General features: G+C 66.2%; 51 protein-coding genes (1 of these 51 cut by a window edge). 44 read left to right on the top strand and 7 right to left on the bottom strand.

The window, feature by feature from the left end; genetic code table 11:
• The first annotated feature begins 11 nt into the window (after positions 1-11).
• The 8 genes from KHN96_RS01465 to KHN96_RS01435 all read left to right on the top strand — a co-directional run bounded on the left by KHN96_RS01465 (position 12) and on the right by KHN96_RS01435 (position 7,983).
• Positions 12-1,088: a branched-chain amino acid ABC transporter permease gene (locus tag KHN96_RS01465; protein WP_062738849.1), complete on the top strand. Its 1,077-nt coding sequence runs from the start codon at positions 12-14 to the stop codon at positions 1,086-1,088.
• Between the two features lie 103 nt (positions 1,089-1,191).
• Positions 1,192-2,481, top strand: coding sequence for an ABC transporter substrate-binding protein (locus KHN96_RS01460; protein ID WP_373994672.1), 1,290 nt, complete (start codon positions 1,192-1,194; stop codon positions 2,479-2,481).
• Positions 2,482-2,565: 84 nt separating this feature from the next.
• Complete coding sequence (locus KHN96_RS01455; protein WP_045219627.1) at positions 2,566-3,381, top strand: ABC transporter ATP-binding protein; 816 nt, start codon at positions 2,566-2,568, stop codon at positions 3,379-3,381.
• A gap of 51 nt (positions 3,382-3,432) precedes the next feature.
• Positions 3,433-4,683 (top strand): phenylacetate--CoA ligase family protein, encoded by a 1,251-nt coding sequence (locus KHN96_RS01450; RefSeq protein ID WP_062738854.1) that lies wholly within the window; start codon positions 3,433-3,435, stop codon positions 4,681-4,683.
• A 244-nt stretch (positions 4,684-4,927) separates the two neighbouring features.
• The gene (locus tag KHN96_RS01445) at positions 4,928-6,145 is read left to right on the top strand and encodes a cation:proton antiporter domain-containing protein (protein ID WP_082062920.1); all 1,218 of its coding nucleotides are present in this window, start codon (positions 4,928-4,930) and stop codon (positions 6,143-6,145) included.
• Between the two features lie 44 nt (positions 6,146-6,189).
• Complete coding sequence (locus tag KHN96_RS01440; RefSeq protein WP_045219631.1) at positions 6,190-6,744, top strand: NADPH-dependent FMN reductase; 555 nt, start codon at positions 6,190-6,192, stop codon at positions 6,742-6,744.
• Between the two features lie 100 nt (positions 6,745-6,844).
• Positions 6,845-6,967: a hypothetical protein gene (locus tag KHN96_RS22895; protein ID WP_257983912.1), complete on the top strand. Its 123-nt coding sequence runs from the start codon at positions 6,845-6,847 to the stop codon at positions 6,965-6,967.
• A 311-nt stretch (positions 6,968-7,278) separates the two neighbouring features.
• Positions 7,279-7,983, top strand: coding sequence for a GNAT family N-acetyltransferase (locus KHN96_RS01435; protein WP_045219634.1), 705 nt, complete (start codon positions 7,279-7,281; stop codon positions 7,981-7,983).
• Positions 7,984-8,032: 49 nt separating this feature from the next.
• Here KHN96_RS01435 and KHN96_RS01430 read toward each other — a convergent pair whose 3' ends face one another.
• Entirely contained in the window at positions 8,033-8,494 is a 462-nt protein-coding gene (locus tag KHN96_RS01430) for a FlxA-like family protein (RefSeq protein ID WP_180964202.1), read from the bottom strand.
• A gap of 281 nt (positions 8,495-8,775) precedes the next feature.
• Between KHN96_RS01430 and KHN96_RS01425 the strand changes: the two genes are divergently transcribed.
• The 21 genes from KHN96_RS01425 to cheZ all read left to right on the top strand — a co-directional run bounded on the left by KHN96_RS01425 (position 8,776) and on the right by cheZ (position 30,800).
• Positions 8,776-9,597 carry an ABC transporter ATP-binding protein gene (locus tag KHN96_RS01425; protein ID WP_045219636.1) on the top strand — a complete coding sequence of 274 codons (822 nt, stop codon included), beginning with the start codon at positions 8,776-8,778 and terminating at the stop codon, positions 9,595-9,597.
• Positions 9,581-10,411, top strand: coding sequence for an ABC transporter permease (locus KHN96_RS01420; RefSeq protein WP_082062921.1), 831 nt, complete (start codon positions 9,581-9,583; stop codon positions 10,409-10,411). The genes KHN96_RS01425 and KHN96_RS01420 overlap by 17 nt, the downstream gene beginning before the upstream one ends.
• 27 nt (positions 10,412-10,438) lie before the next feature.
• Positions 10,439-11,443, top strand: coding sequence for an ABC transporter substrate-binding protein (locus KHN96_RS01415; RefSeq protein ID WP_062738859.1), 1,005 nt, complete (start codon positions 10,439-10,441; stop codon positions 11,441-11,443).
• Positions 11,444-11,463: 20 nt separating this feature from the next.
• Positions 11,464-12,258, top strand: coding sequence for an IclR family transcriptional regulator (locus tag KHN96_RS01410; RefSeq protein WP_062738861.1), 795 nt, complete (start codon positions 11,464-11,466; stop codon positions 12,256-12,258).
• Between the two features lie 71 nt (positions 12,259-12,329).
• Positions 12,330-13,517 carry a CaiB/BaiF CoA transferase family protein gene (locus KHN96_RS01405; RefSeq protein ID WP_062738862.1) on the top strand — a complete coding sequence of 396 codons (1,188 nt, stop codon included), beginning with the start codon at positions 12,330-12,332 and terminating at the stop codon, positions 13,515-13,517.
• A 2-nt stretch (positions 13,518-13,519) separates the two neighbouring features.
• Positions 13,520-14,374 (top strand): citryl-CoA lyase, encoded by an 855-nt coding sequence (locus KHN96_RS01400; protein ID WP_062738863.1) that lies wholly within the window; start codon positions 13,520-13,522, stop codon positions 14,372-14,374.
• The gene (locus tag KHN96_RS01395) at positions 14,371-15,267 is read left to right on the top strand and encodes an SMP-30/gluconolactonase/LRE family protein (RefSeq protein ID WP_062738864.1); all 897 of its coding nucleotides are present in this window, start codon (positions 14,371-14,373) and stop codon (positions 15,265-15,267) included. The genes KHN96_RS01400 and KHN96_RS01395 overlap by 4 nt, the downstream gene beginning before the upstream one ends.
• Positions 15,268-16,049: 782 nt before the next feature.
• Positions 16,050-16,367 carry a flagellar transcriptional regulator FlhD gene (gene flhD, locus KHN96_RS01390; protein WP_045219649.1) on the top strand — a complete coding sequence of 106 codons (318 nt, stop codon included), beginning with the start codon at positions 16,050-16,052 and terminating at the stop codon, positions 16,365-16,367.
• 76 nt (positions 16,368-16,443) lie between these two features.
• Positions 16,444-17,004, top strand: a complete 561-nt coding sequence (gene flhC, locus KHN96_RS01385) for a flagellar transcriptional regulator FlhC (protein WP_045219651.1) — start codon at positions 16,444-16,446, stop codon at positions 17,002-17,004.
• A 543-nt stretch (positions 17,005-17,547) separates the two neighbouring features.
• Positions 17,548-18,408 carry a flagellar motor stator protein MotA gene (gene motA / locus KHN96_RS01380; RefSeq protein WP_045219652.1) on the top strand — a complete coding sequence of 287 codons (861 nt, stop codon included), beginning with the start codon at positions 17,548-17,550 and terminating at the stop codon, positions 18,406-18,408.
• A gap of 77 nt (positions 18,409-18,485) precedes the next feature.
• Positions 18,486-19,460 carry a flagellar motor protein MotB gene (gene motB, locus KHN96_RS01375; protein ID WP_045219654.1) on the top strand — a complete coding sequence of 325 codons (975 nt, stop codon included), beginning with the start codon at positions 18,486-18,488 and terminating at the stop codon, positions 19,458-19,460.
• Positions 19,457-19,870 carry a response regulator gene (locus KHN96_RS01370; protein ID WP_045219656.1) on the top strand — a complete coding sequence of 138 codons (414 nt, stop codon included), beginning with the start codon at positions 19,457-19,459 and terminating at the stop codon, positions 19,868-19,870. Before motB ends, KHN96_RS01370 begins: the two co-directional genes overlap by 4 nt.
• A gap of 18 nt (positions 19,871-19,888) precedes the next feature.
• Complete coding sequence (gene cheA, locus KHN96_RS01365; RefSeq protein ID WP_045219658.1) at positions 19,889-22,045, top strand: chemotaxis protein CheA; 2,157 nt, start codon at positions 19,889-19,891, stop codon at positions 22,043-22,045.
• Between the two features lie 78 nt (positions 22,046-22,123).
• Entirely contained in the window at positions 22,124-22,615 is a 492-nt protein-coding gene (locus KHN96_RS01360) for a chemotaxis protein CheW (protein WP_045219660.1), read from the top strand.
• Between the two features lie 122 nt (positions 22,616-22,737).
• Positions 22,738-24,585, top strand: coding sequence for a methyl-accepting chemotaxis protein (locus tag KHN96_RS01355; protein ID WP_062738865.1), 1,848 nt, complete (start codon positions 22,738-22,740; stop codon positions 24,583-24,585).
• A 226-nt stretch (positions 24,586-24,811) separates the two neighbouring features.
• Positions 24,812-26,722: a methyl-accepting chemotaxis protein gene (locus tag KHN96_RS01350; RefSeq protein WP_102079048.1), complete on the top strand. Its 1,911-nt coding sequence runs from the start codon at positions 24,812-24,814 to the stop codon at positions 26,720-26,722.
• A 107-nt stretch (positions 26,723-26,829) separates the two neighbouring features.
• Positions 26,830-27,711 carry a CheR family methyltransferase gene (locus KHN96_RS01345; protein ID WP_045219665.1) on the top strand — a complete coding sequence of 294 codons (882 nt, stop codon included), beginning with the start codon at positions 26,830-26,832 and terminating at the stop codon, positions 27,709-27,711.
• A 77-nt stretch (positions 27,712-27,788) separates the two neighbouring features.
• Positions 27,789-28,406: a chemoreceptor glutamine deamidase CheD gene (gene cheD, locus KHN96_RS01340; RefSeq protein WP_045220432.1), complete on the top strand. Its 618-nt coding sequence runs from the start codon at positions 27,789-27,791 to the stop codon at positions 28,404-28,406.
• A 43-nt stretch (positions 28,407-28,449) separates the two neighbouring features.
• Positions 28,450-29,565: a protein-glutamate methylesterase/protein-glutamine glutaminase gene (locus KHN96_RS01335; protein ID WP_045219667.1), complete on the top strand. Its 1,116-nt coding sequence runs from the start codon at positions 28,450-28,452 to the stop codon at positions 29,563-29,565.
• A 171-nt stretch (positions 29,566-29,736) separates the two neighbouring features.
• Positions 29,737-30,141, top strand: a complete 405-nt coding sequence (cheY, locus tag KHN96_RS01330) for a chemotaxis response regulator CheY (RefSeq protein WP_045219669.1) — start codon at positions 29,737-29,739, stop codon at positions 30,139-30,141.
• Positions 30,141-30,800 carry a protein phosphatase CheZ gene (gene cheZ / locus KHN96_RS01325; protein ID WP_045219671.1) on the top strand — a complete coding sequence of 220 codons (660 nt, stop codon included), beginning with the start codon at positions 30,141-30,143 and terminating at the stop codon, positions 30,798-30,800. Before cheY ends, cheZ begins: the two co-directional genes overlap by 1 nt.
• A 99-nt stretch (positions 30,801-30,899) precedes the next feature.
• Here cheZ and KHN96_RS01320 read toward each other — a convergent pair whose 3' ends face one another.
• Entirely contained in the window at positions 30,900-32,003 is a 1,104-nt protein-coding gene (locus KHN96_RS01320) for a formylglycine-generating enzyme family protein (protein ID WP_373994665.1), read from the bottom strand.
• Positions 32,003-33,976, bottom strand: coding sequence for an arylsulfatase (locus KHN96_RS01315; RefSeq protein WP_062738963.1), 1,974 nt, complete (start codon positions 33,974-33,976; stop codon positions 32,003-32,005). The genes KHN96_RS01320 and KHN96_RS01315 overlap by 1 nt, the downstream gene beginning before the upstream one ends.
• A 321-nt stretch (positions 33,977-34,297) precedes the next feature.
• On the opposite strand from KHN96_RS01315, the gene flhB reads away from it, so the two are divergent.
• Positions 34,298-35,473, top strand: coding sequence for a flagellar biosynthesis protein FlhB (gene flhB / locus KHN96_RS01310; RefSeq protein ID WP_045219673.1), 1,176 nt, complete (start codon positions 34,298-34,300; stop codon positions 35,471-35,473).
• A 58-nt stretch (positions 35,474-35,531) separates the two neighbouring features.
• Here the strand turns inward: flhB and KHN96_RS01305 are convergent, their stop codons facing one another.
• The gene (locus KHN96_RS01305; protein WP_238587576.1) at positions 35,532-36,224 is read right to left on the bottom strand and encodes a YitT family protein; all 693 of its coding nucleotides are present in this window, start codon (positions 36,222-36,224) and stop codon (positions 35,532-35,534) included.
• A 464-nt stretch (positions 36,225-36,688) separates the two neighbouring features.
• Here KHN96_RS01305 and flhA point away from each other — a divergent pair, with 464 nt between their 5' ends.
• The 4 genes from flhA to KHN96_RS01285 are packed head-to-tail and all read left to right on the top strand — an operon-like array spanning position 36,689 to position 42,141.
• On the top strand, positions 36,689-38,779 hold the full coding sequence (flhA, locus tag KHN96_RS01300) for a flagellar biosynthesis protein FlhA (protein ID WP_045219676.1): 2,091 nt from the start codon (positions 36,689-36,691) through the stop codon (positions 38,777-38,779).
• A complete protein-coding gene (flhF, locus tag KHN96_RS01295) occupies positions 38,776-40,599 on the top strand; it encodes a flagellar biosynthesis GTPase FlhF (RefSeq protein ID WP_062738867.1) in 1,824 nt (607 codons plus the stop codon). The genes flhA and flhF overlap by 4 nt, the downstream gene beginning before the upstream one ends.
• A gap of 13 nt (positions 40,600-40,612) precedes the next feature.
• On the top strand, positions 40,613-41,371 hold the full coding sequence (locus tag KHN96_RS01290; RefSeq protein WP_045219681.1) for a MinD/ParA family ATP-binding protein: 759 nt from the start codon (positions 40,613-40,615) through the stop codon (positions 41,369-41,371).
• A gap of 8 nt (positions 41,372-41,379) precedes the next feature.
• Entirely contained in the window at positions 41,380-42,141 is a 762-nt protein-coding gene (locus tag KHN96_RS01285; protein ID WP_045219683.1) for an RNA polymerase sigma factor FliA, read from the top strand.
• Between the two features lie 18 nt (positions 42,142-42,159).
• On the opposite strand, the gene KHN96_RS01280 is transcribed toward KHN96_RS01285, so the two are convergent.
• The gene (locus tag KHN96_RS01280; RefSeq protein ID WP_062738868.1) at positions 42,160-43,254 is read right to left on the bottom strand and encodes an MBL fold metallo-hydrolase; all 1,095 of its coding nucleotides are present in this window, start codon (positions 43,252-43,254) and stop codon (positions 42,160-42,162) included.
• Positions 43,255-43,449: 195 nt separating this feature from the next.
• Between KHN96_RS01280 and KHN96_RS01275 the strand changes: the two genes are divergently transcribed.
• From KHN96_RS01275 to KHN96_RS01250, 6 genes are all read left to right on the top strand, one after another.
• Complete coding sequence (locus KHN96_RS01275) at positions 43,450-44,568, top strand: 3-deoxy-7-phosphoheptulonate synthase (protein ID WP_045219687.1); 1,119 nt, start codon at positions 43,450-43,452, stop codon at positions 44,566-44,568.
• An 88-nt stretch (positions 44,569-44,656) separates the two neighbouring features.
• Positions 44,657-45,412, top strand: coding sequence for a DUF3348 domain-containing protein (locus tag KHN96_RS01270; RefSeq protein WP_062738869.1), 756 nt, complete (start codon positions 44,657-44,659; stop codon positions 45,410-45,412).
• A 9-nt stretch (positions 45,413-45,421) separates the two neighbouring features.
• Complete coding sequence (locus KHN96_RS01265; RefSeq protein WP_062738872.1) at positions 45,422-47,521, top strand: DUF802 domain-containing protein; 2,100 nt, start codon at positions 45,422-45,424, stop codon at positions 47,519-47,521.
• Positions 47,518-48,171, top strand: coding sequence for an OmpA family protein (locus tag KHN96_RS01260; protein ID WP_045219694.1), 654 nt, complete (start codon positions 47,518-47,520; stop codon positions 48,169-48,171). Before KHN96_RS01265 ends, KHN96_RS01260 begins: the two co-directional genes overlap by 4 nt.
• The gene (locus KHN96_RS01255; protein ID WP_062738874.1) at positions 48,158-48,709 is read left to right on the top strand and encodes a DUF2894 domain-containing protein; all 552 of its coding nucleotides are present in this window, start codon (positions 48,158-48,160) and stop codon (positions 48,707-48,709) included. The genes KHN96_RS01260 and KHN96_RS01255 overlap by 14 nt, the downstream gene beginning before the upstream one ends.
• A gap of 267 nt (positions 48,710-48,976) precedes the next feature.
• Positions 48,977-50,392 carry a nucleobase:cation symporter-2 family protein gene (locus KHN96_RS01250; protein ID WP_062738876.1) on the top strand — a complete coding sequence of 472 codons (1,416 nt, stop codon included), beginning with the start codon at positions 48,977-48,979 and terminating at the stop codon, positions 50,390-50,392.
• A 27-nt stretch (positions 50,393-50,419) separates the two neighbouring features.
• On the opposite strand, the gene KHN96_RS01245 is transcribed toward KHN96_RS01250, so the two are convergent.
• Together KHN96_RS01245 and KHN96_RS01240 are read right to left on the bottom strand one after the other, a co-directional pair.
• Positions 50,420-51,511, bottom strand: a complete 1,092-nt coding sequence (locus tag KHN96_RS01245; protein ID WP_062738877.1) for an aldose epimerase family protein — start codon at positions 51,509-51,511, stop codon at positions 50,420-50,422.
• Positions 51,508-52,731, bottom strand: a complete 1,224-nt coding sequence (locus KHN96_RS01240) for a XylR family transcriptional regulator (protein WP_062738879.1) — start codon at positions 52,729-52,731, stop codon at positions 51,508-51,510. Before KHN96_RS01240 ends, KHN96_RS01245 begins: the two co-directional genes overlap by 4 nt.
• A 270-nt stretch (positions 52,732-53,001) precedes the next feature.
• On the opposite strand from KHN96_RS01240, the gene xylF reads away from it, so the two are divergent.
• The 4 genes from xylF to xylB form a co-directional block, all read left to right on the top strand.
• Positions 53,002-54,030, top strand: coding sequence for a D-xylose ABC transporter substrate-binding protein (xylF, locus tag KHN96_RS01235; RefSeq protein WP_062738883.1), 1,029 nt, complete (start codon positions 53,002-53,004; stop codon positions 54,028-54,030).
• An 81-nt stretch (positions 54,031-54,111) separates the two neighbouring features.
• Positions 54,112-55,695, top strand: a complete 1,584-nt coding sequence (gene xylG, locus KHN96_RS01230; protein WP_062738884.1) for a D-xylose ABC transporter ATP-binding protein — start codon at positions 54,112-54,114, stop codon at positions 55,693-55,695.
• Positions 55,692-56,894 carry a sugar ABC transporter permease gene (locus KHN96_RS01225; protein WP_045219705.1) on the top strand — a complete coding sequence of 401 codons (1,203 nt, stop codon included), beginning with the start codon at positions 55,692-55,694 and terminating at the stop codon, positions 56,892-56,894. The genes xylG and KHN96_RS01225 overlap by 4 nt, the downstream gene beginning before the upstream one ends.
• A gap of 46 nt (positions 56,895-56,940) precedes the next feature.
• Positions 56,941-57,230: the 5' portion of a D-xylose 1-dehydrogenase gene (xylB, locus tag KHN96_RS01220; RefSeq protein ID WP_045219706.1), read on the top strand. It continues 478 nt past the right edge of the window; only the first 290 of its 768 coding nucleotides appear in the window; it begins with the start codon at positions 56,941-56,943; its stop codon lies off the right edge, out of view.

Here is a 57,230-nt window from a genome sequence, read left to right as displayed (position 1 = left end):
AGGAGACGCGCATGTTCTATCGCGAAGCCGGCCAGTTCAAGACCAGCTATGAGGCCGACAGCCAGGTCTTCCCGATCCGGCAGGACCGCATCGGCGTGGCCGTGCTGCTGGCGGTGGCCTTTGTGGGAATTCCGCTGGTGGGCTCGGAGTATTGGTTCTCGGCCATCCTGATCCCGTTCCTGATCTTTTCGCTCGCGGCGCTGGGGCTCAACATCCTTACGGGATATGCGGGCCAGCTGTCGCTCGGTACGGCGGCGTTCATGGCGGTGGGCGCGTATGCCGCATACAACTTCCAGCTGCGCGTGGAGGGAATGCCGGTGCTGCTGACGTTCGTACTGGCAGGCTTGAGCGCGGCGCTCGTGGGCGTGGCCTTCGGCCTGCCGTCGCTGCGCATCAAGGGCTTCTACCTGGCGGTGGCCACGCTGGCTGCGCAGTTCTTCGTGGTGTGGGTGCTCACGAAGTTTCCCTGGTTCTCGAACAACAGCTCCTCGGGCGTGATCACGGCGCAGCGGCTCGACCTCTTTGGCGTGCCCATCGATACACCGGTCAAACGGTATCTGTTCGTGCTCGGCATCGTTGCGGTGATGGCCATGGTGGCGAAGAACCTCGTGCGCTCCTCCACCGGCCGCGCGTGGATGTCGGTGCGCGACATGGACGTGGCGGCCGAGGTGATCGGCATTCCGCTGATGCGAACCAAGCTCGCGGCCTTTGCCGTGAGCTCGTTCTACTGCGGCGTGGCGGGGGCGCTGTATGCGTTCTGCTATCTCGGCTCGGTCGAGCCCGACGGCTTCTCGCTCGACCTGTCGTTCCGCGTGCTGTTCATGATCATCATCGGCGGCGTGGGGTCGATCCTGGGCTCGTTCCTCGGGGCGGCGTTCATCCTGCTGTTGCCGATCTTCCTGGACAACGTGCTGCCGCCGCTGGCCGCACTGCTGCATCTGCCGTTCACCAACGCGACGGTGTCGCACATCCAGCTGATGGCGTTTGGCGCGCTGATCATCTTCTTCCTGATCGTCGAGCCGCACGGGCTGGCGCGGCTGTGGCAGATCGGCAAGGAGAAGCTGCGCCTGTGGCCATTCCCGCATTGAGATCACGTAGTCACCACCAAAACGAAATCCACCTGCCAAGGTGAAGGAGACGGTCATGAACATGCTGGTTAGCAAACTGCAACGCAGTGCCGCGGCGCTCGGAATGGCGGTCGCACTGGTGTCGCTGGCGGCGCCCGTGCAGGCGCAGACCGCCGAGCAGTTCATCGCGATCCCGAGCTATCGTGTCGGGCCCTATGGCACCAACGGGCAGTCGTGGTACGGCGGGTTTGTCGACTACCTGACCTACGTCAATCTCAAGGAGGGGGGCGTCAACGGCGTCAAGCTCGCGTGGGAAGAGTGCGAGACCGAATACAACAACGCCAAAGGCGTGGAGTGCTACGAGCGCCTGAAGGCGCGCAGCAGCGCCTCGCACGGGACGGCGTATCACGTCATGTCCACCGGCATTTCGTATGCGCTGGTCGACAAGACCGCCGCCGACAAGGTGCCGCTGGTCATGATGGGTTACGGGCGCACCGATGCCGTGGATGGCTCGGTGTTTCCGTATGCGTTTCCGCTCGTGACGACGTACCAGATGCAGGCCTCGGCCATCGTCAAGTACCTCGCGGACAAGAACAAGGGGTCGCTGGCGGGCAAGAAGATCGTCTACCTGTATCACGACTCGGCCTATGGCAAGGAGCCGATCGTCGCGCTCGAGGCGGAGGCCAAGCTCGGCAAGTTCAACCTGGTGGAGATCCCGGTGGCGCACCCCGGCAACGAGCAGGGCGCGCAGTGGCTGAAGATCCGCCAGGAGAACCCCGACTACGTCATCTTCTGGGGCTGGGGCGTGATGAACCAGACCGCGCTGAAGGCCGCGCAGAAGGTCGGGTACCCGCGCGACAAGATGGTCGGCTCCTGGTGGGCCGGGTCGGAGGAAGACACCATCCCGGCCGGTGAAGCCGCCAAGGGGTACCTGAGCGCAACCTGGAACGTGGCCGGCAAGAACGTGCCGCTCATCGCCGACATCGACAAGGTGGTGTACGGCGCCGGCAAGGGCAACATGCAGAACGCGTCGAAGGTGGGCTCCGTGCTGTACAACCGCGGCGTGTCTGCGGCCGTGGTGACGGTGGAGGCCATCCGCGTGGCGCAGGCGAAGTTCGGCAAGGGCAAGGTCATGAACGGCGAGCAGATGCGCTGGGCATTCGAGAACCTGAACCTGGGCAGCGCGCGCCTGCAGCAGCTCGGGGCCACGGGTCTGCTGCCGGAAATCCAGACCAGCTGCAGCAACCACGAGGGCTCGGGCAAGGTGAAGATCCAGCAGTGGGACGGCAGCAAGTGGGTCGTGGTGTCTGACTGGGTGGAGGGCAACAAGGGCCTCGTCCATCCGCTGTTCAAGGCGACCGCCGCGCAGTACGCGAAGGAGAAGGGCATCACGCCGGCGTGCGTGAAATCCTGAACCCGCACCGGCCGCCTCGTCCGCCGGCATGGGGCGAGGCACGGCCTGACTGCACCCTCTTTTCGACCCACTTTGCACCGCACCATGAGCCTGCTGACCGTCAACAACATCGAGGTCATCTACGACCACGTCATCCTGGTACTCAAGGGCGTTTCGCTTGCGGTGCCCGAGGGGGGCATCGTCGCGCTGCTGGGCGCCAATGGCGCCGGCAAGACAACCACGCTCAAAGCCATCTCGAACCTGCTGCATGCCGAACGCGGCGACGTGACCAAGGGATCGATCGAGTACCGCGGCAGCCGCGTCGATCAGCTCACGCCCAATGACCTCGTGCGGCGCGGCGTGATCCAGGTCATGGAAGGGCGCCACTGCTTCGCGCATCTGACGATCGAAGAGAACCTGCTGACCGGCGCGTACACGCGTCACTTCTCGCGCGCCCAGACCCGAGACGCGCTCGAACGCATCTACGCGTACTTCCCCCGTCTGAAGACGCGGCGCAAGTCGCAGGCCGGCTACACCTCGGGCGGCGAGCAGCAGATGTGCGCCATCGGCCGCGCCATGATGGCGGCGCCGCAGATGATCCTGCTCGACGAGCCGTCGATGGGGCTGGCGCCGCAGATCGTCGAAGAGATCTTCGAGATCGTGCGCGATCTCAACCAGCGCGAGAAGGTCAGCTTCCTGCTCGCTGAGCAGAACACCATGGTGGCGCTGCGCCATGCCGACTACGGCTACATCCTCGAGAACGGCCGCGTGGTGATGGACGGCACGGCCGAAGCGCTGCGCAACAACGAAGACGTCAAGGAGTTCTACCTGGGCGTGGCCGCCAATGATGACGAGGCCGGCGCGCGCCAGTCCTTCCGCGACATCAAGAGCTACCGCCGGCGCAAGCGCTGGCTGGCCTGAAGCGACCCGAACCCGCCCGTCTTCCCGAACACCTCCAACCGCCTGCCCACCATGCCGGAACATTTCGATGCCCTCGAGACGCGCGCGCCTGAACTGCGCGAACAGGCGCTGTTTGCCGCGCTGTCCAAGCAGATCGCGCATGCGCAGACGAATGCGCCGTACTTTGCGCAGCGGTTGCGCGATGTCGACCCGCAGGCCGTGACGTCGCGCGCGGCGCTGGCGGCGTTGCCGGTCACGCGCAAATCGGAACTGGCGGGCATGCAGAAGTTGTCGCCGCCGCTGGGCGGACTGAACGCCACGCCGCTGGGCGGCCTGCGCCACGTGTTTCAGTCGCCCGGGCCCATCCATGAGCCCGATGGTCACGGGCCCGACTGGTGGCGCACGGCGCGGGCGCTGTTTGCCGCCGGATTCCGCGCGGGGGACCTCGTCTACAACACGTTTTCGTATCACTTCACGCCGGCGGGGCTGATGATGGAATCCGGCGCGCACCGGCTGGGCTGCTGTGTGTTTCCGGCCGGCGTCGGCCAGACCGAGATGCAGGTGCAGGCCTTGTCGATGCTCAAGCCCACTGCGTACGTGGGCACGCCGTCGTTCCTGCGCATCCTGCTCGAGAAGAGCGCCGAGGCAGGCCAGCCCTGTGCAAGCCTCACCAAGGCCGTCGTCTCGGGCGAGGCGCTGCCGCCGTCGCTGCGCGAATGGCTCGCTGCGCAAGGCGTGGTGGTGCACCAGATGTACGGTTCGGCCGACCTGGGCCTCATCGCCTATGAGGCCGACGGCAGCGACGGCTGGGTCGTCGACGAGAACGTGCTGGTGGAGATCGTCGAGCCGGGGGGCACGCAGCCGATGCCGGAGGGGGAGGTGGGTGAAGTGGTGGTCACCGTGCTCGGCAATGGAGACTATCCGCTGATCCGCTTCGGCACCGGCGACCTGTCTGCCATCGTGGCTGGCTCTTCGCGGCAGGCCAGCCCATGCGGGCGCACGAACATCCGCCTCAAGGGCTGGCTGGGCCGCGCCGACCAGACCACCAAGGTCAAGGGCATGTTCGTGCATCCCGGGCAGGTGGCGGAGGTGGTGCGCCGGCATCCGGAGATCCGCGCCGCACGGCTCGTGGTGTCGGGCACGCCGGGCGTGGACGTCATGACGCTGCACTGCGACGCCACCGGCGATGATGCCGGCCTGCGTGAAGCCGTGGCCGGCTCGCTGCGCGAGGTGACGCGGCTGCGCGGCGAGGTGCGCTTCGTGGCGGCAGGCTCGCTGCCGCAAGACGGCAAGCTGATCGAAGACGCACGCGACTACGCCTGAGCGCATCTGGCGTGCATTGCCGGCCGCGTGCCGGCAACTGCCATCCGTTGACGGTGCCGGCGGCGTTGGCACCGCTCTTGCGCCTGCCCATGCGTGCGGTACGGCCCGCTAAGCGAAATCCCGTATATTCGTCCTCCGTGTGACGCTGGCCGAACAAACCGGCGTGCGCGCTGTCGCATCTTGGCCGGCTCCGCCGCGCCGCTGTCTCCCCCATCCTCGATCCGCCCCGACGTCACAGCAACGCATGCACGTAGAGACCCCGCTCATCTCCACCATCATCGGCGGCCTTGTGCTGGCCTTCATCTTCGGCACCATCGCGCAGCGGCTGCGCCTGCCGCCGCTGGTGGGCTACCTCATGGCGGGCGTGGTGGCCGGCCCCTTTACCCCGGGCTTCGTGGCCGACCAGAGCCTTGCCCCGCAGCTGGCGGAGCTGGGCGTGATCCTGCTGATGTTCGGCGTGGGGCTGCACTTCTCGATGAAGGAGCTGCTGGCCGTCAAGGCCATCGCCATTCCGGGCGCCATCGGGCAGATTGCGCTGGCCACGCTCATGGGCATGGGGCTGGCGTGGCTGCTCGGATGGGACTGGGGGCCGGGGCTGGTGTTCGGGCTGGCGCTGTCGGTGGCGAGTACCGTGGTGCTGCTCAAGGCGCTGGAAGACCGCGGCCTGGACCACTCGCACGAGGGCCATATCGCCGTCGGCTGGCTGATCGTGGAAGACCTCGTGATGGTGGTCACGCTCGTGCTGTTGCCGGCGCTGGCCGGCGCGCTTGGCGGCGCGGGCAGCACGTCGGTCAGCGCGTGGGACATCGCCAAGGTGCTCGCGATCACGCTCTCCAAGGTGGTGGCATTCGCGGCGCTGATGCTGGTGGTCGGCCGCCGCGTGATTCCGTGGATGCTCGAGCGCATCGTCATGACGGGCAGCCGTGAGCTGTTCCGCTTGGGCGTGCTCGCTACGGCGCTGGGCGTGGCGTATGGGGCGACCGTGCTGTTTGGCGTGTCGTTCGCTCTGGGCGCGTTCTTTGCAGGCATGGTCCTGGCCGAATCGGAGTTCAGCCAGCGCGCGGCCGAAGAGTCGCTGCCGCTGCGCGATGCGTTTGCGGTGCTGTTCTTTGTGTCGGTGGGCATGCTGTTCGACCCCCGCGTGCTCGTCGAAGACACGTGGGCGGTGCTGGGCACGGTCCTGATCGTGGTGATGGGCAAGTCGCTGGCAGCGTTTGCGGTGGTGCGGGCGTTCGGGCACGGCAACCGCACGGCGCTCACGATCTCGGCGAGCCTAGCGCAGATCGGCGAGTTTTCGTTCATCCTGATCGGGCTGGGCATCGGCCTGGAGATCCTGCCGGTGCGCGCGCGCGGGTTGCTGCTTGCGGCGGCGATCCTGTCGATCCTGCTCAATCCGCTCATGTTTGCCCTGATCGACCGCATCAAGCGCGAGGTCGCCGCCGAGCCCGCTGGGGCCGATTGAGTTTCAAGGCCGTCCCCAACCGTTTTTGCCAACGAGGAGTGTTCATGAGCCATCTGACTATCGGGGTGATCGTCGGCAGCCTGCGCAAGGCGTCGTTCAATCGCCAACTGGCGCAGGCGCTGGTCGGCCTTCTGCCTTCGGGCGCGCAGGCGCAGTTCATCGAGATCGGTGAGCTGCCGCTCTACAACCAGGATCTGGACAGCAACCTGCCCGAGCCCGTGCAGCGCTTCAAGGCGGCCGTGGCGGGTGTGGACGCCATCCTGTTCGTCACGCCGGAATACAACCGCGGCATCCCGGGCGTGCTCAAGAACGCGATCGACTGGGGTTCGCGGCCGTATGGCCAGAGTGTGTGGGGCGGCAAGCTGGCCGGCGTTGCGGGGGCGTCGCCGGGCGCCATCGGGACGGCCCTGTCGCAAGCACAGTTGCGCAACGTGTTGTCGGCGTTGGGGGTGCAGGTCTTGCCGCTGCCGGAGGTGTTCTTCCACTTTGCCGGAGAACCCTTCGACGCGCAGGGCGGGGTGGTGGATGCGCGGACGCGCCAGTTCCTGCAGGGATTCGTCGACCGATTCGTTCAGTGGGCAGGCGCCAAGCGCGCCTGACGCATCGATCGACTGGGGTTCAGGGCCGGGCGGGCAGCGATATCCCGCCCGGCCGTGTTGCTTCGAGGGCCCGGATCAGGCCAGGAAAGCGGCGGCGCTGATGAGCCAGCCTGCTGCGACGCAGCTTGCGATCCAGGCGGCCATGACGGCGCCGATATCCAACCATTTCATCATCGTTCTCCTTACAGCACTTGCATTGCTTGTTCAGGCAATCGATGTCTGAACAACTGTTACGCAGTGTAGGTGTTGCAATGCGGAAGAACAATATCCCGACGGGTGAACAGACTGTTCCAAAGGTAACAACAAATTTCAGCGCTGGCGTGGTGCGGCCTGCGCATGTCGGGGCCCTGCCGCGCTGTGTCCTGGCCGTTGCTGCGACGCAACAATTGGCTGGGTCCGAGGGCGTTTCCGGCGATGCGATGTTGGCGCTCTGTTGCGGCGTGGCTCCTCAGATGGCGTTCGCCATGGCTCTTTTCATGGAGCCACGAGATTCGGTACGGTAATGCGGATCCTGTCCAACCCCTCGCTGCGCGCATGACCACCCTGAACGCCTACCAACAGCCCATCGGTACGCCGATGCCCGACTGGACCGCGCGTCCGCTGCCGCCGCACACGCCGCTGCCTGGGCGGTACTGCCGCCTGGAGCCCCTCGACGCCGTGCGCCATGCCGATGCGCTGTTCGAAGCCGCCCGCCAGGCGCCCGACGACCGCCACTGGACGTACCTGATGGAAGGGCCGTTTGCCGACGCCGCATCCCACCGTGCCTATGTGGAGCGCATTGCGGCCAAGCGGGATCCACTGCAGTACGCCGTGATCGACGCGCAGACGGATCGCGCCGTCGGCACGCTGGCATTGATGCGCATCACGCCCGAGCACGGCGTGGTGGAGGTCGGTGCCGTGACGTTTTCGCCGTTGCTGCAACGCACCCCCGCGTCGACGGAAGCGCAGTTCCTGCTCATGAAGCACGTCTTTGAAGACCTGGGCTATCGCCGTTACGAATGGAAGTGCGACAGCCTGAATGCGCCGTCGCGTCAGGCTGCACTGCGGCTCGGCTTCCAGTTTGAGGGGATCTTCCGCCAGGCGGTCGTCTACAAGGGGCGCAGCCGCGACACGGCGTGGTTTTCCATCATCGATGCCGATTGGCCGCAGCTGCGGACGGCCTTCGAGCGGTGGCTCTCGCCCGAGAATTTCGATGCGCAGGGGCGGCAGCGCATGTCGCTCAGTGCGCTGCGTGCTTAGTCCATAGCGCGCTGCGGGCTCTGCGCGGCGCGCGAGGGCCGTTCCAGCGTCAGGCGCGCAGGGAAACCAGCGGCGGCTCGGCCGGGGTGAGCGCTTCGGCGCTGGCCGGATGCGCGGGCTGGGCCTGTTCCACGCGGCGGGCCTGCAAGCGGGCGTCGGTCACGCTCGATGTGCCGGTGACCTTGTCTGTCGTGCGCGCCTTGGTGGCCACCTCGGCACTGCCGGTGTCCGCGGACTTGCGCGTTTCCAACCGCGTCTCGGCCTGCTCCAGCCCTTTCTGGGCCTGAAGGCGGGCGATCTGCGCCTGCACGATCTGAATCTGCTGGCTCAGCATCTGCATCTGCTGCTTCTTCTGCTCGGCCGGCAATCCCTGCCCGGCCAAGTCTGCCATCGACTTCTGCAGGTTCTTGAGCTGCCGTTGCAGCCGTTCGATTTCATTGGCCGAGCCGCTCCCGCCGCCCGAAGCGCCGGTGGCCACAGTGCCAGAAACGGACGAGGAAGTGAGTTGCATTGCCATCTCGCTGATCAGTACGCCCTTGATCGGATGGCCGAGCGAAAACTTTAGCGGTCGCGGCGACTTTCTTTGCTGCCGTTACGTTCTGTTAGATAGAATTAAATTCCGACTAAAGAAACAAAAAGCGAGAAGAGTCGTTGGATACTTGGCGACGTTCGCCATGCTGCCCTGGCTTCTACGGGTTTACGTCTGTTATCCCGGCTCCAGATGCTGCGTAAAATAGAACAAAATTCTGTATAACAGAACGACAAAGAGGCAACGCATTCAAGGAGACGCCCATGCTTTCTTCCCATCCGGCCGCGAATGGCCGGCTGCCTCCCGGTTTGCCGGCGGTGCAGCTCAATCAGGTGTCAGTGCGGTTTGGCAGTTTTACGGCGGTGCAGGGCGTAGACCTGTCGATCGGCGAGGGGGAATTCGTGGCGGTGGTGGGGCCCACCGGGTGCGGCAAGAGCACGTTGCTCAACGCCGTGACGGGGCTGCTCAAGCCGGCCGGCGGCACGGTGAACGTGTTTGGCGAGCCGCTGACAGGCCTGAACGGCAGCGCTGGTTTCATGATGCAGCAGGACTCGCTGCTGCCCTGGAAGACGGCGCTCGACAACGTCGCGCTCGGCCTGGTGTTCCAGGGCATGCCGGTAGACGAGGCCCGCGAGCGCGCCCGTCCGTGGATGAAGAAGGTCGGCCTGGCCGGCTTCGAGGCGCGCTATCCGCATCAGCTCTCGGGCGGGCAGAAGAAGCGCATCAGCATGGCGCAGACGCTGATCCTCTCGCCCAAGATCGTGCTGATGGACGAGCCGTTCTCGGCGCTCGATGTGCACACGCGCCACCTCATGCAGAGCGAGCTGCTGCGCCTCTGGCAGGAAGACCGCAAATCGCTGTTGTTCATCACGCACGACCTGGAGGAGGCCATTGCCCTGGCCGACCGCGTGGTCGTCATGTCCGCCGGGCCCGCCAGCCGGCCGGTTGGCGATGTCGAAATCACGCTGCCACGTCCGCGCAACGTGTCTGAAATCAACATGTCCGACGCGTTCATCCGCCTGTATCGCGAGATCTGGTCGATCCTCGGCACCGAAGTGGAGAAGAGCCATGCCGTCCAGCACTAACACGATGCCTACCGTGGGCACGCAGCGCGCCGGTCTCGCCCACAAGACCAGGATCCGCCTGTTCCAGCTGGCCGTGGTGGTGTTGATGTTCGGCTCGTGGGAGGGCCTCGGCCGCGCGGGCGTGGTCGATCCGTTCTATTTCTCGATGCCGTCGTCGATCGTCGCGCGCATCTGGGAGTGGTTCACCGCCGGCGACATCTACACGCATCTGGCCATCACCCTGGCCGAGACGATTCTCTCGTTCGGCATCGGCACGCTGCTCGGTATCAGCCTGGGGCTGTGGCTCGGCTTGTCCAAGCTCGCGGCCGAGGTGCTGGACCCGTTCATCAAGGTCTTCAATGCGATCCCGCGCATCCTGCTCGCGCCCATCTTCGTGATGTGGTTCGGTCTGGGGCTGACCTCCAAGGTGGCGCTGGGCGCGACGATGGTGCTGTTCATCACGTTCTTCAATACGTACCAGGGCGTGCGCGAGGTGAACCCCGTCATCCTCGCCAACGCGCGGCTGCTCAAGGCCAGCCGCGTCAGCCTGCTGCGCCACGTGTATGTGCCGTCTGCCACGAGCTGGATTCTCTCCAGCCTACGCGCTTCCGTCGGCATGGCGGTAATGGGCGCGATCGTGGCGGAGTACCTCGGCTCGTCCGCTGGCCTGGGCCACCTGATTGCGCAGGCCGAAGGCGTGTTCGATGCCACCGGCGTGTTCTCGGGAATCGTCGTGCTGTCGGCCTTCGTGATTGCGCTGGACCGCAGCGTCGATGCGCTCGAAGGCAAGTTGCTGGTGTGGCGCCCGAAGGTCGACCCCGAAACGGGCGCCTGAGCCCCAATCACAATGATGGAGACAACCATGAAGCGATGGATTTCGGCCCTGTTGTGTGCGGCCGTCTGCACGGCAGCCAACGCGGCCGAGCCGGAGAAGAAGGATGTGAGCCTGTCGGTCGGCTCGATGATCCTGAACTACATGCCGGTGCCGCTTACGCAGTCGCTGGGCAACTTCCAGAAGGAAGGGCTCAACGTGAAGGTGGAGAACTTCCAGGCCGGCGGCAGCAAGGCGCTGCAGGCGCTGATTGCCGGATCGACCGATGCGGTGGTGGGTTTCTATGACCACACCATCCACATTCAGGCGCAGGGCAAGGACATTGTGTCGGTCGCGCTGCTCAACGTTACGCCCGGCATCGTGCTGGCCGTGCGGCCCGACCTGGATATCAAGAGCGGCAAGGATCTGAAGGGCAAGAAGATCGGCATCACCGCACCGGGCTCGTCCACCGATCTGTTTGCCCGCTATTACGCCATCAAGAGCGGGCTGCAGGTGAACGACGTGTCGTACATCGCCGTGGGTTCCGGCGCGCCGGGCATGGTGGCGCTGGATCGCAAGGAGATCGATGCGCTCGTCAATTTCGACCCCGTAGCGAGCCTGCTGGAGAAGCGCCGCGCCGCCAAGTTCCTCGTCGATACGCGCACCGATGCCGGCTCCAACGCCGTGTTCGGCGGCCGCTACCCGACCGCCACGCTGTACGTGACGCGCGACTTCATGATGAAGAATCCGGAGACCGTGCAGCGTCTGGTGAACGCCTTCATCCGCACGCTCAAATGGATCGACGCCAGCACGCCCGAGGCCATTGCCGACAAGATGCCCAAGGAGCAGCAGGTGGGCGGGCGCGACGTGTTTGTCGATGCGCTGCGCCACTCCAAGCCGATCTTCTCCAAGGACGGCCTGATGACCGATGCCGATGCCAAGGTGGCGCTGACGGTGCTTTCCAGCTACGACGAAAAGATCCGCAACGCCAGGATCGACCTGGCGAAAACGTACACTAACCGCTTCGTCGACCAAGCCCTGAAGACGGTCAAGTGAACCGTCTCGCCCAACCCGCCATGACCGCAGAGCGCCAAACCACCCAGAACGAGATCACGCCCGCCGCCAACGAGGGCGATGCCGCCACGCCGGGGCAGTCGGGCGTGGCTGCGCTGGACCGCGCGTTCTCGATCCTGTTTGCGTTCCGCCCCGGCGATTACGCGCTGACGCTGGCCGAGCTGGCCGCGCGCACCGGGCTGTACAAGAGCACGATCCTGCGGCTGGCCGGCTCGCTCATCCAGCACCGCATGCTGTTTCGCCTGGAAGACGGCCGGTACCAGATCGGTGCCGCGCCGTTGATGCTCGGCGCGCTCTACCAGCGCAGCATGCGCCTGGGCGACGTGGTGCTGCCGCACATGCGCGCGCTGGCCGAGGCCACCGGCGAGGCGGTGTCGTTCTACATCCGCGAGCGCGATGTGCGTGTCTGCCTGCATCGCGTCGATTCGAGCCACGCCATCCGCGATCACGTGCGCGAGGGTGACGTGCTGCCGCTGGAGCGCGGCTCCGGCGGGCGCGTGCTGTGTGCGTTCTCCGGCATGCAAGGCGCCACGTACGACGCGATCCGGCGCGATCACTACTACGTGTCGATCGGCGAGCGCGATCGGGAAACGGTGGGCCTGTCGGTGCCGGTGTTTGGCGTGCAGCAGGCGCTGCGGGGTGCGCTGTGCCTTGCCGGTCCGGCGTCGCGCATCGACGGGGCGCTGCTGCAATCGTGGCGCGTGCCGGTGCTGGAGCACGCCGCGCAAATCACGTCCACGCTGGGTGGCGACCCCGCGCCGCTGCGTCTCGCTGCCCAACTGATCTCTAAAACCTAGGCTCCGCCAAGACGCCCAACCTCCTGAGCGGGGCGAGGGGCGGAGCCGACTGTGTAGCAGGAGTTGTTTTCATGGCTTTGCCTCTCGCGGGTTTGCGCGTGCTCGACTTGTCGAACGTGCTGGCCGGGCCGTTCTGCGGCTATCAGCTGGGTTTGCTCGGCGCTGAAGTCATCAAGATCGAGGTGCCGGGCAATGGCGATCTCGCCCGCCGTCTGGGCGCTGATCCTGAGCAGGCGCGCCGCAAGATGGGCGCCTCGTTCGTCGCCGTCAATGCGGGCAAGCAGTCCGTCACCGTCAACCTGAAGCACCCCGAGGGGCGCGCGATCCTGCTCAAGCTGGTGGCGCAGGCCGACGCGCTGATCGAGAACTACCGCCCCGGCGTGATGGACCGCCTGGACCTCGGCTACGACGTGCTGCGCGAGGTCAACCCGCGTCTCGTCTACTGCGCCATCTCGGGCTTCGGCAAGGACGGCCCGCTCAGCGGCAGACCCGCATACGACCAGATCATCCAGGGCATTTCCGGCGTGATGAGCGTCACCGGCGACAACGCATCGGCGCCGCTGCGCGTCGGTTACCCGATCAGCGACACGGTGGGCGGCATCACGGCGGCGCTAGCCGTCACCGCATGCCTGCTCGGCGCGCAACGCACGGGGCAGGGCTGCATGGTGGATGTGTCGATGCTGGAATCGACGCTCGCCACCATGGGCTGGGTCGTCTCCAACTACCTGAACGCCGGTGTGACGCCGCAGCCGATGGGTAACCAGAATTTCACCGCCGCGCCGTCGGGCACGTTCACCACGGGCGATGGGCTGATCAACATCGCCGCCAACGAAGACAAGCAGTTTGCCGCGCTGTGCCGCGTGGTGGGGCATCCGGAACTGGCCACCGACCCGCGCTTTGCCGAGCGCCATGCACGCAAGGAACATCGCCAGCAACTCAACGACGCGCTGGAAACGGCATTGGCCGCGCGCCCGGCCGCCGAATGGGAGCCGCTGCTGATCGAAGCCGGCGTGCCGGCCGGGCTGGTGCTCGACGTGCCTGGCGTGCTGGCGCACGAACAGGTGACGGGCCGCGGCTTCGTCACCTCGTTCCCGGAGGCCGGGCAGCACGTGACGCGCGCGGGCTTCCGCCTCTCGGGCGAAGACCCGTGCCCGCAGACACCGGCGCCATCGCTCTCCGCCCATACCGACGACTGGCTTGCCAGGCTCGGTTACCGCCGCGACCAAATCGAAGCCTTGCGCGCCGAAGGCGCCATCTGATCATGACGACCGCACCGACACAGGACGCCGCCGGCCTCGCTGCCGATTACTGGCGCACCGACATCATCGACATCGAACCCGGCCGCATCCACGTACGCGGCTACCCGATCCAGGAACTGATCGGCCAGATCGGCTTTGCCGAAATGATCTGGCTGATGCTGCGCGGCGAACTGCCGGCCAAGGGGCAGGCGGCCTTGCTGGAAGCGGCGCTGGTGGCGTCGGTCGATCACGGCCCGCATGCGCCATCCATTGCGATCGCGAAGATGGCGACGAGCTGCGGCCTGCCGCTCAATGGCGCGATGGCGTCTGCGTTGAACGCGCTGGACGACGTGCACGGCGGAGCGGGGCAGCAGGCGGTCGGGCTGTTCCACGATATCGAGGCGCGCATGTTCGACGGCGCCTCGCTGGAGGCGGCCACGGCGGCGGGCGTCGATGCGTTCATCGCCGCGCACGGCAAGTACCTGCCGGGCTTCGGGCATCGCTTCCATCCGGTGGACCCGCGAGCGGTGCGTCTGCTCGCACTGGTGGACGAGGCCGCGCAAGACAACGTGGTCGGCGGTCGTTATGCCGCCATCGGCCGGGCCATCGCGGCGCTGCTGGCTGCGCGCAAGGGCCGGCCGATCCCGATGAACATCGATGGGGCGACTGCCGTCATCTATGCCGAGCTCGGGTTTGCCGCACCGTTGGCGCGCGGGGTGTTCTGCCTGTCGCGCGCGGTGGGCATCCTGGCGCATGCGTGGGAGCAGTCGGGCCGCGACGAGCGCAACAAGGGCCCGATGCCGCGCCAGTTGCCCTACCGCTATACCGGCGCGTCCACGCGGCATCTGCCGCAGACCGACGCGGCGACTGCGTCATGACGTATTGCAACTGGCCCCCGGTCGAGACCACCGTCCTTGCCGAAATGCCGGCCGCCCTGCGCCGGCCCGTCCCGACCGAATGGTCGCGCGCCAACAAGGGTGGGGCGCCGGTCGATTGTTTTCTTGAAGGCCCGTGCTGGGACGCGCAGGGCAACCTCTGGGTGGTCGACATTCCGCATGGCCGCATCCTGCGCGTGTCGCCGCAGGGCGAGTGGAACGTCGTGGCCGAATACGACGGCGAACCTAACGGCCTCGCGCTGCGCCACGACGGCACGCTGCTGATTGCCGACTACAAGAACGGCCTGCTGTCGCTGGATCCGGCGACCGGCGCGATCTCACCCTTGCTCACCCGCCGCAACAGCGAGCGCTTCAAGGGCCCCAACGATCTCGTCGTCGCGCGCAATGGCGACGTGTATTTCACCGACCAGGGCCAGACCGGTCTGCACGACCCGACCGGCCGCGTGTACCGCCTGCGCGCCGATGGACGCCTCGACTGCCTGCTCTCGAACGGGCCCAGCCCGAATGGCCTGGCACTGACACCGGACGAATCCGCCCTGTTTGTCGCCATGACCCGCGACAACGCCGTCTGGCGCCTGCCGCTGCTTGCCGACGGCAGCACCAGCAAGGTCGGCCGCTTCGCGCAGTTCCATGGCACCAGTGGCCCGGACGGCATGGCGATGGACCCGGTCGGCAACCTGCTCGTCGCGCATGCCTCGCTGGGCGCGGTGTTCGCGCTGTCGCCCCACGGCGAGCCGCTGGCCCGCATCGCATCGTGCCGCGGGCGCTCCACCACCAACGTCGCGCTGACCCCCGATGGTCAGGGCATCGTCATCACGGAGTCGGCAACCGGCACCGTCCTCCAGGCCAGCTGGCGCGGGCTCGAGCTCGCCTGACGGTCATCTTCCGCGCGCCGAGGGGGCACGCCCGGCCCATGGGTGCGCGGCGCAGATCACGCAGCGCCTTCCGCCATACCGTCGATTCCGCACCTGACAAAGTGCACCGGCCGGTTCTGTCTCAATATGAGAGACATGTATCTATAGGTAATACAGAAGGGTAGGAGCTGTCCGACAAAGCTGGGTTCGTACTGTAGGAGCGATCCTACAAAGCTGCCTGTTGCCGGTCGGAACTGTCCTACATGGCTTGTAGGAAGCAGTAAGAAGTGTCCTACAAACCGTTAACCGAGCATCCCATGCTCACAGTCGCAAAACTGCCACGTCTTCTTTGTCGAATGAGGGTTCACAAGCGCAACAATATTGCTTTTTTGAGACAAAGATTGGGGTAAATACGTGTCAAACGTCCGCTTTAGCACATTGTCTATCCCGGGTCCGTCGGCCCACAAACGCTTCTCGTGCAATGTTTGTTAACACATTTGTAGGAAAATGGCCTACAAGTTTGTCGGAGAACTTACCCCCCTGATGTAGGGGGCTACCCTTCTTTACTTACCCTCAACTGAAACCCACAATGTGTTCAACACAAAACAACTTCACCATGTCTTGATTGACGTGAGTAAGAAGGGGCGGAAAGTGCCGGCAACGGCGCCGACCGCCAGAAGCATCCGGTCTGTGGGGATCGGGGCATGTCCGGCGAGGGTAGGTGCAGACGAAGTCTGTGCTACCGGACAGCACCGTGCGGGGTCGGATGCACGCTGTACTTTTACTGCACACGACGGGACAACATGGATACGCAAGACATTGTTTCCGAGATCAGCGAGCTGAATCTCACCTACCTGATGCTTGCCCAGCAGATGCTGGCCAAGGATCGCGATGCCGCGCTTTTTCGCCTCGGCATCTCCGAAGAACTGGCTGACATCCTGCTGACGATGTCGCCCGCGCAGATCGTCAAGCTGGCCAGCACCAACGTGCTGCTGTGCCGCTTCCGCTTCGACGATCACGCCATCCTGGGTCTGGTGACCCAGCCGCACCGTGACAAGGGCCTGCAGCAATCGCAAATGTCGATCCTGCTGGCGCGTCAGGCGGTTGAGCAGATCAACTGAACTGTTTGCGGCGGGTTTTCCGCCGGGTTCAGGGATTGCACTTTGGATGAGTAGCAAGCGTAGCGGGAGCAGTGCCATGCGACACACCAGCGTCATGAATGAAGTCGAGCAGATCCACCTGGCAGCGGAATTGATTTCGCTCGGTGCGCGTCTGCAACTGCTGGAACAGGAGACCACGCTCAGCCGTGAGCGCTTGGTCAAGCTGTACAAGGAAATCCGGGGGGAATCGCCGCCCAAGGGCATGCTGCCGTTCTCGGCGGACTGGTTCCTGACGTGGTCGCCGAACATCCATTCGTCGATTTTCCTGAACATCTATCGCTTTCTGGGCGAGAACAGCCGCAGCACCGGGGTGCGCCGCCTGATCTCGGCCTACAAGCTGTACCAGGAACACATCTACGTCCATGAGCAGGAAGAGGTGCTGTCGATCACCCGTGCGTGGATGATGCTGAAGTTCTTCGAGGGGAAGATGCTGCACACCGTGAAGTGCAAGCGCTGCACCGGCCATTTCGTGGCCCACGCAGACGACCTGCACCATGATTTCGTGTGCGGTGTGTGCCAGCCGCCGTCGCGCGCCGGGAAGAAGAAGCGCGTGGCTGGCCAGGCCGATGCGGTCGCAGAGAAGACGATCGAAGCCTGACGCGGTAGGGACGGAAACACGGACGGCCGGGAACGCCGGACGGGAAAGACGGGAAACGGGAAGCGCCGGCCAGTCCGGCACGCAGTACCACACATATCGAACACAACCCGCGCACGAGCAGCACAGGGGCTCAGACAGTCAAAAAAGGGGAAGGGGGTACGCCGGTCGCAGGCAACTGCAGACCGGTTTTTTTTTGTGCGTCCCGTCGTGCATGTGCCTCCTTCCGTATCGGCACGGCCCCACCGGTTGACGGCGCCCGACGAACGCGTTGGGCGCACCCGGTGCCGCCTGCGCGCCACGGTTACCCGAAGAAGAGGGGGCGGAAAGCGATTTCCGCCCCTTTTCTCATGGGCGCGCGGCCGCCTTTGGGAGGGTGATGCTCAAGCCGCCCGTTTTGCTGCCGTTCATGGTGGGTAAGGGGTGCGCGGCGCGGTGTTCCGGACCTGCGGGGGCTGCAAAAGCCTGCGCGAGCCTTCAGTTAACCCGTGCCATGCCGTTATTCCCCTTGTATTGATCGCAGGATCCCATTCAGGAGTTCACCCCGTGCTAGTCGCCATCGGTTACATCGTGATTCTCGCCTCGGTGTTTGGCGGCTACATGCTGGCCGGAGGCCATCTGGGCCCCCTGTTCCAGCCGACGGAGCTGCTGATCATTTTCGGCGCCGGCTGCGGTGCGTTCGTCGTCGGCAACGACAAGAAAGCCATCAGCGCCACGCTCAAGGCCCTTCCGGGCCTGTTCAAGGGCTCGAAATACACCAAGGCGCTCTATATGGAAGTGATGGCGCTGCTGTACGTGGTGCTGTCCAAGATCCGCCGCGAAGGGATGATGTCCATTGAGGCCGACATCGAAGCCCCGCACGAAAGCGCGCTGTTCGCGAACTACCCGGCCATCCAGGCCGATCACCACGCGCTCGATTTCATCTGCGATTACCTGCGCCTGATGGTGGGCGGCAACCTGAATCCGTTCCAGATCGAAGCACTGATGGATCAGGAAATCGACACCCACCACCACGAGGCCGAACAACCGGCCCGCATCATCACCAAGGTGGGCGACGCCATGCCGGCCTTCGGCATCGTGGCCGCCGTGATGGGTGTGGTGCACACCATGGGTTCGGTCGGCCTGCCGCCGGCGGAACTCGGCAAGCTGATCGCCTCCGCGCTGGTCGGTACGTTCCTCGGGATCCTGCTGGCGTACGGCTTCATCGGGCCGCTCGGTTCGCTGCTCGAGCAGCGCGCCGAAGAATCGACCAAGTTGTTCCAGTGCATCAAGGTGACGCTGCTTGCCAGCATGAACGGCTACGCCCCGGCGATCGCCGTGGAATTCGGCCGCAAGGTGCTGTTCTCGACCGAGCGCCCCTCGTTTGCGGAGCTGGAAGACCACGTGCGCGGTGCCAAGACGGCGTAGCGGGAACCCATGACCACGAAGCGCAGCCGATGAGCCGCGCCGGATAACGACGCAGTACACACCGACCGGAACGGACCATGAGCAAGTCCAGCACGCCGACCTTCATTGTCATTCGGCGCAACAAAAAAGGCGGACACGCGCACCACGGTGGCGCGTGGAAGATCGCCTACGCCGATTTCGTGACCGCAATGATGGCGTTCTTCCTCCTGATGTGGCTGCTGAGCTCCGTGACCAAGGCCGAGTTGTCCTCGGTGGAAACGTACTTCCGCACGCCGCTGAAGGTGGCGCTGTTCGGCGGTGCCGGTTCGGGCGACCAGTCCAGCATCCTGAACGGCAGTCCGGCCATCAAGCAGAACATGCCGCAGCCCAACCCGAGCCCCAGCCCCACGGTGCAGCGCCAGCGCAACATCCGCGACGAATCCGATGATGCGGTGCTCAACAAGCTCAAGCAGAAGATCGCCGAGATGGTCGAGACCAACCCGGTGATGAGTCAGTTCAAGCACCAGCTGCTGATCGACATGACCAGCGAGGGGCTGCGCATCCAGATCGTCGACCAGCAGAACCGGCCGATGTTCGCCAACGCCAGCGCCGAGGTGCAGCCGTACATGCGCACGATCCTGCGGGAGCTGGGCTCGGCGCTGAACGACGTGCCCAACCCGATCAGCCTGTCGGGCCACACCGATGCCACGCAATACGCCACGCAGCACGGCTACAGCAACTGGGAGCTCTCTGCCGACCGCGCCAACGCTTCGCGCCGGGAACTGATCGCGGGCGGCATGAAGCCCGAGAAGGTCAGCCGCGTGGTGGGCCTGGAGGCATCGGTGCCCCTGGACAAGACCAACATCTACAACCCGATCAACCGCCGCATCAGCATCGTCGTGTTGAACAGCCGTGCGGCCGAGGCCGTGCGCTCGGGTGGGGTCGAGCCGGTGGCCGACCTTCGCAACGACGGCAAGGACACGCTGACCGACGCCGCCGCACGCGCCACGGGTGTGGCCGATGCGATGTCGCCGGCCAAGCCAGCAAGCGCCGAGGGGAGAAAGACGCAATGAGCGAGAAACATATCCTGGTGGTGGACGACTCCACGTCGATCCGCCGCATGATTGCCGCGTGCCTGCGCGAATGCGGCTTTGCCGTGACGGAGGCCGCCGACGGCAGCGCGGCGCTCGACGTTGTGCGCGAGCACGCCGGCAGCGCGCATCACCTCGTGATCACCGACCAGGTCATGCCCTCGATGGACGGCCTGACGCTCATCCGTGCACTGCGCGCGCTGCCGGCCTACGCCGACACGCCCATCCTGATGCTCACCACAGAGGCCGACGGCACGATCCGCGAACAGGCCCGGGCGGCCGGCGCGACCGGCTTCCTGCCCAAGCCGTTCGACCCCGAGGGCCTCACCGATTCTGTCATGCAACTGTTCGAATGGCATGCGCAGACCCACCGGTCTGCGTCGGCCCATTAATCGACCGAGACGACCAACATGAACCTCGATCTCAGCCAGTTTTTCGGCGCCTTCTTCGAAGAAGCGGAAGAGCTGCTCGTCGACATGGAGCGGCTACTGCTCGATCTCGATCTCGCGAATCCTTCTTCTGATGATCTGAACGCCATCTTCCGCTGCGCGCATTCCATCAAGGGCGGTGCGGCCACCTTCGGTTTCACGCACATGACCGAACTCACGCATGTGCTGGAGTCAATTCTGGACCGCGCACGCACCGGCACCCTGCAACTGCGCGAGAACATGGTCGATGCCTTCCTGGAAACGAAAGACGTGTTGAAAAGCCAACTTGATGCCTACCGGCAAGAGCACCCCATCGATACGGCCACGCTCGAATACATGGTGGCCAAGCTCAACAGCCTGACTGCCGACGACGCCGCCGCGCCGGCTGCGCCCGCTCCTGTGGCCGCCGCGCCGGCCCCGGTGGCGGCCCCCGAACCCGGGCCGGTGGCTGCCGAGGCACCGGTGGCTGCGCCCGTGGGCGCCATCGACGGCGGGCTGGACATCAAGCTCATCGACGTCTCGAATGAAGACTGCGAGCTCATCGTCACCGAACTCAAGCACCTGGGCACCGTGCTGCGCCACGTGCGCAGCGGCCGCAACAGCGACATCGTGCTGCAGAGCACGTGCACGCCCGACGACATCATCGCGGTGAGCTGCTTCATCATCGACGCCGATCAGATCGTCATCACGCCGCACGCTGGTGACGCCGCGCCGGCTGCCGTTGCACCGGTGGCCGAAGCCGCCGTTGCCGCGCCGACGCCGGCCGCAGCCCAGACCGCCGTGCATGCGCCGGCCGCCAACGAGGCGGTGCCCGCGCCGGCTGCTGCCGCACCGGTGCCGACGCGCCCCGTCGCAGCCGAAAAGCCGGCCGTGGCGGCGGAAACGTCGATCCGCGTGGGGGTGGAGAAGGTTGACCAGCTCATCAACCTGGTTGGCGAGCTCGTGATTACGCAAGCCATGCTCGCGCAGACTGCGTCGTCGTTCGACCCGGTGTTGAACGAGCGCCTGTTTGCCGGCCTGTCGCAGCTCACACGCAACGCACGCGACCTGCAGGAAGCCGCCATGTCCATCCGCATGATGCCGATGGACTACGTGTTCAACCGCTTCCCGCGCCTGGTGCGCGACCTGGCGCACAAGCTCGGCAAGCAGGTCGAGCTGTCGACGTTCGGCAAGTCGACCGAACTGGACAAGGGCCTGATCGAACGCATCATCGATCCGCTTACGCACCTGGTGCGCAACAGCCTGGACCACGGCATCGAATCGCCGGAAGCCCGCGTCGCGGCTGGCAAGGATGCGACCGGCCAGCTGTTGCTGTCCGCGGCGCACCAGGGCGGCAACATCGTCATCGAGGTGAGCGACGACGGCCAGGGCCTGAACCGCGACAAGATCCTCAAGAAGGCGCGCGAGCGGGGCCTGCCCGTGTCGGACAACATGACCGACGACGAGATCAACCAGCTCATCTTCGCGCCGGGCTTCTCCACCGCCGACCAGGTGACGGACGTGTCCGGCCGCGGTGTGGGCATGGACGTCGTCAAGCAGAACATCCAGTCGATGGGCGGCTATGTCGAGATCCAGTCGCAGAAGGGCAAGGGCACGACGATCCGCATCGTGCTGCCGCTCACGCTGGCGATCCTGGACGGCATGTCGGTCAAGACCGGCGACGAGGTGTTCATCCTCCCGCTGTCGTGCGTGGCCGAATCGCTGCAGCCGCGCCCCGAAGACATCAAGGCTGTGCCAGGCGGCGGGCGGCTGCTGAAGGTGCGCAACGAATACCTGACGCTGGTGCCGCTGTACGAGCGCTTCCGCATCACGCCGTCGATTCCCGATCCGTCGGAAGGCATCGTCGTCATCCTCGATTCGGAGGGCAAGAAGATCGCCCTGCAGATCGACGAGCTGGTCGGCCAGCAGCAGGTGGTGGTCAAGAACCTGGAGACCAACTACCGCAAGGTACCGGGCATCTCTGGCGCGACGATCCTGGGCGACGGCAGCGTGGCGTTGATCGTCGACGTGTCGGCGCTGATGCGCGAGACCCGCGCCGGACATTCAGAAAACGCCATGCGTGCCGTTACTGCCGAAAAGCAGGAGATGGGCGAAGCACAGGGCGGGCGTTTCTCGACCGAGGCCATGGCCGCGGCATAAGCGTCCACGCCAGGCTGCATGCATCAGCCACCCACATCGAATTCAATCTAGTGGCCCGACGGGCCAAGGGGAGCCGCAATGGAAGTCAAGGAACACGCGATCGGAGAAGACACCGGCGGGGAAGAGTACCTGGCCTTCACGCTGGGCCGCGAGGAATACGGCATCGACATCCTGAAGGTGCAGGAAATCCGCGGCTACGAGACTGTCACGCGCATTGCCAACGCACCGGACTTCATCAAGGGCGTGATCAACCTGCGCGGCATCATCGTCCCGATCGTGGACCTGCGCATCAAGTTCCAGCTCGAGCGCGTGGAGTACAACCAGTACACCGTCGTCATCATCCTGAACCTGAAGGACCGCGTGGTCGGCATCGTGGTGGATGGCGTGTCCGACGTGCTGACGCTGCAAAGTCAGCAGATCAAGCCGGCGCCGGAGTTTTCGGGGGCGCTGGACACGGAGTACATCCGCGGCCTGGGCTCGATCGATGAACGCATGCTGATCCTGGTGGACATCGAGCGACTGCTCATGTCGGCCGACATGGCACTGTGCGACGAGGCCGAAGCGGCCTGATCGGCAACATGAATCCGGCCGGGGCGCGTTGCGTGCCCGCGGCCGATCGGTCCGGGCCGGGGAGGCCCGGCAGGCGACAAGACACCGCCACAACAGGTGCAGCGCCTCAAGGGGAGGAAAGCATGTTCAGCAGAATGACCATCCGGCTCCGGTTGGGGCTGATGATGGCGGGTGTGGGAGTGCTCGCCGTCATCGTTGGTGTGACGGGCCTCATTGGCATGCGGCACGCCAATACCCGTGTGCAGGAAACGTACTCCGTGCAACTGGCGGGGGCCGTCGCATTGGCGGAGTCCGATGCCAACCTGCTGAGCCTGCGCATCGTGCTGGACCGGGCCGCCATGGCGCCCAATGCGCCAGGGATCGACAAGACGATCGAGCGCGCGAGGATGTTCCTCGACAAGTCGGACGCCGCCTGGAAGCGCTATCGCGCGCTGCCGGTCGCGGCCGACGAGCGCAAGCTGGCCGAGCAGGCCGAAAGCCAGCGCGCCGCCTTCCTGCGCGATGGCGTGGAGGTTCTGCTGCAGGCGGTGCAGGCGCATGACGAGGCGCGCATCAGCAAGACCGTCATGGACGTCATGCCCGCGCTGTACCGCCCGCTGGGCGATACGGTGATCGCCCTCAACCGCATGCAGGTGGATGTCGCCCGCGCGAGCTACGAGGCCACGCAGCGTGAGCACGACAACCTGAGCGCGCTGACTTCGGCGCTGCTGCTGGGCGGCATCGTGGCCGGTGGGCTGATGACATGGGCGCTGCGCCGGTCCATCACGGTGCCGCTGATGCAGGCCATCGAGCAGGCCGAGCACATTACCCAGGGCGACCTCACCCACACGATCCATGTGGACCGCGCCGATGAAACCGGCCGCTTGCTGCTGGCCCTGCAACGCATGCAGGAAAGCCTGCAGAGGATGGTGGGCCAGGTGCGCGCGGGCTCCGACTCGATCGCCAGCGCCACGCAGCAGATCGCCAGCGGCAACGCCGATCTGTCGCAGCGCACCGAGCAGCAGGCTTCCGCGCTCGAGGAAACCGCGTCGAGCATGGAAGAGCTCACGAGCATCGTGAAGCAGAACGCCGACAACGCCCGGCAGGCGAGCCAGCTGGCGGGCAATGCGTCGGATATCGCCGTCAAGGGCGGCGAAGTCGTGGGCCGCGTGGTGGAGACCATGGCGGGCATCAATGAAAGCAGCAAGAAGATCGCCGACATCATCGGGGTGATCGAAGGCATTGCCTTCCAGACCAACATCCTGGCGCTGAATGCGGCAGTGGAAGCTGCGCGTGCGGGCGAGCAGGGACGCGGGTTTGCCGTGGTGGCGGGCGAGGTGCGCAGCCTCGCGCAGCGTTCGGCCACGGCGGCCAAGGAGATCAAGGAACTGATCAGCGATTCGGTGGGTCGTGTCGAAAACGGCTCCATGCTGGTGGCCGAAGCGGGCAGCGTGATCGACGAGGTGGTCGTTGCCGTCAAGCGCGTGACCGACATCATGGGCGAGATCAGCTCGGCGTCGGACGAGCAGAGCACCGGCATCGAGCAGGTCAACCAGGCCGTGAACCAGATGGACGAGACCACGCAGCAGAACGCCGCGCTGGTCGAGCAGGCGGCTGCTGCCGCCATGTCGCTGCAGGAGCAGGCCGATGGGCTGCGCCAGGCCGTGGCGGCCTTCCGCACGCAAGCGGGTACGCCGGCCGCAACGCCATCTGCGGGCCACCCCGAATCGCGCGTTGCCGCAACCGCGGTGGCCAGGGCCGAACCGCAGGCCAAGGCCGCCCGTGTTCGCGCGGCGCGCCCGACGCCGACTGCCGCGGCTCCGGCCCGAGCCACCGCTGCGGCCGTGGCGGCAGCGCCTGCAACCGTACAACAAGGCACGCGCAGCGCAGCCGCCGCCCCTGTGGCAAAGGCGGCCGCGCCAGCGCCCAAGTTGCAAACACCGAAGCTGGTCGCCGCAGGCGGCGACGACAGCGACTGGGAAACCTTTTAACCATGTATGCACGAGATCTTCGCTGCTCGCGAAAGCTCTCTCGTGCGTGTTTGTGGTGTGCAGCCTGCCCCTCGGGGCAGGTTTTTTTTTTGCCTGGGCAGGTCATGTCGCAAAGACGGGGTGATCCCCCTCTGAAGGGGCATGCGCCCTAGGCGGTTCTAAAGAGCCGTCCCCTGGGGGCCGATAGCGGTTACAGGGGCATACAGAAAGAGAGGGGTAGACAAACATGGGTTGGATCAAGCGCTTGCCGGTGTCCACGGTCCTCACCGGCGGATTCCTGATCGTGGCCGCAATGGGTGCGGCCATTGGCGGGTTGGGCATCTATACGATCACGCAGTTGACGAAAGCTAGCGAAGAGCTGGCCCAGAAGCAGATGCGCGCCATCACGCAGATGGGCGGTGCGGCCAACAGCCTCGCCCATGCCAGCCGTGCGCAGACGGCACTGCTGATCGCCACCACGCTCAGCGAGCGCAAGACGCTCAGCGGCCAGATCGCCGACAGCATGCAGCGCCTGAAGGAGGGCGTGGACAACGTGCGTCCGCTGTTCACCTCTGACGAGGGCAAGAAGATGATCCGCGAGGTGGATGCCGTCTACCCCGTGTGGAGCAAGCGCATGAACGACTTCGTTGCGCTGATGGACAAGCAGGGCCTGGACCCGACGCAGTTCGACAGCCGCGTCACGGCCGAGAACGTCGGCCTGCTCGACGACACCGCTGCGTTCGAGAAGACGCTCGACAAGATGGTCAAGCGCGTGGAGGAGGTGTCTGCGGCGTCCACCGTCAAGGCGCGGGACGATGCCCAGCGCTCGCGGCTCGTGATGGTCGTCCTGGCGTGTGCCGGTGCGCTGCTGGGCATCGTGCTGGGGCTCGTGATTGCGCGCCGCCTGTCGCGCCAGCTGGGTGGCGAGCCGTCATACGCGGCCGACATCGCGCGCCGCATCGCCGCCGGCGACCTCGCCGTGCATGTGCAGACCCGCCCGGGCGACCGCGACAGCATGCTCTTCGCCATGGCCCAGATGCAGCAGCAGTTGACCAGCACCATCAGCAACATCAAGCGCTCCGCCGATTCCATTGCCAGCGCCACCCAACAGATCGCCGCCGGCAACGCCGATCTGTCGCAGCGTACGGAAGAGCAGGCCAGCTCGCTGGAAGAAACGGCATCGAGCATGGAAGAGCTCACGAGCATCGTGAAGCAGAACGCCGACAACGCCCGGCAGGCGAGCCAGCTGGCGGGCAATGCGTCGGATATCGCCGTCAAGGGCGGCGAAGTCGTGGGCCGCGTGGTGGAGACCATGGCGGGCATCAATGAAAGCAGCAAGAAGATCGCCGACATCATCGGGGTGATCGAAGGCATTGCCTTCCAGACCAACATCCTGGCGCTGAATGCGGCAGTGGAAGCTGCGCGTGCGGGCGAGCAGGGACGCGGGTTTGCCGTGGTGGCGGGCGAGGTGCGCAGCCTCGCGCAGCGTTCGGCCACGGCGGCCAAGGAGATCAAGGCGCTGATTGGCGATTCGGTGGGCCGCGTGCGCAACGGCTCGGCGCTGGTGGCGGAGGCCGGCGAGGTGATCGAAGAAGTCGTGGTGGCCGTCAAGCGCGTGACCGACATCATGGGCGAGATCTCGGCCGCCTCGGACGAACAGAGCAGCGGCATCGAGCAGGTCAACCAGGCCGTGAACCAGATGGACGAGGTCACGCAGCAGAACGCCGCGCTGGTGGAAGAGGCCGCGGCCGCTGCCCTGTCGCTGGAAGAGCAGGCGCAACTGCTGCGCGACGCCGTGGCGGCGTTCCGCACCGATGCGTCTGCCGAGGCGGCTGCACCCGCTGCCGAAGCGGCTCGTGCGCCGGCCAGCCCGGCCCCGCGGAGCCAGACGCACCCGCCCAGACACGACGTCGTGCCGGCCGTAGCGCGCGCTCAGGCCTCGCGCAAGGCTGCTGCAGCGCCGGTCGCGCCCGCGCAGACGCCGGAGAATGCACCGTCTGCGCCGGTGGCGACCACCGCACGCACAGAAAAAGCGGCCAACGAAGCACATGTGCCGGCCCATCCCGTCGCAGTGGCGGCGGTTTCGGCCGCATCGGCAGGGCCCGCCCTCAAGCTGGCGGCCGGTTCTGCCGATGATGATGACTGGAGCACGTTCTGACGCCGGCTCTGCAGCAGCAAACCTGGCGTGGCGGCCACGGTCGTGACGCCCGCCGAGCATGGATAGCGGGCGCCAGACCCGCAATTACGGGGTAGTTATCAATGGCTATGGCACACACCTTGGCGCCGGTTTCGCCGACGCTCGCGTCGCGTGAGTTTTCGTTCACGGCGGAGGATTTCGCCCGCATCCGTGGCCTGATCTATCGGCGCGCGGGCATTTCGCTGTCCGACCGCAAGAGCGAGATGGTCTACAGCCGCCTGGCCCGCCGCCTGCGCGTGGTCAACCTCGGCTCGTTCCGCGATTATCTCGACGCCCTGGAGAACGGCCACCTGCCCGACGAGTGGGAGGCCTTCACCAACGCGCTCACCACCAACCTGACCGCGTTCTTCCGCGAGCAGCACCACTTCCCGATCCTGGCCGAGCACGCCAAGGCCAAGCGCACGCCGTTCACGGTGTGGTGCTCGGCCTCGTCCACTGGGGAAGAGCCGTATTCGATCGCCATCACCCTGGCCGAGACCTTCGGCTCGATGCATCCGGGGCAGGTGAGCGTGATCGCCTCCGACGTGGACACGAACGCGCTGGCCCGCGCGCGTGCCGGCATCTACCCGATGGAACGCGTCGCGGCGCTGTCCACCGAGCGGCTGAAGAAGTACTTCCTGCGCGGCACCGGCAAGCACGAAGGGTATGCGCGCGTGCGGCCCGAGCTGCAGGCCATGATCGACTTCCGTCAGATCAACCTGCTCGACCGCGACTGGCCGCTCACGCAGAAGTTCGACGTGATCTTCTGCCGCAACGTGATGATCTATTTCGATAAGCCCACGCAGGCCAAGATCCTGGAGCACTTCATCGACGTCATGAAGCCCGACGGCCTGCTCTTTGCGGGCCATTCGGAGAGCTTTCTGCAGATCAGCAAGGCGTGGTCGCTGCGCGGCAAGACGGTCTATGAGATCGCGCCCGACGTGCGCGCGAAGATGGCGGGCGCGCGATGATCGAATTCGGCAAAATGGCCACCCCGCGTGCCCCGGCTGACACCGTGCGCAGCGACAGCGGCATGACGGCGGGCGCGATGGCCACGCTCGCGCAGTCGGCCGCCAGCACGCACGCGTATTACGACACCACCTTCAGCCGCCGCGCGATGAAGGTGCTGCCCGGCGAGTACTACGTCACCACGGAAGACCTGATGCTGGTGACCGTGCTCGGCTCCTGCGTGACGGCCTGCGTGCGCGACAAGATCCTCGGCATCGGGGGCATGAACCATTTCATGCTGCCCTCGCGCAACGAGGCCGAGTCGATCCTGTCACCATCGATGCGCTACGGCACGCACGCCATGGAAGTCCTGCTCAACCAGCTCTACAAGGCCGGCGCCCGGCGCGAACACCTGGAGATCAAGGTGTTTGGCGGCGCGGCCGTTCTGGCCGGCATGAGCACGCTCGACGTGGGCGAGCGCAACGGCAAGTTCGTCCTCGAGTTCCTGCGCAACGAAGGCTTGCCCGTGGCGGCCAAGGATCTCTTTGACGTGTATCCGCGCAAGGTCTACTTCGTGCCTTCCACCGGACAGATCATGGTGCGCAAGCTGCGCTCGCAAAGTTCCGCGGCCGAGCTCGATGGCGAAGCGCAGTACGCCAGCAAGCTGTCGAAATCCATCGCGGCCAAGCCGCCTTCGCGCCTGCAACTGTTTACGTAATCCCGTTCCCGTATCCCCATCATTCCTGATCCTTGCTCTCCATATGAACGACAAACGCAAGATTCAGGTGCTGTGTATCGACGATTCGGCACTGATCCGCAGCATCCTGAAGGAGATCATCAACGCGCAGCCCGACATGGAAGTGGTGGGCGTGGCGCCAGACCCCATCATCGCGCGCGACCTCATCAAGCAGACCAACCCGGACGTGCTCACGCTGGACGTCGAAATGCCCAAGATGGACGGGCTCGACTTCCTGGAAAAGCTCATGCGCCTGCGCCCGACGCCGGTGGTGATGATCTCGTCGCTCACGGAGCGCGGCTCTGAAGCCACGCTGCGTGCGCTGGAGCTCGGCGCGGTGGATTTTGTCGCCAAGCCCAAGCTCGGCATGCGCGACGGCATGAACGAATACGCCGACCAGATCGCCGACAAGATCCGCGCGGCCGCCCGGGCACGGCTGCGTCCGCGCACTGCCGCCCCCGTTGCCGCAACGGCTGCGCCGCAGGGCACGCACGTGCGGGCCGAGCACGCCCCAGCCACCCCGGCCCCGGCGCGTACCCATTTCTCGTCGACGGAGAAGCTCATCATCGTGGGCGCCTCCACCGGCGGCACCGAGGCGATCAAGGATTTCCTGCTGGAAATGCCGCCCGACTGCCCCGGCATCCTGATCGTGCAGCACATGCCGGCCGGCTTCACCACCTCGTTCGCCAAGCGGCTGGACGGCCTGTGCCGCATCCGCGTGAAGGAGGCCGTGCACGGCGAGCGCGTGCTGCCCGGCCACGCCTACATCGCCCCGGGCGACATGCACCTGTCGCTCGGCCGCAGCGGCGCCAACTACGTCACCGAGTTGGACCAGGGCCCGCCCGTGAACCGCCACCGGCCGGCGGTGGACGTGCTGTTCCGGTCCGCCGCGCGCAACGCAGGGGCCAATGCCCTGGGCGTGATCCTCACCGGCATGGGCAAGGACGGCGCGGCAGGCATGCTGGAGATGCGCAACGCCGGCGCCTACAACGTGGCCCAGGACGAGGCCTCGTGCGTGGTCTACGGCATGCCCAAGGAAGCCGTGGCGCACGGCGGCGTGCACGAGGTGCTGCCGCTGTCGCAGATCGGCCCGCACGTGCTGGCCCGGCTGTCCGCCCATGGCCGCGTGACGCGGGTGTAGCCGGCCGGCTCTCAGGCTGGCCGCGCCTTCGGTGCGGCCCGTGGGGCCGCCCGCCATGGGCCGCGAACCGGGTCGTTGCATCGGCGGCGCTCAAGAATCGGCCAGGAGCGCCGATAAGACAGCCAAGGAAGCCCGAACCCCCCAAAATTTTAGTAAGTGGAGATTGTGTCCATGGACAAGAGCCAGTTCCGATTCCTCGTCGTCGATGACTTTCCGACGATGCGCCGGATCGTGCGTAACCTGCTCAAGGAACTCGGTTTTGCCAACGTCGACGAAGCCGAAGATGGCGCGGCCGGCCTGGCCAAGGTCAAGGAAGGCCGGTTCGATTTCGTGATCTCGGACTGGAACATGCCGAACATGGACGGTCTGCAGATGCTGCAGAGCATCCGCGCGGATGCCAACCCGTCCATCAGCAAGCTGCCGGTGCTGATGGTGACGGCCGAAGCCAAGAAGGAAAACATCATCGCCGCCGCGCAGGCCGGCGCCAGCGGCTACGTGGTCAAGCCGTTCACGGCCGCCACGCTGGACGAAAAGCTGGGCAAGATCTTCGAGAAACTGGAAAAAGCGGGGGCCTGATGAGCGAGATGCACGACGGCGCCCAGGCGAGCGCCGCACAGGGTGCCGACCACGGCGACATGCCCGAGATGCTGCAGCGCATTGGCCATCTCACGCGCATGCTGCGCGAGAGCATGCGCGAGCTGGGCCTGGACAAGGGCGTGGAGCGCGCTGCTTCGGCCATTCCCGACGCGCGTGACCGCCTCAATTACATTGCCAACATGACGGAGCAGGCGGCTACCCGCGTGCTCAACGCCATCGACGCGGCCCGCCCGGTGCAGGACGCACTCGAGTCCGACGCCGAGGCGCTGGTCAACCGCTGGCAGTCGTGGATGGACCGCCAGCTTGGCGATGATGAGATCCGCGAGCTCGTCGGCCAGACCAACGGCTTCCTGCGCAGCGTCCCGCAGAAGACGCGCGACACCAACCACCAGCTCATGGAAATCCTGATGGCCCAGGACTTCCAGGACCTGACCGGACAGGTCATCAAGAAGGTGCTGGACGTGGTGCAGCTCATTGAAAGCCAGCTCGTCAGCATCCTGCTCGACAACGCGCCGGAACACCTGCGCGTGGAAGTGGCGCCGACGCTGCTCAACGGTCCGCAGATCAACCCGGACCATCCGGATGTGGTTGCCAACCAGGAGCAGGTGGACGATCTGCTGGAAAGCCTGGGCTTCTGAACCTGGCGCCGGACACAACAAAACGGGCGTTGCGACGATGTGCGCAACGCCCGTTTTGTTTTTTGTTTTCCTCGTTCAATACGGCAAATACCGCTGCCTTCAATCCCGCAGGATGGTCCGGAACCCGATGTGCGCGGCTGGCAGATCGGCTTCCTGCGCCTCGCGTGCAGAGGCCCGGTAGCGCACGCAAAAGTCCGGCGAGCAGAGGAACGAGCCGCCCTTGATCACCACCGGCCGGTTCGGCTCGCTGTTGCCCTGCCCAAAGCGTTGCGGCTGGTCCAGCGCTGCCACGGCGCGTGTGTCGCCATTGGCGTGAGACTGATGCGGGCCGGTATAGGCGTCGCGCGTCCATTCCCATACGTTGCCGATCATGTCGTACAGCGCGAAGCCGTTGGCGGCATAGCAGCCGACCGGGCCGATGCCTGCGCGGCCGTCCTCCGCGGTGTCCAGCACGGGAAAGATGCCCTGCCAGTAATTGGCGCCGGGTTTGCCGTTGCCATCGCGCGGAGCTTTTTCAAGATCGGCGCCGTCTCGGCCGGCCTTGCCGGCGTATTCCCACTCGGCTTCCGTCGGCAGGTCGTGGCCCAGCCAGCGGGCGTAGGCCAGTGCATCGGCCTGGGTGACACGTGTCACGGGCTGGTTGTCGGCATCGGCAAGCCTGCTGTCGGCGCCTGTCGGGTGGCGCCAGTCCGCGCCCTTGACCCAGCGCCACCATGCATAAGGGCGTGCCTGCATCTCTGCCGAATCGGGCACGTGAAACACCACCGCGCCGCCCTGGCGCTCGGCGTCGGTCACATAGCCGGTGGCGGCCACGAAGGCAGCGAACTGGGCGTTGGTCACCTCCGTCTGGTCGATCCAGAAGCCGCGCACGCGCGTCTGGGCGGCGGTGCCATCACGCTGCGCGGGGCGTTCGTCCGGATAGCCGAGCGTGGTGCCGAAGGTGAAGCTGCCGCTGCTCACGTGCACCATGCCGGCCCGCGTGTCGTGCCGCCAGCCGGGCGGCAACCCGGCGTAGCGGGCACAGGCGTCGGTGGTGCCCAGCGGCAGGCGTGGGGCGGTGTGCGCGGTGACCACGTTCGCGGCGCGGGCCGCCATGTTGCCGCCGGCCGGGTGCAACGCAACGGCGGTCACCGCGGCCAGCGGCGTACCGGCCAACAACCAGCGCAAGCCCCTGCGCCTGCGCTTCTCTACCACGGCGCCCATCAGTAAAACCCGCGTGGGCGCAGCGGCTCCACACCGCCAACGCTGCGCATGTAGTCCTGCCATTGCTGGTACAGCGTGGCGGCCACGTCAGGGTGCTGCGCAGAGACATCGTTGGTCTCGCCGCGGTCGCTGGCAATGTCGAAGAGCTGCCAGTGGCCGTCGGCCGCACCCAGCGGCGGTTCGGTCCACAGCGCCTTCCAGCGGCCGTCTGCGCTGCGCAGATAGGCGCGGCCGTACGACTCGTCGCCAAAGGGCTGCGTGTGGATGGGCCCCGCATCGGCAGATTGCCGGATCGACGCCAGCAGCGACACGCCCGTCACCGGATACACCGCGCGGCCGCCGTATTGCACCTTGCCCTTGTTCTGGTCCACACCGTTGCCGTCCACGGCCGGCTGCGCAGGTGTGCTGGGCGGCGTAATGCCGGCCAAGGCCAGGAAGGTGGCGGTGTTGTCGGTCACATGCGTGAAGCGTGTGATGGGCGGCAGCGCCTGGGTCTGGCCGGGCAGGCGCACGATGGCCGGCACCGAGACACCGCCTTCGGCCGCATGGCCCTTGACCAGGTTGAACGGCGTGGCGCTCACCTCGGCCCAGCGCAGGCCGTATTGCAGGCGCTGTGCGTTGGCCAGGCCGTTATCGGTGCCGAGCCTGGAGTAGACCGGCTCGGTGGCGTTGGCTTCATCGGTGGCCTTCGGGTCGGCGCCGGAGTCGATCGGCCAGCCTTCAGCGCCGTTGTCCGACTGGAACATGATGAAGGTGTTGTCGTACTCGCCAATGTCTTTCAGGTGCTGGATCAACAGGCCGATGTTGTAGTCGAGGTTTTCGACCATGCCGGCGTAGATCTCCATGTAGCGCGCCTGCGCCTTGCGCTCCAGCGGGGTGAGGTCGCTCCACTTCTTGTTGACATAGCCGGGGCCGTAGTCGGTATAGCCCTGCGCGGGGCCGTGGTTGGCGTTGATGTAGCGCGCATTGGCGGTGCCGTTGTTGGGCGACGCGGCCGAACGCGTGGTTGTGCCGGGCAGCCCGGCAAACGGCGTGAAATCGGCCGGAATGATGCCCAGCGCCTTCTGCCGCGCGATGCGCGCATCGCGGATGACGTCGTAGCCCGCGTCATAGCGGCCGGCATATTTGTGCAGCCACGGGTCCGGCACCTGCAGCGGCCAGTGCGGCGAGGTGTAGGCCGCATAGGCAAAGAACGGCTTGCCGTCGCCCTTGTGCGAGTCGATGTAGCTGATCAGCTTCTGCGTGTAGAAATCCGTCGAATAGAACACTGCGGGGCTGCCTCCCGCGCCGCCCGGTTGCCCTGGCTGGCCCGGTTGCACATAGGCGCCGTCTTCCGTGTAGTTCCTGGCGTTGGCGTTTTCATGGCCGAAGTGGTTGCTGGCCGCACCCGGCAGCAGCGCATACGAACGCTCGAAACCCCACTGGTCTGGCGTCTTGCCCAGGTTGGCGGCGCTGCCCGCAATGCCGTTGCCCAGGTGCCACTTGCCGGCCATGTAGGTGTGATAACCGCCGTCCTTGAGCAGTTGCGCGACCGACAGCGCGCGGTCGTTCAGATAGCCCTCGTAGCCGGGTAGCCCCGCGCGCTCATCGTTGGGTGCACCCATGGTGCCTTCGCCCACCAGGTGGTGGTCGGTGCCCGAAATGAGCATCGCGCGCGTGATGGCGCAGACGGTGCCCGCGTGGTGGTTGGTCAGCAGCCGGCCCGACTGCACCAGCGCGTCGAGGTTGGGCGTGTCGATCTCGCCGCCCATGGCATGGATGTCGGAATAGCCGAGGTCGTCGGCCATGATGTACAGGATGTTTGGCTTGCGGGCCGGCGTGTCCGGTGTGCTGTTGTCGGTGCCGGCTGTGGACGTGCCGGGCGGCGAATCGCTGCCGCACGCACTGAGTGTGGCAAGGGCGGTGGCGAGCAGGGCCGCCAGCATGCGCTGGCGCAGGGGCAAGGCAGGGGAGTTGGCTCGATCGGGCGACATGACGGTGGGTCCGTTCTGCATTCTGGTTTGGAGAACGGGTCATGCTATGGAGGCCCCCTGCATAAGGCGACGAAGTTTTCCGCAGGTCGATATGACGGAGAGGCGTCTTGCCGGTCGGCAGGCCGTTGCCGCGCCATTGCGAACCCCACGTCAGCTCTGAATGGACGACGTTTGCGCTGCAGCCCGGGCCATTTCATCGAAAAAAACGCTCCCGGGCTCTCTTTTCCACGCTTCTGCCAGGCGCGGGTGCCGGAATAATGCAGCGGTCGGTCATCAGGCCGGTGCTGTGTACTTCATTCCGTTTACCCCTCGCGCGCCGGCATGTCCGAAGAAAGCGATCTCGAAAAAACCGAACCCGCCTCTCCGAGGCGCCTCGAGCAGGCGCGCGAGGAAGGCGACGTTCCCAGATCGCGGGAACTGGGTTCGTTCGCCCTGCTGGCCGTGGGCGCTGGCGGCCTGTGGGTCATGGGCGACGCGATCGTGCGGGCGGCCTCGTCGTTCCTGGCGCGGTGCCTGGAGTTCCATCGTTACGACTACACCCGCACCCAAGACCAGTGGACGTACGTGGCGGCGCAGTTCACGCCGCTGGCCGTGGTGCTGGGCGGGCTGCTGCTTCTGCTTGTCCTGGCGGCTCTGACGCCGCTGGCGCTCACACGGGGGGCAATATCGTTCAAGCCGCTGGCGCCGGACATCACGCGGCTGTTCAAGCTGCACGGCCTCACGCGCATGTTTTCGGTGGAGGGGCTGCTGGAGCTGCCCCGGCTGCTGATCAAGCTGGCGCTCGTGGCGGGTGTGGGCTGGTGGCTCATCACGTATTACCGCGGGGCCTTCATCGAGCTGCCGCAGCAGAACCTGCGCACCGCCATGCAGGAGACGATGCATGTGGCGGGTGTGGCGTTCCTCTGCATGGCGGGCGTGATGCTGCTGGTGGCGGCCGTCGATGTGCCGCTGGCGCTGTGGCAATACGCCCGCAAGCACCGCATGACCAAGGAGGAGGTGCGCAAGGAGCACCGCGAGTCGGAGGGCGACCCGCATGTCAAGGGCCGCATCCGCGCGATGCAGCGCCAGGTCGCCCAGCGCCGCATGATGGCCGACGTGCCCAAGGCCGACGTGATCGTCACCAACCCGACGCACTACGCCGTGGCGCTGCGCTATTCCGAGCAGGAGGGCGGCGCGCCGCGCGTGCTGGCCAAGGGCGCCGACCTGGTGGCCGCCAAGATCCGCGAGCTCGGCACCGAGCACAAGGTCCCGATTCTGGAAGCCCCGCCGCTGGCGCGGGCGTTGTACCGGCATACCGAGATCGGCCAGCAGATTCCGCAGGCGCTGTACGCGGCCGTGGCCGAGGTGCTGGCGTACGTCTATCAGCTGCGCCGCATGCATCAGGTCGGTGGCCGTGCGCCCGTGCGCCCGACCGATCTGCCGGTGCCCGCCGATATGGACCCGGGGCCGCAGCCCGGCCCGGACGACGCCGATGACGACGTCACCGGCAACGCCTGACGGATCGGCAATCCCAACCTTGATGCTGACGCTTTCTTCGGTGAGGCCCCGCCTGCCGCTACCGCACCACGACGTTATATCGGCCTGGGCGGTGCCATGCGATCACCATCGCGCTCATGGCAACTGCGCTCAGGGCCGACCAGCCCACACGGCCGGTCGGAATGACCAGGAGCGATGTCAGCAGAATCATCGAGTCGATGGCCACCTGCACGATCCCCGCATTGATTCCCCGCGTGCGCTGCAGCCAGAGCGTCAGAACGCCCGTGCCGCCCACGCCGGAGCCATGCCGGGCCAGCGCCAACACCCCCATGCCGTTGAGCGTTCCGCCCACCACCGCCGCAAACAGCGGGCTCTCAAAATCGATGTGTAACGCCTGCCGCGTCACTGCAAGCAGGAGGGTGATCCCGCAACTGGCCAGCGTCGACTTGATGGCAAAACGCGGGCCCATGACGAAATAGGCGAACACGAAAAACGGCACGTTGACCAACGTGAAAATGGTGCCGACCGACATCGGCGCCACGTACGACACGAGCAACGCGATCCCTGCAATGCCACCGGTCACGAGTCCGGCTGCGCTGAGCAGCACCACCCCCGTCACGATGAACATCATGCCCACGGCCATGCCGTAGACGTCTTCGAGCATCGTGTGCTGGGCGGCATGGGGCGGGCTTGCTGCAACGGCGCTGCTTGCGTGATGAAGCTGATGGTCCATGGCGCCGCTCATCGGATGAACGGCCAGTCCGGCAAACAATCATGGATGTCCGGTAATCCAGAGGTGGGGTGCTTCATTGAACCTTGCCTATGATCGGGTTGGTGCATCCACGCACCGGACACTGCACCACCTTCGTGCGGTGATGCGTGGAACCGGGTCTTGTGGGCGGCGTTTCAGGATGATTTGCAAGTCCCATACCCAGCGCCCCGGGCTGCATGGCGCATACGACCAGGCCGCTGCTTCAGCGCGAGGGTATCGAAAGGGGTGCGGTTGAGGGACGGGATTGGTACAGCCTGGTTGAGTACGCGATTCTGTATGAAAGTCTGGTACGACGCACCTCCAGGCCCCCCTGGCGGCGTGAAGGGGGCAAAGCGCACCCCCCGGTGGGAGGGTATTTCAGAGAAAAGCCGCCTTTTGGGCGGCTTTCTCGCTTCTTCGGTTTGGCGGTGCGGGCGGCAAGATGGCAGCCATCGCAAAAGCCCCCCGCTGCCTGTCCCCCCACGATGAACGCCGCCTTGCTCCGAGTCCAAAGCTTCCTGCGCCAGGGCGACTACCGCTCCGCCGCCGGCCCGGTGCTGATCATCCTGATCCTGGCGATGATGGTGTTGCCGCTGCCGCCGTTCGTGCTGGACCTGCTGTTCACGTTCAACATCGCGCTGTCCATCATCGTGCTGCTCATCAGCATGCACACGCTCAAGCCGCTGGATTTCTCGTCGTTCCCAAGCATCCTGCTGATCACGACGCTGATGCGGCTGTCGCTGAACGTGGCCTCCACCCGCGTGGTGCTGATGGAAGGTCACACCGGCCCCGACGCCGCCGGCAAGGTGATCGAGGCGTTCGGCCACTTCCTGGTGGGTGGCAACTACACCGTCGGCATCGTGCTGTTCGTCATCCTGGTGATCATCAACTTCATGGTGATCAGCAAGGGCGCGGGCCGCATCGCCGAGGTCAGCGCGCGCTTCACGCTCGACGCGATGCCGGGCAAGCAGATGGCCATCGACGCCGACCTGAACGCCGGCCTCATCCGAGAAGACGAGGCGCGCCGCCGCCGCACGGCCATCGCCCAGGAAGCCGAATTCTTCGGCTCCATGGACGGTGCCAGCAAGTTCGTGCGCGGCGATTCGGTGGCGGGCATCGCCATCCTGCTCATCAACATCGTCGGTGGCCTGGCCGTGGGCGTGCTCCAGCACAACATGGACATCGGCCACGCCGCCACCAACTACACGCTGCTCACCATCGGCGACGGGCTGGTCGCGCAGATTCCCGCGCTGGTGATCTCCACCGCGGCGGGCATCATGGTCAGCCGCGTGTCGACCGACAAGGACGTCGGCCAGCAACTGTCCAGCGAGCTGTTCGCCATGCCGACGGTGCTGATGACGACCGCCGGCGTGCTCGGCCTGCTCGGTCTGGTGCCAGGCATGCCGCATTTCCCGTTCATCCTGTTCGGCGGTGCGCTGGGCTACCTCGGCTGGTACCTGAAGAAGAAGCGCGCGGTGCCCGAAGTCGAGCCGGTGCTGCAGGCCATTGCCCCCGTCGATACGCCCGAAGCGAGCTGGGACGACGTCTCGTGGGTCGACGTGCTGGGCCTCGAGATCGGCTACCGCCTGATCCCGCTCGTCGACAAGAGCCAGGACGGCGAGCTGCTGCGCCGGATCAAGGGCATCCGCAAGAAGTTCACGCAGGACATGGGCTTCCTGGCGCCGGTGGTGCACATTCGCGACAACCTGGAGCTGGGGCCCTCGTCGTACCGCATCACGCTCAAGGGCGTCGAGATCGGCCAGGGCGAGGTGCAGCAGGGCAAGTTCCTCGCCATCAACCCGGGTGGCCAGGACGGGCGCCTCGGTACGCAACTGCCCGGAACGCCCACGGTCGACCCGACCTTCGGCCTGCCGGCCCTGTGGATCACCGCCGACGTGCGCGACCGCGCCCAGGCCGAGGGCTATACGGTGGTCGATTGCAGCACGGTCATCGCCACGCACGTCAATCAGTTGATTTACACCCATAGCACCGAGCTTCTCGGCCGTTTGGAAGTGCAGCAGTTGCTCGATCATTTGGCCAAGGAAGCACCGAAGCTGGTCGAAGACGTTGTGCCCAAGCTGTTGCCCGTCGCGACCGTGCAGAAGGTGCTGCAGAACCTGCTGGACGAAGGCCTGCACATCCGCGACATCCGCACCATCGTCGAGACGCTGGCGGAACACGGAGGCAGGACGCAAGACCCCGCCGAACTCACCGCCGCCGTGCGCGTGGCCCTTGGCCGGGCGATTGCCCAGCAGCTCTTTCCGAACAAGACCGAAATGCAGGTCGTCACGCTCGACCCGAATCTGGAGAACATCTTGCTGCAAAGCGTCGTTGGCTCGAATGCCGGCCCGATCGAACCGCAACTGGCTGACTCGCTCATGCAGGCGGCCGCCGATTCGTCGCGCCAATACGAACAGATGGGCCAGACGGGCGTCCTGCTCGTGCCGCCCGCGCTGCGCCCGATGCTTGCCCGCCTCTTCAAGCGGGCCGCGCCGGGGCTGCGCGTGCTCTCGCACGCCGAAATTCCCGATCACCGCACGATTAAGGTTGTCGCCATGCTTGGAGGCCGCGCATGAAAATGCATCGATTTACCGGACTGACGTCGCGCGACGTGTTGCGCAAGGTCCGAGACCAATTGGGCGACGATGCGCTGATCCTGTCGAACCGCGCCGTGCCTGGCGGTATCGAGGTCATTGCCGCATCCGACACGCATCTCGATGCGCTGGTCGATCCGCATTCGACCGCGCCAAGGGCCGCCCAGCGCCGTCCGGTGGCCCCGGCGCCGATCCCGGAGCCGGCACCTGCCGCTGAAGCCGCCGTGGCCGCTGTGGCCGCACCCGCGGAACACAGCGCGCAGACCGACACGCCCGCACCGGGCGCACTGGCCCGCCTGCGCAACCGCTTCATCGCATCGCGCCGTGCCGCGCAGGACGATGCCGTACCGGCTGCCGCCGCCAAGGCCGCCGGCAGCACGCTGCAGACGCGCGTCGATGACGACGTCGCCCTGACGCCCGCACAGGCTTCGGCCGAAGACCCGCTCGTGGCTTCCACACGCATGCTCGCCGGTCTGTCGCTGGACCGCGCCAACGAAAGCGCCGCACACGCGCAGGCCAGCACCGCGCAGTTCATTGCCCGCCGCGCCGCCGCGGAAGACGACGAGTTGCCGCGCGCGCAGGAAGAACGCAAGCCCGCGCTGCGCAGTTTTGCCGAGCGCGTCGAGGCGCAGGCCCGTGCCACGCGCGCCGAGCAGAAGGTGCACGCGCGGCAATCGACCGACGACATCTTCGTCCGCATGGAAGACACGATGGCCAAGCCCGAAGCGCCCCTCGAAGACATGCGCCTGCAGCGCTCGGCGATCGACCTGCGCGCCGACCTGAAGGCCGACCTGAAGGCGGAGAGCGACGCCATGACGCGCCGCATGGTCAGCGAGATCGACACGCTCAAGAGCACGCTGAACGACGCCATGTCCAGCCTCGCCTCGCTGGGTGTGAAGCTGGGCGACCCGGTGCGTACGCGCCTGTTCCAGACCATGCTGAACGCGGGGTTCTCGGCGCAGCTCACGCGCTACGTGCTCGAGAACATGCCGCAGCACGACACCTATGAAGGTGCGCTGGACTTCGTGCAGCGCGCGATCGAAAAGAACCTCGCCGTGGTGCAGGACGAAAACAGCCTGCTCGACCAGGGCGGCGTGTTTGCCCTGATGGGCCCGACCGGTGTGGGCAAGACCACCACCACCGCCAAGCTGGCCGCGCGCTTCGTGCTGCGCCATGGCGCGTCGCGCGTGGCCCTGCTCTCGACCGACAGCTACCGGATCGGCGGCCACGAGCAGCTGCGCATCTACGGCAAGATCCTGGGCGTCACGGTGCATGCCGTGAAGGACGCGCAGGACCTGAGCCTTGCGCTGAACGACCTGCGCGAGAAGCACGTCGTGCTGATCGACACCATAGGTATGAGCCAGCGCGACCGCGCCGTGTCGGAACAGATGGCGATGCTGCATGCCGTGGGCCCGTCGATCAAGCGGCTGCTGCTGCTGAACGCCACGAGCAACGGCAAGACGCTCGACGAGGTGGTCAGCGCCTACCGCAACGCCCACACCGGCGACGCCAACCTGGCCGGCTGCATCCTGACGAAGATCGACGAGGCCGCTTCGGTCGGCCACGCGATGGACGTGATGATCCGCCGCCGCCTGCCGCTGCACTACGTGTCGTACGGCCAGCGCGTGCCGGAAGACATTGCCGCGCCCAACAAGAAGCTGCTGATCCATCGCAGTTTCCGCGCGGGGGCGGAGCAGTCGTCGTTTGCGCTCGATTCGGACGAATCGCTGCTGGTGGCGCAGGCCGCCGCGCGTGGCCAGCTCGGCCGCGAGCCCGGTCTGGCCGCGTTCGACTTCGCATGAGCAAGGGGGCACGATGACGACCCCATTCGTCAAGGACCAGGCCGCCGGGCTGCGCCGCATGCTGGGGCAGGCTGCCAGCCGGCGCGTGCTGCTGATCGGCGCGCAGGAGCAGGTCGATGACATCGTCGACAACCTGCGCATTGCGTTGTCGGCCCTGGGTCGCGACGCTGCGGTGGTCAGTGCCCAGACCGTCGTGGCCGTGGCCGGTGTGCTCGAGGAGCACGACGACACGGCAGACGTGACGCTCGTGGCCGCGCATTTCGGTACGCGCGCGCTGGCCACCGTGGCCGAGGCGTGCGACGACGTGCTGCTGGCGTTCTCCGACGGCGCGGAAGGCATCAAGAGCGCCTACACGCTGCTCAAGAAAACCGCGGTGCTGCAGGGCAGCGCGGGCATCCGCACCCTGGTGTGCGGCGCGCATTCGGTCGATTCTGCGGTGCGCGTGTTCCGCAACCTCGCCAACACCGTGGGCCAGTACCTGAACACCCGCATTGATTTCGCCGGTTATCTGCCGGAAGACCGGCATATCGAACTGGCGCTCTCGCTCGGCAAGCCCGTGGCGAGCGCGTTTCCCGCATCCCCCTCGGCCATGGCCTTCCGCCAGCTGGCCGAGGAGATGCTGAGCTGGGCCAGCGCCGAGGCCCAGCCCCAAGCCGGCGCGGCAGGGTCGCCGTCGCAGGTGATGGTGTCGGCGCAGGCACAGACGATGTCGAGTTCGGCACCGACGGCAACGCCACGCGCCGCAACGCGCGCGGCCGAGCTGGTTTATTGAGGCGCACCATGAACGAAGCGCCAAAGGCAGGCATGGATATGTACACCGCAACCGGTCGCAAGACCAAGTCCGACGAGATGGCCACGTACGCACCGCTGGTACGTCGCATTGCCAACCAGATGATGGTGAAGCTGCCCGCCAGCGTCGAGCTCGACGACCTCATCCAGGCCGGCATGATGGGTTTGCTCGATGCGCTGTCGCGCTATGAAGAAACGCAGGGCGTGCAGTTCGAGTTCTACGCGGCCCAGCGCATTCGCGGCGCCATCCTCGATGAGCTGCGCGGCTCCGACTGGCTGCCGCGCGGGTTGCGCCGCAACGCGCGCACGATCGAACAGGCCATTCAGAAACTGCAGCAGCAGAAGGGCCGCGCGCCCACCGAAACCGAGATCGCCACGGCGCTCGGCATGTCGCTGGCCGACTACCAGAAGCAGCTTGTCGACCTGCAGGGCAGCCAGCTGCTGTATTACGAAGACTTCGACCGCGAAGACGCCGACGCCTTCATCGAGAACCGCGCCGCCGAAAACGACGCCACGCCGCTGGACCAGTTGCTGGACCACGACTTGCGCGAGTCGGTGGTGGCCGCCATCGAGGCGCTGCCCGAGCGCGAGAAGCTGATGATGAGCCTGTATTACGAGCAGGACCTGAACCTGCGCGAAATCGGCGCCGTGATGGGCGTGTCGGAGTCGCGCGTGTGCCAGATCCACAGCCAGGCGATTGCCCGGATCCGTGCGCGGCTGCGCGATCGCGCGTGGCTGCCGACCCCGACCTGATCGGCACCGGACAGCGTTCTATTGCGCGGCCAGCGAGTCATTTCGCGGCCGCGTTTTCATTTGCGGCAGCTCGGCGACGAGGCGTTCGGCGGCGGCGTCCCACACGCGGGTCTCGCCATGGCGGAAGAGCAGGAAGCGCTCGGCCGGCACGTCCGCGGCCTTCAGGGCGTTTGCCAGGTCGGTGATGGGCTGGTCCAGCGGTTCGTCCGTCAGCTCGAACGTGCCCCAGTGGATGCCCACGGCCTGCCGCGCCCCGACATCGTGCATGACCTGCACGGCTTCGCTCGGGTCGATGTGCTGGGCCTTCATGAACCACCGCGGCTCGTAGGCGCCCACGGCAATCGCCGCCACGTCGAAGTGGCCGAAGCGGGCGCCGATGTCGCGCGTGTCCTGCGAGTATCCGAGGTCGCCCGAAAACCAGAAGCGCAGTTGCGGATGCAGCAGCGCCCAGCTGCCCCAGAGCGTCTGGTTGCGGTCGTACAGGCCGCGTGCGGACCAATGCTGCACGGCGCAGAACTGCGCGGTGAAGGGGCCGAAGCGCGCTTCGTCGTCCCAGTCGAAGGCGCGCACGTTGGCGCCGTGGTCCGCGCCCTTTCCGGCAAGGCGCGTGCCGCGCACGTTGCGTGCAAACCAGCGCTCGACCCCCAGCGGCACGAAGAACATCGGCGCGCCGCCCGGCTGCCGCATCAAGGCTCGCACGCTGGCCTTGTCGAGGTGGTCGTAGTGGTTGTGCGAGATCAGCACCAGGTCGATATGCGGCAACTGACTGAGCGACAGGCCCGGCGGCTGGTGCCGGCGCGGTCCGGCAAACGGCAGCGGCGACGCCCGGTTGGAGAACACCGGATCGGTCAGCACGTTGAGGCCCCCGATCTGCAGCAGCAGCGTTTCATGGCCGATCCACGTGAGCTGCGGTACGGCCGGCGGCTGGTGGATGGCCGCCAGGTTCGGTGCAACGCAGGACAGGTCGCGCGTGGGGGGCTTGGGCAGGCCGAGGCGGCGGCGCTCGCGCTGCCATTGCCAGAAATCGCCGCCCGGGCGAGGGTGTGCGTAGCGGTTGCGAAAGCCGTCCGGCGTGTGATGGGGTTTGGCGGGATCGTAATAGGGGTTCTTCATTTCACCATGACGCCGGGCACCGGTCGGGGCGCGATGCTGCGGCTCTAGCTTGCGGGAGAACGCGGATTCCGCCCAGATCAGGACGTTTGGCGGCTTCGCAAGGGTACTCCGGTCTGCCGGATTGCGCTTTGTCCCCCTTTTTCAGCGCAGTTGTAGCAACATGCGGGCTGCTGAGAGCTTCCACCCTTGCTTGCCATGATGCGTATCGATAACCCCCAACATGACCAGGAAGTCGGCGTGGCCGACGCAACGCAGGATACGACCCGTATCGACGACGTGCGCATTGGCGCCGTGCGCCCGCTGATCTCGCCGGCACTGCTGCTCGACGAGCTGCCCGTGTCGCCCGAAGTGCAGGCCCACGTCGAGGCGAGCCGGACGGCCATCACCGCCGCACTGAACGGGCAGGACGACCGGCTCATCGCGGTGGTCGGCCCGTGCTCGATCCACGATCACGATCAGGCGATGGAATATGCCCATCGGCTGCACGCCGCTGCGCAACGCCTGCAAGACGATCTGCTCATCGTCATGCGCGTGTACTTTGAAAAGCCGCGCACCACCGTCGGCTGGAAGGGCTACATCAATGATCCGAGGCTCGACGGCAGCTTCCGCATCAACGAGGGGCTGCGCCGTGCGCGGGAGCTGCTGCTCGAGGTCAACGCGCTGGGGCTGCCGGTCGCCACGGAATTCCTCGACCTGCTGAGCCCGCAGTACATCGCCGACCTGGTGGCCTGGGGCGCGATCGGCGCGCGGACCACCGAAAGCCAGAGCCACCGCCAGCTGGCCTCGGGTCTGAGCTGCCCGATCGGCTTCAAGAACGGCACCGACGGCGGCGTGCAGATCGCGGCCGATGCGATCCTGGCGGCGCGCTCGTCGCATTCGTTCATGGGCATGACGAAGATGGGCATGGCCGCCATTTTCGAGACGCGCGGCAACCGCGATGCGCACGTGATCCTGCGCGGCGGCAAGAAGGGGCCGAACTACGACGCGGCCGCCATCGAAGACGCCTGCGCGATCCTGCGCCAGGCAGGGCTGCGCGAGCACGTGATGGTCGACTGCTCGCACGCGAACTCGGGCAAATCGCACGTGCGCCAGATCGACGTGGGGCAGGACGTCGCGCGGCAGTTGGCGGCCGGCGAGCGCCGCATCCTCGGCGTCATGATCGAAAGCCACCTCGAGGAAGGCCGCCAGGATCTGAAGCCCGGCGTGCCGCTGCAGCGCGGTGTGTCGATTACCGACGCGTGCCTCGGCTGGGCGCAGACCGAGCCGCTGCTGGACACGCTTGCCGCAGCCGTGCAGGCACGCCGGCGCGGCTGATTCGCCGCCCGGGCCGCGTTATCCCGACGACCGGCTGGAGCGGTGCGGGCGGCAGTGTAAACTGCTGCCTTTTTTTGGCCCTCGCAGCATGGCGCACGCCCAGCATCGCACCGCGCTCAGCGGCCCTGCGCTGATCCGCTTACTTGCCCGGCTGACGGACGTCGATGTGCGCGAATCGGCGCAGCCGCTTTCCGACCGGCTCAGTCAATGGCTGAGCTGGACCGATGCCATCACGCTTTCGACCGCGCTGACGGCGAGCCCTCCGGCGCTCGCCTCCAGCGGCAGCCGCATTGGCCCGGCCGATGCGGACGGCATGTGCTCGCGCGTGCGCGCGGCGCTCGCCAAGGCCATCGCTTCCACGTGTGCCCCCGAGCCACGCACCGGCGCACTGGGGCGCCAGCCGGTGCTGGGCACCGCCGTGGCCGCCGCCGACTATGCGGACTTCCGCCAGCGCTACGTCCTGATGCAGGACCGCATGGAGCTGGAGATCGGCGGCCTGCGTGGCCGCCTGCGCCGCGTGCTGGCCGCCTCGACGCCTGACCTGGCCCGTCTTGCAGTGCTGGACGCCAGCATGGAGCAGGCCCTGGGCGCACGCGAACGCACACTGCTGGGCACCGTGCCGACGTTGCTTGGCCCGCACTTCGAGCGGCTGCGCGCTGCCGCGGAGGCGGGCGGAGCGGCAGAAGCGGCTGAGCGGCCAGACGGGGCCTCTGCCGCCCCACCGACACCATCGCGCGCGTGGCTGGAGGCGTTCCGCAAAGACATGCAGAGCGTGCTCCTGGCCGAGCTCGATGTGCGTTTTCAACCGGTCGACGGGCTGCTCGCGGCCCTTCGATCCTGCTAAGCGGACACCATGTCCAGACAACACCTGAATCTCTTCGTCTTTATCGCCGGGCTCGCCGCCTTGGGGTGGATTGCCGTCGGCTACATCGTCGGCGCGAATCCGCTGGCATTGATCGTCACGCTCATCATCGGCGGCGTCTACGTGGCGGGGGCGCTCGAGTTGCGTCGTTACCAGCAGGCCACCGCAACGCTGGCGACGGCCGTGGACGGCTTGTCGGCGCCGCCGGCCACGCTCGGCGGCTGGCTCGAACAGCTGCCGCAAAGCCTGCGCAACGCCGTGCGCCTGCGCGTTGAGGGCGAACGCGCTGCGCTGCCGGCGCCCGCGCTTACGCCGTACCTGGTCGGGCTGCTGGTGCTGCTCGGCATGCTCGGCACCCTGCTCGGCATGGTCGTGACGCTCAAGGGCACCGGCGCCGCGCTCGAGAGCGCGACGGATCTGCAGGCCATTCGCGCATCGCTCGCTGCGCCGATCAAGGGGCTCGGCTTCTCGTTCGGGACGTCGATTGCCGGCGTGGCCACATCGGCCATGCTGGGCCTGCTCGCTGCGCTGTGCCGGCGCGAGCGGCAGCAGGCCGTGCAGGCGCTCGACGCGCGGATCGCGACGACGCTGCGCATGTATTCGCATGCCCATCAGCGGGAAGAAACGTTCAAGCTGCTGCAACGGCAAGCCGACGTGATGCCCGCGCTGGTCGACCGGCTGCAGGCGATGATGGCAGCGCTCGAACAGCAGGGCGCCGCTAGCAGCGAGCGGCAGATCGCCAATCAGCAGGCATTTCTCGAGCGGGCCGAGGCGGCCTATCGCGACCTCGCCTCGTCGGTGGGGCAATCGTTGAAGGACAGCGCCGCCGAGAGCGCCCGCGCGGCAGGCTCGGTGCTGCAGCCGGTGGTCGAATCGACCATGGCGGGGCTCGCACGCGAAACCGCATCGTTGCACGGGGCCGTGACGCAGGCACTCCAGCGCCAGCTGGACGAGGCGTCGCACCGTTTCGAGACGACGACGGAGGCCGTCTCCACGCTCTGGGCCAATGCCTTGCGCGACCATCAGCGCGCCAGCGAAGCGCTGGCCGGTCACATGGGCGCATCCGTGGATCGGCTGGTCGAGACGTTCGAGCAGCGCTCGGGCGCGTGGGTCGACAGCGTCTCGGCCCGCCTGGAAACCACGGCGGCACAGCTGTCCGGCACGTGGAACGATGCTCTCGCGCAGCAGGCGCGCACGCAGGCCGAGCAGGCCAGCCGGCACCAGCATGCCCTCGAGCAGGCGGCTGCCACGTTCGAGCAGCACGCGGCAGCGCTGCTGCAGGCGGTGGACCGCTCGCACGCGACATGGCAGACGCAACTCGAGGCGCGCGACCAAGAGCGGCTTGCCACGTGGGCCGACACGCTGGGCTCGACCGCCGCGACACTGCGCGAGGCGTGGGAGCAGGCGGGGGCCGACACCGCACGTCGCCAGCAGGCCATCTGCGACGCGCTGGAGCAGACCGCACGCGACATCTCCGCGCAAACGCAGGCCCATGCGCGCGAGACGATCGCCGAAATCTCCCGGCTCGTGCAGGCCGCGTCGGAGGCGCCCAAGGCCGCTGCCGAGGTGGTGGCCGAATTGCGCCAGAAGCTCTCGGAGAGCATGGCGCGCGACACCGCGATGCTCGAAGAGCGCACGCGCCTGCTGTCGACGCTGGAAACGCTGCTCGATGCCGTCAACCATGCATCGACGCAGCAGCGCTCGGCCGTCGATGCGCTGGTCGCGACATCGGCCGGGCTGCTCGAGCGCGTGGGCACGCAGTTCACGGACCGCGTGGAAGCCGAGACCGGCAAGCTCGGTGCCGTGGCCGCACAGGTAACGGGCAGCGCCATCGAGGTGGCCAGCCTGGGCGACGCCTTCGGGGCGGCCGTGCAGCGCTTCGGCGAGTCGAACGACACGCTGGTCGCGCACCTGCAGCGTATCGAAGCCGCGCTGGAGAAGTCGCTCACCCGCAGCGATGAGCAACTCGCATACTACGTGGCGCAGGCCAGGGAGGTGATCGACCTGAGCATGCTGTCGCAAAAGCAGATCATGGAAGACCTGCAGCGCCTGGGCAGCCAGCGCGCGCGTGCCGGAGCCGAGGCGGCATGAGCGACGAGATCGACGGCGGCGTGGAAGCGACCGCGCCCGTCTGGGCCGCGTTCGGCGACCTGATGTCGGTATTGCTGGGCGCCTTTGTGCTGATTCTGGTGGGCGTGATCGGGGTGCAGCTCGAGTTGTCGTCGAAGCTGGAGCGCGAGGTCAGGCAGCGCGAGGCCGAGGCACAGCGCCGAAAGACCCTGGAGCAGGCATTGGCTGGCCCGCTGGCGGCGGGGCGGGTGACGCTGGTCAATGGGCGCATCGGCATCAACGGCAGCGTGCTGTTCGCCCTGAACTCCGACCAGTTGCAGCCCGAGGGCCGGGCCTTGCTCAAGAGCCTGGCGGGGCCGCTGGCGGCGTACCTTGAGTCGCGCGACGAAATCCTGATGGTGAGCGGCTTTGCCGACGACCAGCAGGTGCGCGCAGGCAACCGCCTCTTTGCGGACAATTGGGAGCTGTCGGCCAAGCGCGCGCTGACGGTCACGCGCGCCCTCATTGACGAGGGCATCGCCGCGTCATCGGTCTTTGCCGCCGCGTTCGGCTCGCAGCATCCCGTGAGCTCGAACGCCGACGACGCGGGGCGCGCAAAGAACCGGCGCGTAGAGATTGCTCCCGTACCGCGTTCGGCCGCATCCAATGGCGCACCCCATGCGCAACACTGAACACCTCGTCGGGCCGAACGCGATGCAGATGCAACGCATCGAGGCGTTGCGGCGGCGCGCGGCAGGGCAGACGGGCGAAGTGCGCCGCTTGCTCGATGAACGCCTGGCCGAGCTGCAGGCCGCCTGCCCGGTCGATGCCGAGCCCCCGCAGCCAGCGCCGCCCTCTGGCGCAGGGCCCAGCCCGCTGGCGGCGCTGCTGGGCGACATCGAGCACCATCGCGGCGGCCGCAGCGGCCACCCGCCGCTCGACATGCTCGAAGAGGTCCGCGCGCTCTGGTCGCGCCTCAGCGCCGAAAAACAGGTGCGCGAGTCGCTGGACAAGGTGCCCGTGAATGCCGGCCCGTTGAATTCGCTGAGCCTGGTGCACCGTTCGCTGTCGTTGATGCGCACCGTTTCGCCCGAGTACCTGCGGCAGTTTCTCGGCTACATCGATGCACTGTCGTGGCTCGAGCAGATGGGCGGCGACACGGCCACCACGCCGGGCGACGCAGGCCGGACGCCTGGGGCGAGAAAGGGCGCACGTAGCAAGTCGCGCTAGCGGGTCGTCGGCCGCCGTCACGTTCCTTCTTCCTGACGTCGATGCCCCTGGCGGGCCAGCGCGTGATGCGTGGCGTGCACCCGCATTTCGGAACGCAAAATATGTACACAAAAAACGGCGGTAATTGTTGACATAAAAATAGCAGCGGCCCAAGATTCCGGCCAATACGCGGCATCACGCCGCTCGAATACTGGCAGACGGAGCCCCCTCCGCCTGCCCCAAGCACGCTTCCGGCACGAACACGGGAGCGGCCCCCGGAGACAGACAATGCGCCCATCCTCAGGCCAATCCTCGGCTTCCGCGTCGACCCGCGTCGATCCCGTCAACGAGTTCCTTCCACTGCCGCGCCTGTTCGCGCTCGGGCTGCAACACCTGCTGGTGATGTACGCCGGCGCCATTGCGGTGCCGCTGATTGTCGGCAATGCGCTCGGCCTGTCGAAGGATGAACTGTCCTATCTCGTCAATTGCGACCTGTTTGCCGCCGGTGTCGGCACGCTCATCCAGTCGCTCGGCTTTCTGATTTTCGGGATCCGCCTGCCGGTGATGATGGGTGTCACGTTTGCCGCGGTGGCGCCGATGATCGCCATTGGCGTGGAGCCGGGCATGGGGCTGCCAGGCATCTTCGGGGCGTCGATCGTCTCGGGCGTGTTCGGCATTGCCGTTGCGCCGCTGATGGGGCGGCTGCTGGGCCTCTTCCCGCGTGTGGTGACGGGCACCGTCATCATGCTGATCGGCTTTTCGCTGCTGAGCGTGGGGATCAACTGGGCCGCAGGCGGCCAGCAGATGATTCCGCAGGTGGTGGACGGCGTGAAACACATGGTGCCGAACCCCGCGTTTGGCGATCCGTTCGGCCTGGCCATTGCTGCGCTTGTGCTGGTGACGATCCTGCTGCTGACCAAGTTCGGCAACGCATTGCTGTGCAACATCGCCGTGCTGCTGGGCATCGTGACGGGCACGCTGGTGGCGGCGGCGTTCGGCAAGGTGTCGCTGGCCGATGCCGGCGCGGCGCCGCTGATGACGCTGGTGACGCCGTTCCATTTCGGCATGCCGAAGTTCGAGCTGTCGGCCATCATCTCGATGTGCATCGTGATCGTGATCACGCTGGTGGAGTCGACCGGCATGTTCCTCGCGCTGGCGCACGTGGTCGGCAAGCCCATCTCGCGCAATGAACTGACCAACGGCCTGCGTGCCGATGGTCTGGCGACGGTGGTGGCGGGGGTGTTCAACACGTTCCCGCATACGTCGTTTTCGCAGAACATCGGGCTGGTGTCGATCACGGGCGTGCGCTCGCGCTATGTGGCGGCGGCCGGCGGGGTGCTGCTGATCGTGCTGGGGCTGTTTCCGAAGCTGTCGTACGTGGTGGCATCGGTGCCGCAATACGTGCTCGGCGGGGCGGGCATCGTGATGTTCGGCATGGTGGCCGCGGCCGGCATCCGCATGCTGGGCATGGTCGATTTCCAGCAGCAGCGCCACAACCTGCTGATCATCGCGGTGTCGGTCGGCTTTGGCATGATGCCGACGCTGGCGCCGGCCTTCTTCCATCACTTCCCGGACTGGACGCGCCCCATCACCCACAGCGGCATCGTGATGGGCACGCTGGTGGCCGTGGTGCTGAATGCCTGGTTCAACGGCATCCGCGGCTCGCACGAAGTCATGCTCGGTGCGGCCGCAGCCGCGCATTGAACATCCAACGCCGCGCTTCAGCGCGGCTCAGGTTTCTCCGGCTTCTCCGGCAACCGAGACGCGGTATGCGGTGTGCTGCCGGTAGACCTGGCCCGGGCGCAGCATGACCGCTTCTGCATCGGGCATGTTGACCTGGTTCGGAAACGCGCTCGCTTCCAGACACAAGCCACTGCGTTGCGCGTGCGTGCCCGACAGCATGTGGCCCGAATAGAACTGAAGCCCGCGCTGATCGGTCAGCACGGTCAATTCGCGGCCGCTGCCGGGTTCATACAGCCGCGCGACCGGACGCACATGCGGGCGATCGTCCGGTGCCGTATTGCGCAGGACGAAGCAGTGGTCGAACCCGCCGACCTGCGCCAACTGCGCGTTGGGCCAGTCCAGCCGCGCGCCAATGGGCGCCCCCTGCCGAAAGTCGAATGCCGTGCCCGCGACGTTCATTGCTCGCGTCGGGATCAGCTTGGCATCGACTTCCAGAAAGGCATCGGCATCGATCGACAGGATGTGGCCCCGGATGTCGGTGCCGGGTCTGCCGCTCAGGTTGAAATACCCGTGGCTGGTCAGGTTGATTGGCGTGGGCGCATCGGTGCGGGCTTCGTAGTCGATCGACAGCGTGCCGTCGTCGTCCAGCGCGTAGCGGACCTGCACGGCGACATTGCCGGGGAATCCGGCATCGCCTTCCGGAGATGTGAGCCGCATGACGAGTGCGCCGTCCTGATCCTCGGCGTCCCATAGCGCCCGATGAAAACCGCTCGCGCCGCCGTGCAGCAGGTTGCTGCCCTCGTTGCGGTCGAGCGCGTAGTCGATGCCGTCGAGCGTAAAGCGCGCGCCGGCAATCCGGTTGGCCCAGCGTCCGATCAAGCCGCCCAGATAGCCTCCCGATTCAAGGTAGGCCGCAGGCGTCGCATGGTTGAGCAGAATCTCCCCCAGACGCCCGCCGCGATCCGGCGCCTGCCAGGAGACGAGCGTCGCCCCCAGATCGCTGATGGAAACGCGCATGCCCGAGGCATTGCGCAGCGTGAAGAGCCGAACCGGTTCACCGTCCGGCAAGTGCCCCCATGTTGCCGACGAGATGGCGCCGTCGAGCGGCACGTGTGCGGAGAGCGCGGGCGCGATGCTCATGATTGGCCCTCTGCGATGGCGCGTTCCTGGTATTCGCGCGGGGTGCAATCCAGCTCACGGCGGAATACGGCATGCATGTATTGCGGGGAGGTAAAGCCGCAGCGCACCGCCACCTCGGCGGTGGCGACATCACGGCTGGCCAGCATGTGCTTGGCCGCGTCGAGCTTATGGCGAAGGATTTCCTGGTGCACGGTGCAATGCAATTCACGACGAAAGTGTTCTTCGAGCGATGACCGCGAAATACCGACGTAGTCCGCGACCTGCTCGGTCTTGATCCCTTGGCAGGCGTATTGCCGAATGAAGTGCCGCGCCCGCATGACATACGGGCTGGCAAGCGGCTGATGGCGGGACGACGCCAGCACATTGATGCCCACGGGTGGCACGAGAATCTGCCGGCCAGCCAGGCGCGCGCCGCCCAGCATCTGGTGCAGCAGATGTGCGGCGGTACGCCCCATCTCCACGGTGCCCTGAATGACCGATGACAACGGGATCCGGCTCAGCGTGCGCGTGAGCGGATCGTTGTCGATGCCGATGATGGCGATCTCTTCCGGCACGGCGAACCCTGCCGTCATGCAGGCTTGCAGCAGATGCCGCGCCCGCGCATCCGTCACGGCGATGATGCCGATGGGCTTGGGCAAGCTGCGCAGCCATTCGATCAACTGGCTGATCGCCTGATGCCAGGTCGGTGCGCTGGTCGATAGGCCCCGGTAGATCTCCTGCTCAACGGGCGCGGCGGGATTGTCCTGCCGGCGCAAGCGCGTAAAGGCCAGTTCGCGCTGCTGTGCCCAGCGGTTCTCCGGCGCCTGGGGCAGGCTGTACAGCGCAAAGTGCTGCAGGCCGGCTTCGATCAGGTGCCGGTAGGCCAGCGCGACCAGCTTTCCGTTGTCCGTGGCGACATAAGGCTCCTTTGCGGGGTAGTGCGCCGGGTCCTCATACGAAGAGCCGACGGCCACCACCGGTAGCGGGCAACCGCGTAGCGCTTCGGCGACGGCGGGGTCGTCGAAATCCGCAATGATGCCGTCGCCGTCAAAGCGCTCGATGCCGGGCAGGCGGCAGCGGAAGTCCTCTTCCAGAAACAGGTCCCACGTCACGCGGGTGGAGCGCATGTAGTCGCCAATGCCCGCGATGATCTCGCGGTCGTACACCTTGTTGGCGTTGAACAGCAGCGCAATGCGATGAATCCGCGCGTGCTGCGATGGATCGGGCAATTGACGATGCATGGGCTGTTGGGGCGCTCGCGGTGGCAGGGGTTGCCATACGGCGGCGGTGCTGGGGCGTGCCGCTCGCCCGCACATTCTATGGGCTGCATGCGGCGCTGTCAGACGATGCCCGCCGGGTGGCAAGAAATGTTAGGGCGGTTGGGCAATTTCGTAATTGCCGGTGCCAAGGCGGCGCATGCACCATGCGACTGCCGTCGAGCCGGCCGAAATCTATTGCGGCGCAGCAGACGCCACGTCGGTACCCACCAACAAAAGAAGATGGAGTGAGACATGAAATCGAACCAACGCCGTTGTGTTCTGAGGGCCGCCTTTTGCGGTGCAGTGCTCGCCAGCCTGTCGATGGCCGCGCCGCTGGCGCACGCGAGCAAGGCGCATCCGGAAATTGGCTTCTGTATCGACGACCTGCGCGTGGAGCGCTGGTCGCGCGACCGCGATTACTTTGTCGCAGCGGCCGAAAAGCTGGGTGCCAAGGTGTCGGTGCAGTCGGCGGACGCCAGCGAGCAACGCCAGATCTCGCAGATCGAGAACCTGATCTCGCGCGGTGTCGACGTGATCGTCATCGTGCCGTTCAACTCCAAGGCGCTGACCAACGTGGTGGCCGAAGCCAAGAAGGCCGGCATCAAGGTGGTGTCGTATGACCGCCTGATTCTCGATGCCGACGTTGATGCCTACATTTCGTTCGACAACGAGAAGGTGGGCGAGCTGCAAGCGCAGGGCGTCTACAACGTGCGCCCGAAGGGCAATTACTTCCTGCTGGGCGGCGCACCCACGGACAACAACGCGAAGATGCTGCGGCAGGGCCAGTTGAAGGTGCTGCAGCCGGCCATCGACCGCAGCGACATCAAGGTCGTCGGCTCGCAATGGGTGCCGGAGTGGAGCGCTTCTGCGGCGCTGGGTATCGTTGAAAACGCGCTGACCGCGAACAACAACAAGATCGATGCCGTGGTTGCCTCCAACGACGGCACGGCCGGTGGCGCGATCCAGGCGCTGGCTGCGCAGAAGCTGGCCGGCAAGGTGCCGGTGTCGGGGCAGGATGCCGACCTTGCCGCCGTCAAGCGCGTGATTGCCGGCACGCAGACGATGACGGTCTACAAGCCGCTCAAGCTGATTGCCACCGAGGCCGCGCAGCTTTCGGTGGCGCTCGCCAAGGGCGACAAGCCGAAGTACAACGCGCAGTACGACAACGGCAAGAAGAAGGTCGACACGGTGTTGCTGCAGCCCACCCAGCTCACGAAGGACAACGTCAACCTGGTGGTGAAAGACGGCTTCTACACGCAGGCGCAGATCGGCGGCCAGTAAGGTCCCGCAGTCAGGACCGCTTTGTGCCGGCGATGAGCCAACGCTGCATCGCCGGCCGCGTTCGTACCTCAAGGACGGGGCATGTCTGAACCTCTGTTGCAGATGCGCGGCATCGTCAAGACGTTCGACGGTGTGAAGGCGCTGGACGGTATCAACCTGGTCGTGAAGCCGGGCGAGTGTGTTGGCCTGTGCGGCGAGAACGGCGCCGGAAAGTCGACGCTCATGAAGGTGCTTTCGGGCGTCTACCCGAGCGGCACCTGGGATGGCGAAATCCTTTGGGAGGGGCGGCCGCTCCACGCCAGTGGTATTCGCGACACCGAGCGCGCTGGCATCGTCATCATCCATCAGGAACTGATGCTCGTGCCGGAATTGTCGGTGGCCGAGAACATCTACCTGGGCAACGAAATCACGCTGCCAGGCGGTCGCATGAACTACGCGGCCATGTACCAGGGCGCCGACAAGCTGCTGCGCGACCTGAACATCCAGGGCATCAACGTGGCGCTGCCCGTGATGCACTACGGCGGCGGCCACCAGCAGTTGATTGAAATCGCCAAGGCGCTCAACAAGCGCGCCAAGCTGCTGATCCTGGATGAGCCATCGTCATCGCTCACGGCGGCGGAGACGCGCATCCTGCTCGACATCGTGCGCGACCTGAAAGCGCGCGGCATTGCGTGCGTCTACATCTCGCACAAGCTCGATGAGGTGGAGGCGGTGTGCGACACGGTCACCGTCATCCGCGACGGCCGCCATGTGTCGACTGCCCCGATGGATGCGCTCACCACCGACCGCATCATCGCGCAGATGGTCGGGCGCGAAATTACGCAGCTGTTCCCACGTGAACCGCATCCCATCGGCGAGGTGGTGTTCGAGGCGCGCAACGTGACGTGCTACGACGTCAACAACCCGGCGCGCAAGCGGGTCGACGGCGTGTCCTTTGCGGTGCGGCGCGGCGAAATTCTTGGGGTGGCGGGGCTGGTCGGTGCAGGGCGCACCGAGCTGATGCAGGCCGTGTTTGGCGCGTATGAAGGTGCCAGTGAGGCGGACCTCGTCCTGGACGGAAAGCCGTTGAAAATCCGCGCGCCGCTCGATGCCATTCGTGCAGGCATCGCCATGGTGCCGGAAGACCGCAAACGTCACGGCATCGTCTCGCTGATGAGCGTCGGGCACAACATCACGCTGGCCGTCCTTCAGCGCTTCGCGCGTCTCGGTCGCATCGACGGCGCGGCCGAGCTCGACACGATCCGCAAGGAGATGCGGCGGCTTGCCTTGCGTGCCGCGCATCCGATGCTTCCCATTGCCAGCCTGTCGGGCGGCAATCAGCAGAAGGCGGTCCTCACCCGGATGCTGCTCACCGAGCCGCGCGTGCTGATTCTGGATGAGCCAACCCGCGGCGTGGACGTTGGCGCCAAGTACGAGATCTACAAGCTGATCGGTGACCTCGCCAAGCGTGGCATGGCCATCGTCGTGATTTCGTCGGAGCTGCCCGAAGTGCTTGGCATTTCAGACCGCGTGCTCGTGATCGGCGAGGGCGAACTGCGCGGCGATTTCGTGAACGAGGGACTGACGCAGGAACACATTTTGACCGCCGCCATTCAGCCCGTCCGGCACACACCCAGGCACACACCCGGGCACGCAGCCACTTTCCATCAGGCAGGTCACGCATGACTTCTCAAACCAGCCCACAAGCCGCCGGCGGGGTCGGCGATTCGCGCAATACGTTCAAGGCAAGCCAGCGCCTGAGGCAACTGTTCGCACGCTACAAGATCCTGGCGTTGCTGATTGCCGTGGCCGCGATCTGGCTGTTCTTTTCGATGCTGACCAACGGCGCGTTCACTTCGCCGCGCAATCTGTCCAACCTGCTGCGCCAGATGTCGATCACGGGGATGCTGGCCTGCGGGATGGTGTTCGTCATCATCGCGGGCGAGATCGATCTTTCGGTCGGATCGCTGCTTGGCTTGCTCGGCGGCGTGGCGGCCATTCTGGATCAAGGACTGGGCTGGCCGATCACGGCGACGGTGCCTGTGGTGCTGCTGCTCGGCGTGGGCATGGGCCTGTTCAACGGATGGTGGTCGACCTACCGGGGCGTGCCGTCATTCATTGTCGGCCTGGGCGGCATGCTGGCGTATCGCGGCATCCTGCTCGGCCTGACGCATGGCTCGACGATCGCGCCGGTGTCGGACAGCTTCGTGCTGATCGGCCAGGGCTACCTGCCGCGCCGCGTGGGCGACCTGATGGCGGTGCTGATCTTCTGCCTGTTGATCTTCGTGGTGATCCGGCAGCGGCGTGAACATCGCCGTTATGAACTCGACGTTGCGCCGCTCTGGCAGGACGTCGCCAAGCTTGTCGTGGCGGGCGCGGTCATCGTCGCGTTTGTCGCCACGCTCAACAGCTATGGCGGCATTCCGGTGCCCGTTCTGCTCGTGCTGGCGTTGCTCGGTATTTTTTCTTGGATCGCCAGCCAGACGGTGTTCGGTCGCCGTATCTATTCCGTGGGTTCAAACCTCGAGGCCACGCGCCTGTCCGGCATCAACACCGATCGCGTGAAGCTTGCCATCTTCGGGCTCATGGGCCTGATGTGCGCGTTTGCCGGCATCGTCAACACGGCACGTCTTGCGGCGGGTTCGCCCTCTGCCGGGACCATGGGCGAGCTGGATGCCATTGCGGCGTGCTTCATCGGCGGCACGTCCATGCGCGGCGGCGCAGGCACCGTGTACGGCGCGCTGGTCGGTGCGCTCGTGATGGCCAGCCTCGATAACGGCATGTCGATGCTCGACGTCGACGCCTACTGGCAGATGATCGTCAAGGGCGGGATCCTCGTGCTGGCCGTCTGGGTGGATGTCATCTCGCGCTCCGGCCGCCGCTGAGGCTGCGCTGCACGCTTTATCCCTTTTGCTGTCACTGGAATCTCCTATGTCTTATGCGATTTATCCGAGCCTCGTTAACAAGAACGTCGTGATTACCGGCGGCGGTAGCGGCATTGGTGCGGCCATCGTCGAAGGCTTTGCCAGACAGGGGGCGCGCGTCACGTTCCTGGATATCGCGCGGGCTGACTCAGAAGCGCTGGCGGCGTCGCTGGGCGAATGCGCACATCCACCCGTCTTCCGCCACTGCGACTTGCGCGATATCGACGCGCTGAACGCCACGTTCGCGGACATCGAGGCCGACACCGGTCCCATCGACGTCCTGATCAACAACGCCGC

Source organism: Ralstonia mannitolilytica (genome assembly GCF_905397375.1).
GTDB classification, from domain to species: Bacteria; Pseudomonadota; Gammaproteobacteria; order Burkholderiales; family Burkholderiaceae; genus Ralstonia; species Ralstonia mannitolilytica.
The sequence above is the reverse complement of the archived record's forward strand: the minus strand, read 5'-3'. Positions and strand labels throughout refer to the sequence as shown.

Bases quoted from the DNA above. Each gene is read 5' to 3' on its own strand.
- KHN96_RS01290 (WP_045219681.1), top strand. From the start codon at position 40,613: ATGACGACCCCATTCGTCAAGGACCAGGCCGCCGGGCTGCGCCGCATG.
- KHN96_RS01445 (WP_082062920.1), top strand. From the start codon at position 4,928: ATGCACGTAGAGACCCCGCTCATCTCCACCATCATCGGCGGCCTTGTG.
- KHN96_RS01370 (WP_045219656.1), top strand. From the start codon at position 19,457: ATGAGCGAGAAACATATCCTGGTGGTGGACGACTCCACGTCGATCCGC.
- KHN96_RS01455 (WP_045219627.1), top strand. From the start codon at position 2,566: ATGAGCCTGCTGACCGTCAACAACATCGAGGTCATCTACGACCACGTC.
- KHN96_RS01360 (WP_045219660.1), top strand. From the start codon at position 22,124: ATGGAAGTCAAGGAACACGCGATCGGAGAAGACACCGGCGGGGAAGAG.
- KHN96_RS01425 (WP_045219636.1), top strand. From the start codon at position 8,776: ATGCTTTCTTCCCATCCGGCCGCGAATGGCCGGCTGCCTCCCGGTTTG.
- KHN96_RS01285 (WP_045219683.1), top strand. From the start codon at position 41,380: ATGAACGAAGCGCCAAAGGCAGGCATGGATATGTACACCGCAACCGGT.
- KHN96_RS01265 (WP_062738872.1), top strand. From the start codon at position 45,422: ATGTCCAGACAACACCTGAATCTCTTCGTCTTTATCGCCGGGCTCGCC.
- KHN96_RS01275 (WP_045219687.1), top strand. From the start codon at position 43,450: ATGATGCGTATCGATAACCCCCAACATGACCAGGAAGTCGGCGTGGCC.
- KHN96_RS01240 (WP_062738879.1), bottom strand. From the start codon at position 52,731: ATGCATCGTCAATTGCCCGATCCATCGCAGCACGCGCGGATTCATCGC.
- KHN96_RS01245 (WP_062738877.1), bottom strand. From the start codon at position 51,511: ATGAGCATCGCGCCCGCGCTCTCCGCACACGTGCCGCTCGACGGCGCC.
- cheZ (WP_045219671.1), top strand. From the start codon at position 30,141: ATGAGCGAGATGCACGACGGCGCCCAGGCGAGCGCCGCACAGGGTGCC.
- KHN96_RS01355 (WP_062738865.1), top strand. From the start codon at position 22,738: ATGTTCAGCAGAATGACCATCCGGCTCCGGTTGGGGCTGATGATGGCG.
- KHN96_RS01255 (WP_062738874.1), top strand. From the start codon at position 48,158: ATGCGCAACACTGAACACCTCGTCGGGCCGAACGCGATGCAGATGCAA.
- flhF (WP_062738867.1), top strand. From the start codon at position 38,776: ATGAAAATGCATCGATTTACCGGACTGACGTCGCGCGACGTGTTGCGC.
- KHN96_RS01430 (WP_180964202.1), bottom strand. From the start codon at position 8,494: ATGCAACTCACTTCCTCGTCCGTTTCTGGCACTGTGGCCACCGGCGCT.
- KHN96_RS01410 (WP_062738861.1), top strand. From the start codon at position 11,464: ATGACCGCAGAGCGCCAAACCACCCAGAACGAGATCACGCCCGCCGCC.
- KHN96_RS01225 (WP_045219705.1), top strand. From the start codon at position 55,692: ATGACTTCTCAAACCAGCCCACAAGCCGCCGGCGGGGTCGGCGATTCG.
- KHN96_RS22895 (WP_257983912.1), top strand. From the start codon at position 6,845: ATGAGCCAGCCTGCTGCGACGCAGCTTGCGATCCAGGCGGCCATGACG.
- KHN96_RS01280 (WP_062738868.1), bottom strand. From the start codon at position 43,254: ATGAAGAACCCCTATTACGATCCCGCCAAACCCCATCACACGCCGGAC.
- KHN96_RS01460 (WP_373994672.1), top strand. From the start codon at position 1,192: ATGGCGGTCGCACTGGTGTCGCTGGCGGCGCCCGTGCAGGCGCAGACC.
- KHN96_RS01395 (WP_062738864.1), top strand. From the start codon at position 14,371: ATGACGTATTGCAACTGGCCCCCGGTCGAGACCACCGTCCTTGCCGAA.
- KHN96_RS01465 (WP_062738849.1), top strand. From the start codon at position 12: ATGTTCTATCGCGAAGCCGGCCAGTTCAAGACCAGCTATGAGGCCGAC.
- cheA (WP_045219658.1), top strand. From the start codon at position 19,889: ATGAACCTCGATCTCAGCCAGTTTTTCGGCGCCTTCTTCGAAGAAGCG.
- cheY (WP_045219669.1), top strand. From the start codon at position 29,737: ATGGACAAGAGCCAGTTCCGATTCCTCGTCGTCGATGACTTTCCGACG.
- xylG (WP_062738884.1), top strand. From the start codon at position 54,112: ATGTCTGAACCTCTGTTGCAGATGCGCGGCATCGTCAAGACGTTCGAC.
- KHN96_RS01415 (WP_062738859.1), top strand. From the start codon at position 10,439: ATGAAGCGATGGATTTCGGCCCTGTTGTGTGCGGCCGTCTGCACGGCA.
- KHN96_RS01320 (WP_373994665.1), bottom strand. From the start codon at position 32,003: ATGGGCGCCGTGGTAGAGAAGCGCAGGCGCAGGGGCTTGCGCTGGTTG.
- KHN96_RS01405 (WP_062738862.1), top strand. From the start codon at position 12,330: ATGGCTTTGCCTCTCGCGGGTTTGCGCGTGCTCGACTTGTCGAACGTG.
- KHN96_RS01335 (WP_045219667.1), top strand. From the start codon at position 28,450: ATGAACGACAAACGCAAGATTCAGGTGCTGTGTATCGACGATTCGGCA.
- KHN96_RS01345 (WP_045219665.1), top strand. From the start codon at position 26,830: ATGGCACACACCTTGGCGCCGGTTTCGCCGACGCTCGCGTCGCGTGAG.
- KHN96_RS01350 (WP_102079048.1), top strand. From the start codon at position 24,812: ATGGGTTGGATCAAGCGCTTGCCGGTGTCCACGGTCCTCACCGGCGGA.
- KHN96_RS01315 (WP_062738963.1), bottom strand. From the start codon at position 33,976: ATGTCGCCCGATCGAGCCAACTCCCCTGCCTTGCCCCTGCGCCAGCGC.
- KHN96_RS01435 (WP_045219634.1), top strand. From the start codon at position 7,279: ATGACCACCCTGAACGCCTACCAACAGCCCATCGGTACGCCGATGCCC.
- KHN96_RS01400 (WP_062738863.1), top strand. From the start codon at position 13,520: ATGACGACCGCACCGACACAGGACGCCGCCGGCCTCGCTGCCGATTAC.
- KHN96_RS01440 (WP_045219631.1), top strand. From the start codon at position 6,190: ATGAGCCATCTGACTATCGGGGTGATCGTCGGCAGCCTGCGCAAGGCG.
- xylF (WP_062738883.1), top strand. From the start codon at position 53,002: ATGAAATCGAACCAACGCCGTTGTGTTCTGAGGGCCGCCTTTTGCGGT.
- KHN96_RS01450 (WP_062738854.1), top strand. From the start codon at position 3,433: ATGCCGGAACATTTCGATGCCCTCGAGACGCGCGCGCCTGAACTGCGC.
- KHN96_RS01260 (WP_045219694.1), top strand. From the start codon at position 47,518: ATGAGCGACGAGATCGACGGCGGCGTGGAAGCGACCGCGCCCGTCTGG.
- flhB (WP_045219673.1), top strand. From the start codon at position 34,298: ATGTCCGAAGAAAGCGATCTCGAAAAAACCGAACCCGCCTCTCCGAGG.
- KHN96_RS01420 (WP_082062921.1), top strand. From the start codon at position 9,581: ATGCCGTCCAGCACTAACACGATGCCTACCGTGGGCACGCAGCGCGCC.
- flhA (WP_045219676.1), top strand. From the start codon at position 36,689: ATGAACGCCGCCTTGCTCCGAGTCCAAAGCTTCCTGCGCCAGGGCGAC.
- motB (WP_045219654.1), top strand. From the start codon at position 18,486: ATGAGCAAGTCCAGCACGCCGACCTTCATTGTCATTCGGCGCAACAAA.
- flhC (WP_045219651.1), top strand. From the start codon at position 16,444: ATGCGACACACCAGCGTCATGAATGAAGTCGAGCAGATCCACCTGGCA.
- flhD (WP_045219649.1), top strand. From the start codon at position 16,050: ATGGATACGCAAGACATTGTTTCCGAGATCAGCGAGCTGAATCTCACC.
- KHN96_RS01270 (WP_062738869.1), top strand. From the start codon at position 44,657: ATGGCGCACGCCCAGCATCGCACCGCGCTCAGCGGCCCTGCGCTGATC.
- KHN96_RS01250 (WP_062738876.1), top strand. From the start codon at position 48,977: ATGCGCCCATCCTCAGGCCAATCCTCGGCTTCCGCGTCGACCCGCGTC.
- cheD (WP_045220432.1), top strand. From the start codon at position 27,789: ATGGCCACGCTCGCGCAGTCGGCCGCCAGCACGCACGCGTATTACGAC.